The sequence below is a fragment of the Microcoleus sp. MON1_C1 genome (assembly GCF_036701945.1).
In the GTDB taxonomy this organism is placed as follows: Bacteria; Cyanobacteriota; Cyanobacteriia; order Cyanobacteriales; family Microcoleaceae; genus Microcoleus.
In genome coordinates, this window is sequence record NZ_JAUBRO010000051.1 from 1 (window position 1) to 45849 (window position 45849).

Sequence of the window (45849 nt, forward strand, 5' to 3'; positions counted from 1 at the left end):
TCAGTTGACGTGCCATAACTTATCACCTCTAAACAGTATCTTTATTCTATGCAACTTCATGTAAAATTGGTATAACTGCTCAATAACTACTGGTAGAGGGACTCCTCCTCAATCAGGTTATCAACAACAGCGCACCTCCGCAGACCAGGAGCGATTACAACACCGCTTTGATGAAATTTTTGGGTTACGCTACCCAGATGACTATGGTTTAAACTTGGCTATGCAGCAATTCTGTGCCAACAAGAAAAAAGTGCTGCGAGTTCTCGATGCGCCTCAACTACCTCTTCATACTAACTGCGACGTAAGTGATATTCGAGAGTATGTCACCAGGCGGAAGATTAGTGGCGGTACTCGCCATGAATTTGGGCATCTGGTAAGGGATACCTTTACAGGTTTGAAAAAAACTTGTAGAAAGTTAGGTTTTTGATTTTGGAAGTATTTACTCTCCCGCTTCAAGGGTAATGAAAGCGTACCTTATCTACCAGATGTGATTAGAACGCTCGCTCCAGCACCCACTTAAAAGAGTCCAGAATTGTGAGGTGCAACGGCTGCCGGAATCACGCAAGAATAAGTTACCTATTTGAGGCAATTGAGCCTCTCCTGGTAAACGTGTTCAAGCTATTGATGTGGTAAGTTATTTCTGCGGGACTCTTGAATATATTAACAAGTTTTTAGCTATCCAGAGACAGGCTTTTAGTCTGGCCAGGGTTAGATGAGCTTTGAATCCTTATCAGCCGTTTTTGAGCAGTTACCCCAATAGTTCGGATTGACTGCACGCCCGATATCCGTGCAGTGATGTTGGTGGGATGTGTGGAATCGGCAGGTGGGACAGTTGGAAAGCATAATGGTAAAGTCGGCACCATTGTCTATTCTAGGAGTTGGACTATCGCGATCGCCTCCAAGCCCGCTGTAGCAACGCAGCAATCCGCTATGCCACTCTCGTACACCTTGGCTTATTGTCCAATAGTACAGGCTCAAGCTGATGAAGAGGTGCGGTATGCTTGACTAACTGTGAGTAAATTAGGGTGCTATTCTACTTTGGTCGTTCCCAATTCCCCACCAACAAAGAGAACAATGGCTGCTTTCGGCTTGTCACTAAGATTCAAGTTTGCCAAAAGCTGCTTATGGATACCACAGGTGTTAGTTAGCTGTAGCAGATTAGTGTTGCAGGTAGCTACAGCTATGCCTACCAATAGTGCAACGTTATGCAGGCAATCCTAACCCCTTCAAAATCATGGGCAATAACTTACTGCACGCCTCTACAATGCTGGCAGTCTGGGGCAAACTGCTCAATGTTGCCTCAAACATCTTCCTCGCTTTTCGTGTCAGCCCTTCCTTTTTAGCAGGTTCCTCTGTTTGCTTAGCTTCTGCTAAAGCTTGCACCTGCTCTAATAAATCCGTTTTGTCAGGCTCTGATAAATCGGAATCATTTTCGATGACTTGTTGGAGTTGTGTCAGCAGTTCTTTGATGTTGGGTTCATTGGTTTCCGAGGAATCGGGCAATTGATTGAGAGTGTTGGTCACATTGCCACTAATCGTGCCCAAATTAACGACTCCATCACCACCAACTAACCCGCTGATGTCGCCAATGTTGCCACCGCCTGAACGAATGTTGATTCCCTTATTCTGAGCCACAATTAATTCTCCTTTAATGATTTGAATTGTTTCTGCTTGAATCTTAGAGTGATGCGTACCTGTTTCAATAAACTGCTCAATCGTATCCTTAAGTGTACGAATTTCAGCGTCTCGTTCGGCTAGTTGTAGTTGAAGGGCGATCGGCAATTCCTTCTTGATTCGAGCGTAATCTGTAAAATACTCGTGGCTTAACTCAGATTTGTCGGCTCCTGGTGCTGTTGTAAACCGGAGATTCAAGCCATTGTTGCCCCGCCGTTCGATCGCCACAAACCGTAGCTCTTGCTCTGGGTGGTTGGTTGATAAGTTTTTAAGTGCAATGGAGATAGCGCGGGGGTCAATATCCTGACTGTGGTACAAATCTAGAGTATCCACGTAAGGTTTAATGAAATCTGCAAACTCTCCCTCAGCAAAGGTTTCTCCCCAATTATCCGGTTTTCGCAATCGGTTGGGATTATCTTTGGTTTCCAGGCGCATGAATACATAGTCGCATTGCACGTCCTCTAGCTTGGTGCTACCTGTAATCCCCCAATCTTCGATACAAGCTCCCGTGACAATTGCTCCCGTCATATCTGTACCATCGAGTTGGGCTTGCTTCAGGATGGCTCGGGACAAATCAGCATTCCGTAAATTAGCGTTGTTGAGGTTTGTTCCAATAAAACTGGCATCTTGCAGGTTTGCACCTGGCATATTTGCATCTTGCAGGTTCACCCCTTCCAAATTCAAGCCATCAAAGTTTTGAGACTGTCCGTTGAGCGTGACAACGAGTTGCCGAATGTGGGAATTGGCGAGGTAGGTATTGTCCAGACGAGCATAATCAAGCGCTTTAACTTGATAGAAGCGAGTACGAGTAAGATTAGCCTCTCGTAAATCGCAAAACTTAAGCGTTGCACCAGTAAAGTCTACATCAGTTAAGTTAGCTCCTCTAAAAAGATTGTTTCCTTGGGCTGCTATTGCTATGGCAATCTGAAGCATCCATCTAAATTTCTGATCGCCCTTAAGTGCCTTCCAACTTAGATAGCCCGTCAACATAACAGCAACCAGGACTATAGGCATTGCCATGACTATAAACATGGCCTTGAGTGTCCGCAGAGTTGCGATAGCCATAAGGAGCGTTGGGATAAACACACTGGCTGATGCAACAGGAATTGATTCAATTAGAACTGCTGCTAGAGTTATTGATAGCCCTGTCATGGCAAGACCCAAAGCAACCAGGACCATGGAGCCAGCACCAGTGAAAAAAGAAGTGCCAATATCGATACCCGTTTTACTTGTAGGAAGAAAGGTTGATAGGAGCAGAAATGGCGTTAACGATGCTATACCTACAATAATTCCGAGTGGAAAACCTCTCTGTGAAATAATTAATAGCGATACTGATAAGCACAGTAAAACTGAATATCCCTGAATACTTTGAGAGAATCCTACTAAAGCAATAGAAAATAAGCCACCAGAACCCAGGATAGATCCTGACAATATGGCAAATATTATTACAGTCAATAGTAAAAAAGCTTGCCAGCGGAAATGAATTTCAAATATTTTGTACTTGAAATTAGACTTTGATAAAGTGTAGTAGTTACAATTGCTTGTATTAGCAATTTCACTATTACACTTTTTGTAATCTGTTTGTTTGCAGAATTTTTTTGAAATCAATTCTTTTCAATGATCTATAATTTTAATGGGTAATATTTTTTTTGCCACAAACTTGTTCGCTACAAATCTGTAGGCAATTGGGTAAATTACTACCATTGCAAATAGCTGCACATACTGCTTCACAATTATTGTCTGGTGATTGGGCTTTTAAGTTTGAAAACGAAATTATATTTTCTATTTTAATCCCTTCTGAGGTAGTGGAAGAATCTTCTACCTCCACGCTAAAATCCCTAGGGAAAGCACCGATTGAATGTGATTGATTTTCGCTATAATTATCGCATAAATTATCGCATAAGTTTTTCTTAATTGCTTCGAGTTTTATCAGGGACTCAATCCATTCTTTTACTAAATTTTTTTTGGTGAAAAGATAAATTATTCCATCGTGGAAACAGAACTTTTTGAATCATGGTATCACCTTATCTCTTTAGAGTGAAGAAGGAATAGAAACAAAGCACTTTAGTAGGTAGTCGAGAATCTCAGTAATACAAGGGAAACATTTGATTCAGGTAATTTTCATTAGCATCCCGGACATAATCCAACCGAAACCGCCGAGAGCAATTGACGAATCGCAAGCTGTTCTTGAGAATTCCTAAATCGCACTACCTCATCAAACGCAACCTGAGCCATCGCATCATCGTGATTCAACGAATGTCTGGTAAAACTCCAACATACCTTCAAATTTGACCGCATCTACTCACTTACGGGAGTATGGTTGCGACATCCGGACGATTTTAGAATTGCTGAGACACCAAAACCTACAGACAACGATGGTTTACACTTGGGAAAGATTATTCAGCAGGGTTGATGGATGCGTTCGCCACAACTCAACCAATCCTTAAAATCTCTAACTTGCCTTGTTTTCAGCTAATCAACAGCCACCATGACCGAATCGATCGCCCACCAACTCCAACAAGCTTCAGAAGGTTTGGTCTTCCTCAGCGAAACCGACGCCCCTTTCGAGATCATTAGCTGGCAGACACAGGGAGAACTCACTCCGGCGAAACTTCTGCAACTCACCGAACATTCACCCGATGCTCCCGTAGAACTGGGGACGGTTGATGATTTCTTTGCGATCGCCACCCAAGAAGAAGATTGGCACGATGAAGAAGAACGGGAAACAGTAAAGCGGTTTCAAAACTTAGTAAGCGTGTTGGAGCAGAACCTATCGCAGTTGCAAGTTTACCGAGTGGGCAACACCAACATCGATGCGTACATCGTCGGGGTGACTCCCGGTGGTGGTGAATGGGCGGGCCTGTCTACTAAACTGGTGGAGACTTGATTGCAACAGGCATGGCGAGCTATGAATGTTTGTTAATCATTTCGTTACATAGCAAGCATAATTAGAGTCAGGAAAGGTTGTAATATAAGAACGGTCGGCAAAGTAATTAGTTGGTTTTTTTCTATTTACTTTTTTGTTATGCTAGGAACCTTTTTATACCTCTGTTACACAGAGAGCAAGCGATACCAGCTAGGTGCTATAGTTTCCTCTATATTTAAAGGAAGCAGGGCTGAAACACACGCCGGGGCGCAGCACGATATCGACCCACAGTTTGAGACATACGGCGGGAACGCTGGCGCTGCGAGCTGGGGCAAAACTGCGGCAAGTGCAGGACTTGTTGGGGCATAAAGACCCCAGGACGACCTCTATTTATTCTCACGTAGCGCAGCGGTGGGCAAATAATCCGGCTCTGAAATTAGGGATTACAATTGGGCAGTAAACGACCGGAGCTACTTTTGCCCTGTTTTTCCCACTTTACTCCCAGTTACCTAATGAATCGAAAAAACCCTGAAATAGGCGAGCAAATTGCCCAACGTATAGCCAGCTTGCCCAGCGATGACCTCCTAAAGCAAGCTCAGACACCAGCTCAGATAGAGGAATGGTACAAAGCCAGAAAAATCCAGCTTCTTCTGGCTGAGTGTTGGAGAGCAAAGTGGCTCGTTAAGAACTATTATCCAATTGAAGAAGTGCTATATCTTTAGGAAAATGCCAAAAAAGCCAAGATCGGATTTCAAAGTTTTAAAAGTTCTAAACCCGAATCCACTACATTTTAACAGTTTTAACTTATTATTAATTCCCTCAACATTTGAGATTTGATGCCAGCACAAATGAAGCGAGCGCCCACTCCCGCAGATCCGGTCAATGAAGCGCTCGCCTACCCATCCACTATGTCAACAATCAAGCGAGCACAATCCATCGAACTCACGTTAAATTATATTTAATTGGTAGGATTGAAACAGTAAAATTACTGAGGCAAAACTAAGAGAAATCAATTAGGATTATAAAAATTATCAACTTTCTGCTAACAACCAGGAAAAAGCCATGTTTATTATTGCCGGTTATGAATACTTAGAAAAAATTCACGATAGTTTAATAACCCTAGTTTATAGAGCGCGAAGAATTCGAGATGGTCAACCTGTTGTTATTAAACTTCTTAAAAAGGCATATCCTTCCAGTCAAGACATTTATGTATTTAAACATCAATATGAATTGCTGAAAGACTTAGATTCAGAAGGCCTTATAAAAGCTTATAGCATAGAGAAATCTAACAACTATATAGCTATAGTTTTAGAAGATTTTGGCGGTAATTCACTGAAAATTTTTTTTCAAACTGGTAAATTTATAGATTTATCTGTATTTTTGCAAATATCAATTGGATTAACTAAAGCTTTAGAAGAAGTACATAAAAGAAATATTATACACAAAGATATCAAGCCCGATAACATCCTTATTAACGAGGGAACCTTAAAAATAAAGATCGCAGACTTTTCAATTGCATCACTTCTGATGCAAGAAAAATATCTAGCCAGCAATCCCGATCGATTAGAAGGAACTTTGGCTTATATGTCTCCAGAGCAAACTGGTAGGATGAATCGCGCGATTGATTATCGTACTGACTTTTATTCTTTGGGTGTCACATTTTATGAAATGCTGACTAGACAGTTGCCATTTCAAACTACAGATGCGATGGAACTCGTTCACAGCCATATTGCCAAAATACCTGCTTTACCGCATGAACTAGATCCAACTATCCCGAAAGTAGTATCTGATATCGTGATGAAATTATTAGCCAAAACTGCTGAGGATAGATATCAAAGTGCTTATGGAATTAAGGCAGATTTGGAAGCGTGTTTAACTCAACTAGAAACCAATGGAAGAATTAAAGATTTCATTCTCGGTCAGCATGATATTTTTGCTAAATTTCAAATACCCCAAAAGCTTTATGGCCGCGCTCTAGAAGTTGCTACCCTAAACGCTGCATTTGAAAGAATCAGTCAAGGTACGAGTGAGATGATACTTGTTTCCGGTTATTCAGGAATCGGCAAGACAGCCTTGATTAATGAGATTGATAGACAAATTGTGCGGCGAAAGGGTTATTTTACTTCTGGAAAATGCGATCAATTTAAACGCGGTATTCCTTATGCTGCAGTAATTCAAGCTTTTCAGACCATGATTCGACAGCTATTAACTGAAAGTAAAGAAAAAGTCGAAACTTGGAAAAATAAGTTATTAAAAGCTTTGGGTACAAATGGCAGAGTTATTATTGAAGTCATTCCTGAAGTAGAATTAATTATTGGGCAGCAACCACCTGTTCCTCAATTAGAATCTGGAGAATCACAAAATCGATTTTATTTAGTATTTCAAAAGTTTGTGGGTGTTTTCACCAGTAAAAAACATCCTTTAGTTCTTTTCATAGACGATTTACAGTGGGTTGATTCTGCCTCATTAAAATTACTCCAGCTACTAATGATGTCATTAGATAGTCAATACTTTTTATTAATTGGAGCTTACCGAGATAACGAGGTAAACGAAACTCATTCATTGACGTTGCTTTTGAATGAACTTCAAAAAGCGGGAGTTAAAGTAAATCAGATCGATATACAACCTTTAAATACTGTTCAAGTTAATGAATTAATTGCAGACACGCTTCACTGCGAATTAGAAAGAGCCTTACCTTTAGCAGAAATAGTCTTTAACAAAACGGCGGGCAATCCCTTTTTTGTAACTCAAATACTTAAAACATTCTACCAAGATAACCTACTTTCATTCGCTCTAAATGCTGGTAAATGGCAGTGGGATATTCAGCGAATTAAACAAGTTAAAATGACAGAAAATGTTGTTGAGCTAATGGTTAAAAAAATTGAAAAGCTTCCTGTTTTTACGCAAAATGTTTTAAAAGTAGCAGCTTGTATTGGTAATACATTTACATTAAACGATCTAGCAATAGTCAATGAAAAATCTTTATCATCTACCGCAACAGAGCTTTGGCAAGCACTTCAAGAAGATTTAATTTTCCCTTTGAGCGGTGCTTATAAAATTCCTTTAGCTAATGATTTAAATACAACCTTAACATTAGTTGATGAGTCCGAAAATCAAAGTAATTTATCTCTAAATATTGAGTATAAATTTTTGCACGATCGCGTTCAACAAGCCGCTTATTCTTTGATTCCAGCACAGCAAAAAAAAGAACTTCATTTAAAAGTAGGTCAACTATTGCTAAAGAATACTCAAACAACAGAAATAGAAGATAAAGTTTTTGATATTGTTAATCACTTAAATATCGCTACAGATTTAATTCAAAGTGAAAAATTTAAACAAGAGCTAGCTGAGTTAAATCTGTTATCTGCGCGGAAAGCAAAGGCAGCAGCAGCTTATGAACTCGCGCAGAGATACTTAAATTTCGGACTAGAATTACTTGCTGAAGATAGCTGGCATAGTAATTATGAATTAACTTTTTCTCTGCATATAGAAGCAGTAGAAGTAGAATATTTAAATGGTAACTTTGAAAAATCAACTTCCCTTGGTGATTTTATTTTAAAACAAGCTACTTCGCTTTTAGAAAAAGTAAAAACATACGAAATAAAAATTCAATTTTATATTTCTCTCAATCAGATGCAAGCAGCACTTGACACATCGTTGTTAGTGCTGGAAATGCTAGGAGAACCTTTAGTTGAAAAATTGCCTGAAGAATTAGATATTGGTAATTTAAGCAATTTACCAGAAATGACTGACCCTGATAAACTTGCAGCTATGCGAATATTAGTTAAAGCGATAACTCCTGCCTTTGTAATGAATCCAGCACTTTTAGCACCGATCGTGTTTACGATGGTCAATATTTGTATTAGATATGGAAATTCAGCACTATCTGCTGTCGCTTATAGTTTTCATGGCTTTCTCCTTTGTATTTCAATAGATAATATTGAAAGTGGGTATCAGTTCGGTCAACTAGGAATAAATTTACTAGAAAAATTGAATGCAAAAGAAGTTAAAGCGAAAGTATATTCAGTATTTTATTATCATATTAAAATTTGGGTAAGCCATGTGAGGGAAACCATAGAACCTTTACAAGAGGTTGTTCAATATGGTTTAGAAAGTGGCGATTTAGAGTATGCTGGTTACGCGGCTATTTACACTTCAGTTTATTCTTTTTTTGTAGGCGAGTATCTAAATGAAGTCTGTGCTAAACAAACTATTTACACAAACTTATTAGTTAATTTTAAACAAAATTACTTGAGCGTTTTTATTACAATTTGGCGACAATTAGTTTTGAAACTTTTAAATAAGACCGACAATGAATGTAGAGCGCTCGGTAATTTATTCGATGAAGAAGTAATGCTAGCTAGTTTTATTGAATCGAATAATGGTGCATTACTTTTTGCTACGTATCTTTCCAAATCAATATTTTTATATTTACTTCAAAATTACGCAGAAGCAGTTAGTTATGCAAAGCTAGCCGAGCAATATTCTGGTTATTTGGCCAGTCTATTACATACAAGCGAACAAAATTTTTACTATTCTATGATTCTACTTGCACAATGTTCAACGATAGGAGAAATTGAGCGAGAGATAGACCTACAACAAGTGGAATTAAACCAAATAAAATTAAAAAAATGGTCGTTATATGCTCCGATGAATTACGAACACAAATATTATTTAGTAGAAGCAGAAAAAGCTAAAATTTTAGGGAATATATTGCCAGCAATGGAATATTACGATCTGGCAATTCAAGGAGCAAAAGAACAAGGCTATATTCACGAAGAAGCACTAGCGAATGAAAGAGCAGCAGAATTTTATCGCAGTCTTGGAAGAGAAAAAATAGCTCAAATATATTTAGTAGAATCATACTCTTGCTATGTTCGTTGGGGAGCAATAGCAAAAGTAAAAGATTTGGAATCAAAATATCCGCAATTACTATCTTTAACCTCTAATGAAACTTCTAGGCGAGAACTAACTGTTACGACAAGTTCTTCAAGCGTAGGAACTAAAGCCGATGTTTTAGACTTAGCAACTATTATCAAAGCATCGCAAGCTCTTGCTGGCGAAATTGTACTTGATAAGTTTTTGGATAAATTACTAAAAGTTTTAATGGAAAATGCTGGCGCTCAAACTAGCTGCCTTGTTTTAGAAACCGATGGTAATTTAACGCTCAAAGCGACTGGTAGTGTAGAACAAGACAAAATAACTTTGTGGCCATCGACATCTATAGATACTAGCCAAAATTTACCCGTTTCTTTAATAAATTACGTAGCCAGAACTAAAGAGAATATTGTTTTAAATAATGCCGCAAAAGAGGGAATATTTGTCAAAGATTCGTATATCATTAAAGCTAAAGTTAAATCCATTTTATGTGTTCCAGTTATTAATCAAAATAAACTCATTGGCATAATTTATTTAGAGAATAATTTAACTGTTGGGGCATTTACACCTGCTCGTTTAGAAATCCTTAAAATCCTTTCGACGCAAATAGTTATTTCTTTAGAGAATGCTTTGCTTTATAAAAATTTAGAAGAATACAGCCGCACGCTAGAAGAAAAGGTGGAAGAACGCACATTTGAACTAAGCGAAAAAAATGATAAATTAAAAGGTCAAGCAATTAAATTACAAAAAGCTTTGGATGAACTAAAGCAAGCTCAAGCACAGCTTATCCAAACTGAAAAAATGTCTAGTTTGGGACAATTAGTTGCTGGTGTTGCTCACGAAATAAATAATCCAGTCAACTTTATTTATGGTAATTTAAACCACGCTAAGGAATATAGCGAACACTTATTACATTTAATTGATCTCTACAAACACAGCAATCATAGTCCTAAGCCGGAGATTCAAGATTATATCGAAGAAATCGATTTTGAATACTTACAGGAAGATTTACCTAAGATAATTTCTTCAATGCAAATGGGAGCAACCCGTATTCGCGAAATCGTTTTGTCACTCAGAAATTTTTCCCGTTTAGATGAAGCAGATATGAAATCCGTAGATATACATGAGGGTATTGAAAGTACGCTGCTAATTTTGCAAAACCGTTTGAATAAAAAGGCTGCTCATTCAGCAATTCAGGTAATTAAAAAGTATGGAAAACTGCCATTAGTAGAGTGTTACCCAGGTCAATTAAATCAAGTATTTATGAACATTCTTACTAATGCGATCGATGCGTTAGAAGATCGCCATCGGCCACAAACACAAATTAAGAAAAACTCTAGTACGATTATTATCGTGACTGAAGTAATAGATTGCGATTGGATAAGAATACGGATTGCTGACAATGGAACTGGCGTAACAGAAGAAGTGCGTACTAAACTATTTGACCCATTCTTCACAACCAAACCCGTTGGTTCTGGAACGGGTTTGGGGTTGTCTATTAGTTATCAAATTGTGGTTGAAAAACATGGCGGACAACTGAACTGCGTTTCAGCACTAGGTCAAGGTGCGGAGTTCATAATTGAGATTCCCGTAAATCAGCAAAATCGCCAAAACTCAAGCTCCCTAGTGTAGATTTTATTTGGTTGATTCTGAAGGTAGTAAATAATTTAGGATCGGTCCTAAATTTGTGATTTTTTTTCAATTTGGAGTAACCTATATTTAGTAGCACCGATCCCAAAAATAGCGGACAGAAGAGTAAGCTTTAAACTTAGCTCGAACCTGTCAAGCTTTTCGCTAAACACAAAGGCTTTTAGTTGAGCATTGCAGAGAGAGTGAAAGTTCTAGATAATCCCTTACAATCAGTCACTTAGTATAATTACTTAGAGGAAGCATCAAATGTCCGATCATTTGAAAGGTGGAGCTATTCATCAACTGTTTGAATCTCAAGTGGAGCGTACACCGGATGCTGTGGCGGTGGTTTTTGAAGGACAACAATTAACTTACCGAGAGCTGAATGTAAAAGCGAATCAGTTGGCGCATTACCTGCGATCAATCGGAGTAAGGCCAGAAGTGTTAGTAGGCATCTGCGTCGAACGTTCCTTTGACATGATTGTGGGAATCTTGGGAATTCTCAAAGCCGGTGGTGCTTATGTTCCTCTCGACCCAACCTATCCACACGAGCGCTTGGCCTTCATGTTAGAAGACTCCTCAGTGCCAGTGCTGCTGACTCAGGCGCGGTTGGTGAAATCTCTTCCCAAACATCAAGCACGTATCGTTTGCCTAGATACAGATTGGGAAATTATTGAGCGACAGAGCGAGGCAAATTTAATCAGTGAGGTGAAGCTCGATAACCTTGCTTATGTCATTTACACCTCGGGCTCTACTGGTAAGCCCAAGGGAGTGGCTATCGAGCATCGCAATGCAGTTGCTCTGTTGGATTGGGCAAAACAAGTCTTTAATCCAGACGATCTTGCTGGAGTTTTGGCTTCAACCTCTATTTGCTTTGATCTGTCAGTCTTCGAGCTGTTTGTTCCCCTAAGCTGGGGTGGCAAAGTCATTCTGGCAGAGAACGCATTGCATTTGCCCGCATTGTCCGCCGCTCTAGATGTCACTCTGATCAATACAGTTCCCTCTGCGATCGCTGAGTTATTGAGAATGGACGGCATACCTTCTTCTGTCCGCACCGTCAACCTGGCGGGTGAACCCCTTCCCAATAAACTCGTACAGCAGGTGTATGAACACAACACAGTGCAAAAGGTCTTCAACCTTTATGGTCCTTCCGAAGACACCACCTATTCCACATATACTTTAGTGAAAAAAGGGGGTAACGAGCCACCCCCCATCGGTCGGCCCATTGCCAACACGCAGGTCTATATTCTAGATGCCCAAAAACAGCTTGTCCCGATCGGTGTTCCCGGAGAGCTATACATTGGCGGTGCTGGTTTAGCACGGGGCTACCTCAACCGACCCGAACTAACTGCCGATCGCTTTATTCCCAACCCCTTTAGCAACGAATCAGGTTCTCGCCTCTATAAAACTGGTGACTTAGCCCGTTACTTACCTGACGGCAATATCGAATTTTTGGGTCGCATCGACCACCAAGTGAAAATTCGCGGCTTCCGCATCGAATTAGGAGAAATTGAAGCATCACTGCAACAACATCCTGATGTGCGACAAGCCGTTGCGATCGCACGCGAAGACGTACCGGGTGACAAGCGTTTAGTCGCCTACATCGTCTCTAATCTCATACCGGAACGGATACCTTATCAAAGTCCTTGCTTGGTTGGATTTGATGGGAATCGTACTATAGAAGTAACCACCGAAGACATTTCAATGGGTGGTATTAGCTTAGTAGGAATGACAGAAATTTTAGAGCGAGCTAGTCGCGTCCGCTTGCACATACAGCTACCAGAAAATGCTCAATTTTTGTGGGTAGAAGGTAAAGTAGTATGGCAAGAAGAACAGCGAACTGGGATTCAGTTTGAGCTAAAGCCAACACAGCAAATTATCATCCAACAAAGCTTAGATTATCTCCTAGAAAAACAGAAATTTTGAAAGTTTTGCAACGCAGCGTTACCCGTACCCTCCGTAACTTTTTAAAACAGAAGTTGCCCGAATATATGGTGCCTTCTCACTTTGTTATCCTGAAAGAATTGCCGCTAACTCCCAACGGCAAACTGGATCGTCAAGCGCTACCGTCACCTAGACAAATCACAAATGAACTGTCAAATAGCAATATTGAAACTGTAACCGATATTGTCTATAACTCAGATGTTTTGGAACTGGAACGAGAGTTTGAGTTAATGCGTTTTGTTCCTCCTCGCACTCCGATTGAAGAAGTGCTGGTAAGAATTTGGGCGGAAATTTTAGGATTAGAGCGAGTTGGGATTCATGACAATTTTTTGGAATGCGGAGGACACTCCTTACTAGCTGCTCAAGTTATCTCTCGCATCCGAAATACGCTTGAAATAGAATTGTCTCTGCGTTCTTTGTTTGAAGCACCCACAATAGCCGAATTAGCCCAGCAAATAGAAACAGAACTTCAAACAAACTCAAGGTTACAACTTTCTCCAATCGAAGTGATTTCTCGCAACCAGAATTTGCCTCTCTCTTTTGGCGAGGAACAGATGTGGTTTTTGGCACAAGTGGAACCGGGTAATCCTTTTTATAACGAACACTTTACGATTTACTTACCTGGTTCCCTCAACCAGTTAGCGTTAGAACAAAGTTTCAACCAAATTATCGATCGCCACGAAATTCTACGAACCAACTTTTCTGTCGTCGATGGTCAACCAATTCGGATCGTTCAGCCTACTTGCTATTTATCCCTACCATTAATTAACCTTCAAGAAATAGGGTCAGAGAGCGATCGCGAAACAGAAGTTTTGCGGTTGGTAAGAGAAAAAGCACGGCAATCTTTTAATCTCACCTCTGATTTGTTGCTAAGAACTACTCTAATTCAACTCAGCGATACAGATTACAGACTATACATAACCGTACATCACATTATTTTAGATGCGGTTTCTATATACAGCGTACTATTTCCCGAACTGGTAGCACTCTACGAAGCTATTTGCAATCGCAAACCCTCCTCTCTACCAGAATTACCAATTCAATATGCCGACTTTGCCTACTGGCAGCAGCAACAATTACAAGTAGAATTACTGAAGCCACAGCTAGCTTACTGGAAACAGCAATTAGCAGATTTGCCCCCGCTACATTTGCCCACCGATAATCCACGACCGCCAGTTCAAAGGTTTCGAGGTGCAATGCAAACTCTGGCACTCTCGAAGGGTTTAACTGAGGCTTTGAAAGCTTTTTACCTTCAGGAAAATGTCACTTTATTTATGACATTAATGGCGGCATTCAAAATTTTGCTTTACCGCTATTCAGGACAAGAAGATATTCCCGTCGCCACTGTTATTGGTGGGCGAAATCGATCGGAGATTGAAAGATTGATTGGGTACTTTCTTAATACGCTGATTCTGCGTACTGACCTTTCTGGTTTTCCCAGTTTCCGAGAGTTACTTTCCAGGGAACGAGAAGTAGCTTTAGGAGCTTATACTTACCAAGACTTGCCATTTGAAAAACTGGTGGAAGAACTTCAACCAGAAAGAAAGTTGGGTCAAAACCCGTTATTTCAGGTGATGTTTATTTTAGAACCGCCGCTCGTAACTTTGGATTCTAAGGATTGGCAAGTCAGCCAGATGGACATTCATATCGGTACATCGAAGTGTGATTTGTTTCTCCAACTAGAAGAAAAAACGGAAGGAATTATCGGGCGTTTTGAGTACGATACAGACTTATTTGATGCTGCTACTATTTCCCGGATGGTTGGACATTTTATCACTTTGTTGGAAAGTATTGTTGCCAACCCAGACCAGTCCATCTTGAAGTTGTCTTTGTTAACAATTAGCGAACGGCAACAGTTAATAAATTACAATGCTACGGAGGCCAATTATTCGTCAGATAAGTGCATTCACCAGTTATTTGAAGATCGAGTAGAGCAAAATCCCGATGCGGTAGCAGTAATATTTGAAGGGCAACAACTCACCTATCAGGAGTTGAATCAAAGGGCAAATCAATTAGCGCATCATTTACGATCGCTAGGAGTTGTACGAGATGCAGTAGTTGGTATCTGTGTAGAACGATCGCTGGAAATGGCGATCGGACTTTTGGGTATCCTAAAAGCAGGTGCGGCTTACTTACCTCTTGACCCGGCTTATCCGCAAGAACGGATAGCTTATATGCTGGAAAATGCCGGAGTTCCAGTAGTGCTAACTCAGGCAAGTTTATTGCCGCCACTGTTAGAGTATGGGATACCAGCGATCTGTTTAGATCGGGGCTGGAAATCGATCGCCCAACGCCCGCAAGATAACCCCACGACAGCCGTATTACCCGACCATTTAGCTTACGTTATCTATACATCAGGTTCTACAGGCAAACCTAAAGGGGTGGCAATGAGTCACCGTCCCCTGGTGAATCTGATCGATTGGCAATTACAAAATTTCGCTTTTCCTGCTACTAAAACCCTCCAATTTGCCCCCATCAGTTTCGATGTTTCTTTTCAGGAGTGTTTTTCCAGTTGGTGTTCTGGCGGCACTTTGGTGTTAATTTCAGACATTATTCGCAAAGATGCAGTCGCTTTATTGCAGCTTCTCCAAGATGAAGCGATCGAACGTTTGTTCCTTCCTTTTATTGCGCTTCAGCATCTAGCTGAGGTTGCTGAAGAAGGAGGAACCGTACCTAATACGTTGCGAGAAATTATTACTGCTGGCGAACAGTTACAAATTAGTCGAGCGATCGTCAATTGGTTTAGTCAGCTAAAAGATGGCACTTTGCACAATCAATATGGCCCTTCCGAAAGTCATGTCGTAACGGCATTTACTCTTACTGGTTCACCTGAAAATTGGCCTAAATTGCCCTCGATCGGTCGTCCTATTGCCAACGCCCAAATCCACATCCTCGATTCGCAATTACAACCAGTACCTATTGGTATTCCTGGAGAACTTTACATCGGCGGTGTTAGTTTAGCCAATGGTTATATCAACCGACCAGATTTAACATCCCAACGGTTTATTAAAAACCCATTCTTAAATAGTGATGAGTTCTTAGTTTTTAGTTCTGAATTAAAAGAAAACTCAAGACTCAAAACTCAAAACTCAAAACTGTACAAAACCAGCGATCTTGCCCGCTATTTACCAGATGGTAACATCGAGTATATGGGTCGAATTGACGACCAAGTAAAAATTCGCGGTTTTCGGATTGAGTTAGGAGAGATCGAAACTGCTTTGGTACAACACCCAAACGTAGCAGAAGCTGTTGTGATAGTTAGGGAAGATATACCAGGCGACAAGCGTTTAGTTGCTTATTTAGTTGCCTCTAAAGAGTTAGCATCTTCTGCTAACGAATTGCGGCACTTTTTGCAAGAAAAGTTGCCTGAATACATGATTCCTAACGCTTTTGTATTTTTACAAGCACTGCCATTAACTCCTTCTGGAAAAGTAAATCGGCGAATTTTACCAGCACCAGAAGGAACCAGACAAGAACTGGAAACAACATTTGTTGCACCTCGTAATCCTGTAGAAGAAAAGTTAGCTGAAATTTGGAAAAAAATTCTCGGTATCGATCGAGTTGGCATTTACGATCGCTTTTTCGATCTAGGCGGCCATTCTTTAAAAGTTACTCAGTTAATGTTTAAAGTGAGAGATGCTTTTCAGGTAGAAGTATCGCTGCGGCAATTCTTTGAAGTGCCGACCATTGCCGGAACTGCGGATGCGATCGCTCTCGCTAGTCGCCCAGATTTCAATTCTACATCACCACAAAAAGAAACTATCGATCTAAACGCGGAAGCAATCCTAGATCCTACAATCTCTGCTGAAAATATTGCTTTTGAATGGAGTAAAGAACCATCTCACATCTTATTAACAGGAGCCACCGGATTTCTCGGTACTCACTTACTTAATGACTTACTAAACCAAACGCAGGCAAATATTTATTGCCTGGTCAGAGCATCCAATCTCCAACAAGGTATCGAAAAAATTCAAAAAAGTCTAGAACGCTATTTACTTTCTAATCCACCTATTAGCAACCGCATCATCCCAGTTTTAGGAGATTTATCTCAACCCTTGTTAGGGCTTACATCACATGAATTTCGCGCACTGGCAAACAAAATAGATGTAATTTACCACAATGGTGCATCAACAAATCTGGTTTATCCATACTCTGCATTAAAAGCGGTAAACGTTCTCGGTACGCAGGAAGTTTTGAGATTAGGCTGTATTATCAAAACAAAACCAGTTCATTTCATTTCTACCGTTGGAGTGTTTTGCTCGGATATTTACTATCAGGCTAAAGTAGTCCGAGAACAAGATAAATTGCCTGATGGTGAAAGCCTTTCTGAAGGCTATGGTCAAAGTAAATGGGTTGCTGAAAAATTAGTTATGACTGCCCATTCTAGAGGGATACCTGTTTATATTTATAGACCGGGATTCATCGCCGGAGACAGCCAAACAGGTATTCGCAATACTGCCGATTTAATCAGCAGAATGCTTAAAGGCTGCATTCAAATGGGAAAAACACCAGATTTAGACATCCTGTTAGACATGACTCCGGTGGATTATGTCAGCCAAGCGATCGTTCATTTATCCAAACAAAAAGAATTAGTTGGAAAAGCTTTTCATTTAGTTAATCCTCATCCTATTTCTTGGAATCAGCTTTGCGATTCCATTCGCTCTTTTGGCTACTCCCTTGAACGCATTCCTTACAAACAGTGGCACTGCGAGTTATTAAAACTTGTTGATAATTCACCAGAAAATGCTTTGCATCCACTGGTCAGCCTTTTCACTGATGAAACCGTATCTGCACAGACGATTACACTTCCTTGCTTTGATTCTCAAAACGTGATCGATGGTTTAGTTGGTAGCTGCATTAGTTGTCCACCTATAGATGAAAGATTGTTAAATACTTACTTATCGTACTTACTGGAGTTTAGATTAACCGCGCCTTATACCAATTCTCTAAATGCCGACTACAGATAATGCCTCCAATATATATGCTCTTCCAAGAATTATAGATATTGTCTACTTATTTTGACGAACAGTAGAAACTAAAACTAGAAAACTTAGCGTGGGAAAAAATTCCGAGTTTTGATTTTTCAAAAATGCCCGATCAGATGACTCAACGTGAGTTCGATGGAAAATTTAAGTGTATTGGGTGGTCACAAATCACAGAAAAATACCACAACTAGGGACGAAAGGCAAAGCCTAAATCCCTACTCTCTTGCTCTATTGACGAGACGAACTCAGCTTTTCAGGTTTAACGTTTATCATAAAAGTCTACTTCATTAAAAATAGTAAACTGGTTGTTCAATCTCATACAATGAGGGTTGATTTGGTTGATAAGTATAAGCAATCATTCCGGCTACTAAATTCACCATAAAATTAGCTACTTTTCGATGTCTTGTATGTTCAAGTTGACATAAGTTTTTTAATTGATCATTCACGGACTCAATTATCCCTCTTCTTCTTAGCTTCTTTTTTTGTGACAACAACATCAGCCAATACTTCTCGGTTAAGCTCTAAGCGGTGTTGAGAATCGAGAAATGAAGATGCTGTTGCCATTGGTAACAAGTTAAAGCTGCATGGCAGTTGTCAAGAGGATTTCAGTAGAAGCTTTAAATAAAAATTGGTCACTGTTACGCTGTCGCTCGGGGAAAGGGGCGACAATTAACTTAACATTGGGTTTTCGTTGTCGTTTAACAATACCTAAATCTTGATTTTCAGGTGCCGTGAAATATGAGATCGGGTCAGTTGCCTTACCTTTTTGATTGGCTACGTAAAAATGATAAAGACTGCGGTCAATCATTTCTAATGAGATGGCATCTATTGATAAAGAGAGTTGGTCAGCAACAGTATCACCTAAATCGACTAGGACAGCATAAAACAGCCAATTCCCCTAAATTTGTAACTGAATACCGTTGAGATAACCCGTCCACAAATAACTTAAGCCCAATAGTCTTTTAACGGTATTAAAGGCTTCTTCAATGCGCCACCGCCTGCGATATAAATCTGCCACAACGTAGGGAGGTAATATCTTAGGGTCAAGTACACTTCTTAAATAAGAATGCCAGGTGTTACCCAATCGAACCTCAATCAGACGTAAGGTGATATATGGAGTTTTTGTGGTTCCTGACCCCAGACGAATTAGGCTATCTCGGAGGTCGTAACTCTGGGTGAATACTTGTTCGTATTTAATTGATGCTCCTTTTTTTAACCGAGTAATAAGCGTGAATATCTCGTTCAATTAATTTCAGCCAAAAGCTAAAATGATAGCCCCTATCCAGCAAAAGTAAAGTTTTGCCTTCAACCAATTGCAGAATATTTTCTTCTAACTTCACATCAAAAGCTTTGGGATTTTCCAGAAACCAAATTTCGACAGGCAGCCGGGTCATTAAATCTATAACTGTTGCCATTTTCCCGGCCGACTGCCCTTTTGGCAAATCTTCCAGGCTTTTGAGCTTGCAAAATAATGCTTCGAGCGTTGAGCTATCTACTATCCAAACTCGTGAAAACTTCCGCAAGGCAAATTGAATGCTTTCTGGTAGGGGTCGTTGATTTCTCTGGTGCCAAGATGTTCTTAAACTCGGTAATAAATTTTTGAATACTCCCTCAAATAATTGAGCTGGAAAACTTAAAAATCTCGCTCGACATTGCTTGTTGAGTAACAGTCGTGGGTCGGCACCACAAAAAACCTTCACGCTGCCAGCATTCTTGTGAGTTCTGTCACTCCCGCCACGTCTGGCCACAGTAAAGTTAATACCGCTGCTACCATCAACGGTAGGTTAAGAATTCTAAGCGAATAAACCCAGTTGACGGTAGTAATTTTCTTGTGATGTCATGGCTGGTGTAAGTAATGCCGATAGTTGCGAGGCAATCACCTCGTCTTCCACCATCGGTCTGGTGGTTTTTTTGGCATGGTCACGGTTGGTTTTTTGACTCTTAGCCATATTTACTGACCTACACAATTGCTCAATTTTTTGTCAATTCTATCGTTTGATAATACCAACGCCCGCAACTATCATGCGGGCCCGCGACTATTATCGATCGCCCGCAACGCCAGTCGAGCACACCACTTATTAATAATGATAATCGCTGTCGGTGGGATAGTCCTCCGTATGCAGACTCTCCCACCTTTACCCCCTTGTTGGATTATCATTATTATTCAATTATCTTTCTACACAAAGGAGTATTGACAAAATCTACTTTCTTCTAACTTGTTACCAATGGTATCGGCAGGGAGCATCATTGGCTATCGACTTTCCCCTCAATGATTTGCTGAACCTGCGGCGACACGTTTGACAAGAAATTCAGCCCAGTCTCCCGCTCTACAAGATCCACCGAAACTCGAAAACTTTTCCATCCAGAACCTTTGACGCTGCTATCGTTGGGCATCATCGCGGCGATCGCCCTGGTGTTTGATGTGATTCCCTGCATTCCCAGTGCTTGTCTGTCGAGCACCACGATAACTTTCCAATTCTTAGCCGACACTGCAATCTTTTCTTTTTTACCGATGCTGCCCTTCCTCCCCACGGGCCCCGCCGGAGATGTAAAGTTCTTTGCCCTGCTGCACCAATTCTCGGCAATACTCTTCTAAGTCACCCCACACGCCTCTGTTAACTTCAGGCACTTGGGGCATCATATTGGTCATCAGGAAAGTGCTGCTGTTATCCGCTTCATTGGGGGTGCGATCGGCACTGGGTGCAATGTGTCCTCGGTCGTAGCCGCTTCCCGTGTAATCGTTGGGGCGGACTTTGTACCAAGCATCCGGCAGGGCATCGTCGGGGCGGAAGTTGTCTTGGCGATCGGCTGTTCCCATCCAAGAGCGGTTCAGTTGCCACGAAACCCAATTGGCGGTCTTAGTTTTGCTGTTGTAGCTCATCACGTACTGTGGCTTTACCATCAGGTAGTTGTCGGTGCTGGCAACACAGGGAGCTGCATTGCTGGGATTGCCCAGGAGTAAGTTGCGGTTATTGATGGCGCTCGCTGATTGGTTCTCTGGTGCCTGGTTTGGGTGGCTGCACCCTTGGTTTCTCGCGACCAATTTGAGGAAGTCGAGACGGTGGCGATGGCGCAGTTAGATTGCAGCCGCTAAAAATCCCTACCAACACTCTTGGCGATCGTCCCCCGTGGCCACAATTTCCTCACTGTCAGACTCCTATTTTCATTGTTTATCCCGCCCATGATTACAAAGGGCGCACCGTTTCCACAATTGGGAAAGAAAAGCGCCTCAATACTCGATTTGCCGATCGCAGCGGCGAACAATTTATCAAGATTATGAGCCATCTGGGTTTGAGCTATCCCAAGAAGATGAACGAAGCCGTACCCGTCAATGAATACTGTGGCGATTTCATCCCCGAAGCGAGTCTAAATAATGGCACCAGTGCGGCGATCGATGGCGATCGCGAAAAAGTCGAACTGACGCTATGGACCAATGCTGAAATCTATGACGATTACTTAGCCAGGTACATTTAGGGGAAGCAGGGGCTAGGGAAAGCAGGGGCTAGGGGGTAGGGGAAGAAGGCAAGAAGGGAATAGTATCAGCTTTCACGAAATCAGAACCTCCTAGGTAGCCCTGGCGGTTGTTATATCTAGTTGACAAAAATAAAGATTATTTATGTCCAGCTACTTATTTGCTGGATTTTTAGGAAAAACGCTTGATTGAAAACATCAGCTATGCCATAATTCTAAAAATTAAATACAAAATCTCTATCGGCTTACCGTACTTTACGGACTTTGTACCACCTTTCCTCTGGCTGAAAGCCACATTTTAAGTTTTTTAGGATTTATAGCAACCGCCAAGGTGGCTAGAAGATTCTAAATTACTGAAACCCTTAATTCTATTCTCTTCTTCCCCTAGTCCCTAGTCCCTAGCCCCTAGCCCCTAGCCCCTAAGCCCTTCTTCAGGAGATTTATGGTTATGAATTTGAGATTTTTTCGGGGAATCTGGAAAAGATCCCTTAAGCCCTCTGTTTTGGTAATAGTGGCGATCGCAACCTTGCTGGGAGTTTCACTCTTCTCGATTTCACCGCTGACTGCAACCCCCAGCGTCAAAATTCAATTTGTTTCTCCCAATTGGGTAACAGCCAACGCAAAAGATCCAAATTTGCGAATTTTGGATGTGCGAAATGCGCCTCTGGAGTATATTGGAGGCCATGTTCCAAACGCAGTACACATTGCAGATACTGCATTTCGTGGCCCCGACGGATTTTTGCCAGTGCAGTATTGGGATACCCAGAAATTAGCTTCGATCTTTTCTCGATCTGGTGTTAGCAGTAACAGTCGCGTTCTCGTTTATTCCGATGCACGAGATATCTTGGGAGCTACAATGGTTGCTTATTTACTAGAGCGATCGGGAGTAAAAGATATTGCAGTTTTAGATGGGGGATATACAGGATACAAAGCCTCTGGGCAACCTGTTGTTAAGGAATATCCCAAATACAAGTTTACACAGTTTGCGGTTCAAGATAATCCCTCAATTCGCGTTAACCTTCAACAGGTTGGAGAATTAATTGGTAAACCAGGTGTTGTTTTTATCGATCCTAGACCAGGTGATTTATTCCGAGGTGAGAAAGATATCTGGGTACGCAATGGGCACATTCCTGGTGCGAAAAATATTCCCTGGCCTGCGTTTACGGAAGCCGAGAACTCTCAGGAGGCTCTCAAAAATCCTCATCAGTTGAAGTCACTGGATGGAATTCGCCAAATCCTGGCGGACAAGAAGATTAAGCCTTCAGATGATGTGATTGTGTCATGCAGCACTGGGCGTGAAGCAACATTACAGTATGTCGTGCTAAAACATCTTTTGGGATATCCTAAAGTTCGGCTCTACGAAGGTTCTTGGACAGAGTACAGTACGTCTAATTTGCCAGTTGAAACGGGACCGGAAAAAGTTTAGTTGTTGGGTGCTAAAAGGTATGAAAATTTTGATTTCATCACTTGTTGTTTTGGCTACTGTAACAGTAATATTTGGGTGTGATTTGGTACATCTAAGTCAACCTGCTTTAGGCAGTTGCGATCCGCCACCGGAAGAACCGAAGAACCCACCTAAGAAGTAGTAAAAATGAGTTCATCAATTTCTGGTGAGCCGTTCTTGGCTCCTTTTCGATCCCATCGCTTGATAATTGCGATCGCCTTAGCACTTTTTACTGTTGGGACAATTACACTGAATCGTTATGGTTGGCAGCAAAGCCTATTGTTCTTGATTGGTGGGTTGCTGGGCCTAACACTTTACCATTCTAGCTTTGGCTTTGCCAGTGCTTACCGCAAGTTACTTGTGCATAGAGACGCGCGGGGAGCGATCGCACAAATTATCATGCTGGCGATCGCTACTGTTCTGTTTGCGCCGACTCTGGCAGCCGGAACAGTATTTGGGCAGCCGGTGCGGGGTGCTGTTGCGCCTGTAGGCGTTCAAGGGGCGATCGGTGCCTTCCTGTTTGGAATTGGGATGCAGCTTGGGGGAGCCTGCGGCTGTGGCACTTTGTATACCGTTGGTTCCGGTAGTCTCACTCTGCTGATGACGCTGGTGACATTTTGCATTGGAGCATTTGCAGCCAGCTTAACCCGACAGTTGTGGGTGAATTTGCCTGCTTTGCCGGCGATTTCTTTGGCAGATAATCTTGGCTGGTTTTGGGCAGTGGTTTTGCAACTGACAATTTTCGCTGCTTTGTTTGTTGCACTCGGGCGCATTTTCCCTTCTGCAAAAGCTCTTTCTTCTCCTCCCCTAACTTCTTCCCCTCCGCTTTTCCCCTCCTCGCTAACTCAGCTAATTTACGGCCCTTGGTCGCTACTCACAGGTGCGATCGCGCTGTCACTGCTCAACTGGCTGACGCTGCTCCTGTCTGGGCAACCCTGGCGGATTACCTGGGGCTTTGCGCTGTGGGCGGCTGAGATTGCATCGTTTTTGGGGTGGGACTCTACCAGTAGCCCATTTTGGAAAACTGCCAACGCTCAGGCTGCCCTCACAAATGGCGTGTTTGCAGATGTCAGTTCGGTGATGAATGGTGGAATCGTTCTAGGAGCACTGCTAGCTGCAGGGTTAGCAGGGCGATGGGTTCCAACTTTTCAGCCTTCCAAACAGATTATGGTGGCGGCGATATTAGGTGGCTTACTGATGGGCTACAGTGCATTTCTTGCCTACGGTTGCAATGTGAGTGGGTTCTTTGGGGCGATCGCGTCTACCAGTTTGCACGGCTGGCTGTGGATTGTGGCTGCACTCCTAGGAACTGCGATCGGGGTGCGGTTACGACCTTTGTTTCGGCTACCCAATTAGCGTAAGGGAACTTATAGAACCCATATGGTTTCCCTTCAACTACTGATCCTGATTACAGTTTTTTTAGCGACCAGCATGATCAGCGTGATTACAGGCAGCACCTCCTTAATTACGGTGCCTGTAATGTTGCAGATGGGCATTGCACCGCGCACGGCTTTAGCCACTAATATGCTGGCACTCACGTTTATGAGTATTGGTGCAACGTTACCGTTTCTGAAGCAACAAACGATTAATCTAAGACGCTTGCCTCTCTTGATTGGGCTGACTCTGATTGGCTCAATTCTAGGAGCAGGATTAGTCCTGGTAATACCGTCAAAGTCCTTACCGCAGATTGTTTCGGCTGCCATGATTGCGGTTGCTGTTTTCTCGATCGCGAATCATCGAGGTGGCGTTCTTCCGGCAGCCGATCGCCCATCACGGGCAGCCCAATTACTCGGTTATGTGGCAACGTTTGGGCTGGGTATCTATGGTGGTTTTTTCAGTGGCGGGTACGTCACCTTGCTAACGGCTGCCTATGTGGCGCTCTTTCGGATGACTTTTGTGGAAGCGATCGCTACAACCAAGCTGGTGAATATCTTTTCCTCGCTCGTTGCAACGGGAGTTTTCACAGCGGCTGGCATCGTTGATTATCGATTGGGCATCATCTTAGGTATTGCCATGTTTATTGGGGGCATCATCGGCTCACAGGTGGCTCTCAAACTTAGCAATCGCTGGTTACGTCGGATTTTTTTGGCGACTGTTGTAATCCTCGCCGTCAAAACCATGATGGGATAGAAAATTCCTAGTCTTCGCTCTCACGGTCGTGAGTTTCATAGACCTGTTGGCTAAAAAGCTCAAAATCCGACTCACAGGCAGTGAGCGCCTCCAAAGCCGTGGAGTAGCCAGGAGCTGCAATAGGAGAAAACATTCAGCATGGATCGTGTATTAGGACTGGAGATCATTGAAGTTGTGGAGCAGGCAGCGATCGCATAGATCCCAAATGGGTTCTATATAGCCGAAGGAAGAAGGAACAAGGAAGAAGGAAGAAGGAAGAAGGAAGAAGGAAGAGGCAATAATGGCAAGGGTTTCAGCGATCAATATAGTCCTAACTGCCAAGAAGGTTGCTATAGCAACCTTCTTGGCAGTTAGGACGTTCTGACTTCCACCAAACTCGCTGATTCTATTCCCATCTTCCCCATCTTCCCCATCTTCCCCATCTTCCCCCTCTTCCCCCTCTCCCCCATCTCCCCCATCTTCCCCCTAGCCCCTTCTTCATTTCTAACTTCTTGATTGTCACCATTGATCTTGAGTGTGCATTGCTGTAAGATAAATCGAATACTACGGTAAATCGATTGACTTAACGTATATATCACGGAAGTCCTAATTAAGCGAGACATTCACCAAGGAGTCGAGGAGACGAATCATGAGCAAGTGGTTTGCCATTGCCAGACGTAGGTTACTGCTATTTTTTATTTCTGGGCTGTTTCTATCGCTATTAGTCAATGCCTGTAATTCTTCCTCTCCTGGAACTAATACTACAGCAGCATCCCCAGGCTCATCTCCTACGGCAGTTCCTACGGTAGTACGTTTAGATTATGCCTACTACAATCCTGTCAGTCTCGTACTCAAAGAGAAAGGCTGGCTAGAAGAAGACTTAGCCAAAGCCAATATCAAAGTGGAATGGGTGCTCAGTCAAGGTAGTAACAAGGCATTAGAGTTTCTCAATGGCAGCAGCATTGACTTTGGCTCGACTTCTGGTGCTTCCGCACTGATTGCCAAAGCCAATGGCAATCCCATCAAATCTATTTACGTTTACTCCAAACCCGAATGGACGGCATTAGTAACTACTGCAAATTCTTCCATTCAAAAAGTCGCCGATCTAAAAGGCAAAAAAGTTGCAGCAACGCGCGGAACAGATCCGTTTATTTTCTTGTTGCGTGCCTTGGATCAAGCCGGTTTGACTACCAAAGATGTGGAAATTGTGCCTTTGCCCCACGCTGACGGTAAAGCTGCCCTTGAGAAAGGCGATGTCGATGCTTGGGCTGGTCTCGATCCATTTATGGCACAGACAGAAGTAGAAAAAGGCTCGAAACTCTTCTTCCGCGATCCCAAACTCATTAGTCAAGGCTTTTTGAATGTCCGCGAGGCATTTGCCAAACAATATCCTGAACAAGTTAGTCAAGTGCTAAACGCCTATGAGAAGGCAAGGAAATGGGCGATCGCAAATCCTAGTGAACTCAAGCAAGTGGTGATTAAAGCATCGAAGCTGACAGAATCGGTAGCAACTAAACAATTAGAGGAGCGAACCGATATATCAAGCTCATCGATTGGTGACGAACAAAAAGCCGTTATTAGTGCTGCTGGGGATGTCTTGAAAAAAAGCGGCGTGATCGAGAATTCCGTTGATGTCATTACAGTAGTTAACAATTTAATCGATCCGCAGTATGTGGCAAAGGTTGCCAAATCATAAGTAAAAAACATCGGCTGTGGATATAAACCAACTCACCCAGGCAGATCGGAAAATTAAAAGTTAAAACTTAAAAAATTAAAGCATCATTTTAAATTTTGCATTTTTAACTTTTAATTCGGCTTCAAAGCTATCTATGCAGGACAGCAAACACTAAGTTATGGGACAAAGACTTGCTATCGCAATCACAAGCGCACAAACAGGTAATATTTGGCAATTCCTCAGTCGTCTGGGCAGAACAAAGGGCTTGCTATTGCCAGTCTTTCTCTTAATATTGTGGGAAAGTCTGTCTAGGTTTGGCTTGGTTGCTCCTAACTTGTTACCTGCTCCCTCAACTATTGTCATAACAGTTGGGAAACTCGGTGCAGCAGGGGAACTATGGCAGCACATCGGCATTACACTCTATCGGGTTTTTGTTGGCTTCTTGATTGGTACATTTTTGGCCACTATTCTAGGAGGATTAACAGGCTATTCTTGCCTAATTCACGATTTACTCGACCCACTTTTGCAGTCACTCCGTAACATTCCTTCCCTCGCATGGGTGCCGCTATTCATCCTCTGGATGGGAATTCATGAGCCTTCTAAAATTGCTCTGATCGCCGTTGGAGTCTTCTTCCCCGTTTACTTAAATCTCATGAGCGGCATTCACAATGTCGATCGCAAATTGGTTGAGGTTGGCAAAATCTATAGACTTAATGATTGGCAGCTTATCAGTCGTGTGTTCTTGCCTGCGACTTTGCCTGCCTACATTGTCGGTTTGCGAAGTGGCTTGGGTTTGGGCTGGATGTTTGTCGTGGCGGCTGAATTAATGGGAGCCAGTCAGGGTTTAGGCTTCTTATTGATCGATGGGCAAGCGACTGGACGACCGGCCATCACCCTCGCTAGCATTCTCTTGTTTGCGATTTTCGGAAAAGTGACTGACTCGGTTATTAGCCTTGCATCGCATTGGCTACTCCATTGGCAGGATGTTTACGCTTCCAACCATTAGTTCAAAGTATTAGTTTAAAGCATTCGTTCAAAGCGCCAATGAGGAAACATATATGCTACTTATCGAAGGACTACATAAACGATTTCAAAATGGCTTTGTAGGGTTAGAGTCTATTGATTTAGCTGTTAATCGTAGCGAAATTGTTAGTTTTATTGGTACGAGTGGTTGCGGCAAAAGTACACTTTTACGGCTCATTTCTGGATTAGATTTGCCAACTTATGGAGATGTGCGAATTGACAATATTCGCATTGACAAACCTCATCCCGAAATTGGTGTAATCTTTCAAGAACCTCGCCTGATGCCTTGGTTAACAGTCTGGGAAAATGTGCAGTTTGGTTTGCATCACTTACCGAAAGATGAACGCAAGGCACGGGCAAGTGATGCTCTAGTTAAGGTTGGATTACAAGATTTTGCTCGTTTGCTGCCGCGCCAACTATCAGGAGGAATGGCTCAACGGGTAGCAATCGCCCGTGCCCTCGTCACTAATCCTTCTATTTTGTTGCTAGACGAACCCTTTAGTGCTCTCGATTCCTTTACTAGAATGCAACTACAGGATCGTCTGTTAGAAATTTGGCAATCCGATCGCCAGACCATTATTCTTGTGACCCATGATGTTGAAGAAGCAGTGATTTTAAGCGATCGCGCGATCGTCATGCGTGGCAACCCTGGACGCATTCATCTTGAGCTAGATATCAATCTTCCCCGTCCCCGCAGGCGTACCGATCGCGATTTGCAATATTGGAAAGAAAAATTATTGAGTACCTTGGATTTATCCAATACGCAAACGGTTCCCTTAGAGGTTTAAATCCCAGGCTGAGATCACAATTAATATCTAATCAAGAAGGAGGAGGTTTCCTTTGTAAGTTCTATTAATTTAAAGATGTAACAATTTCTATATTATTTTGAATAAAATTGTTGCCAAAACCCATCATTATCAAAGCAGCTATCTCAAAACCTAAATCCTAACTCAGCAAAAGTTGACTTCAATCATGACTACTAAACTACTCCCGAGCTACGATCCCACTCTCTTTCAAGGAGCCATTTCTTATTACCTGCAATATCGACCGCGCTACCCAAATACTCTTTACGATTTAATCTCACAGGAATTTCAATTAGATGGGCAAGGCAAGCTTCTCGATCTCGGCTGTGGGATTGGCTTGGTAGCGATCGCCTTGCACGATCGATTTCAATCTGTTTTGGGTATCGATCCCGATCCAGAAATGCTCGAAGTTGCCAAGCAAGAAGCTAAACTGGCTCATGCTTCAAATATCGCTTGGGTAAGGGATTTAGCAGAAAATATTTCCCCAGCAATTGGTACATTTTCCCTTGTCACCATTGGTCGTGCTTTTCATTGGATGGATCAAGAACTGGTGCTACAGCGTAGTTACGATCTGCTCGATCGCACCAGTAACGCTAATAGGGGGATAGCGATTATTCAAACTGAAAAAGATATTTGGTCAAATGACTCTGTTTGGGCACAAAATGTGCTAGCTACGATCAAAAGGTGGCTAGGAGAAGAGCGGCGTGTGGGATCGAGCAGCGTTCCTTTGCTCTACAAGTCTGATTTAGAAGTTTTGGATCGATCGCCATTCGTTCGGATTAAGCGCCATAAGATTGACTTTCAAAAACACTGGACGATTGATAATTTTATTGGTTATCTCTACTCCACCGCTTACTGCCGTCGTGATTACTTTAATGGCGATACATCTGTATTTGAAGCGGAAATTAAAGCAGCAATTCTCAGTGCAGAACCTTCAGGTCATTTTGTTGAAGATGTACCTATTTCTGTTTACTTGGGTTTTAAGGACTGACCAACCTATAGGAATCCTAAATCATTTGTACCTCATTACTTCCCTCGATTTTTGTATCATCAATATGAAAATATCCCTTGTAGACTCGCAAAGCACAACACAACAAGACAGCAAGCAAGATTATGTAGCGATAGCGAAATCACTTGCTCAAGAATTTGCTGCTACTGCCATCGAACGAGATCGTCTTGGCGGTACGCCAAAGTATGAACGCGATCGCATTCGATCGAGCGGTTTGCTCAGTTTGATTATTCCTAAAGAATATGGCGGTATTGGCGAAACATGGATTGCTGCACTGCAAATTTCCCGCGAGTTGGCAAAGACTGATAGTTCTCTAGCCCATGTTTACTCCTATCACCATTTAGGGGTTATTATCCCGCATCTTTTTGGCACGGAGGAGCGCAAGGCGCAGTTCTACAAAGATACGGTGACAAACAATTGGTTTTGGTGCAATGCTCTCAATCCCCTCGATCGCCGTGCGACTTTAACTCCTGATGGTACAGGCTTTTTACTGAACGGTACAAAAAGCTTTTGCTCTGGCTCCAAAGATTCTGATATCTTACCCATCACTGCGGTTCGTCAAGATACCTCCGAACTCACAATTATTGTAATTCCCACTCAAAGAGAGGGAATACAAATCCATGACGATTGGGATAACATCGGGCAACGTCAAACCGATAGCGGTAGTATTAGTTTCGACCAAGTGCACGTTTATGACTCGGAAGTGTTTGGCGCTCGCACCCGTGCTGATATTCCTTTCCGTACTTTACGATCTTGTTTGACGCAAATAAATCTTGCCCATATTTATTTGGGTATTGCGGAAGGAGCATTTGCTGCTGCTAAAGACTATACTTGCACCGAAGGACGACCCTGGTTGACTTCTGATGTTCCTAGTGTGACCCAAGATCCCTACATTCTGAAACACTACGGGGAAATGTGGGTCGATCTGCAAGCGGTTAGCAGTTTGACGGATCGAGCCGCCGCCATTCTGCAAGCAGCTTGGGAAAAAGGCATAGATTTAACAATAGAAGAACGTGGAAAATGCGCGATCGCGATCGCAACGGCAAAGGTTGCTGCCACAAAAATAGGTTTAGATGTGACTACTCGCATTTTTGAAGTGATGGGGGCGCGTGCTACCACCAGTAAATATGGTTTCGATCGCTACTGGCGTAATCTGAGAACGTTTACGCTACATGATTCTGTTGACTATAAAATTCACGATCTGGGTAACTGGGTACTCAACGATCAGCTCCCCAATCCCAGCTTTTATACGTAAAAATCATCCTTTTTGAAGGAGGTTTTATCTTCACTCGCCGATATCTCAGGTTTTTATGTAGATAGCAGCAGGGCTATAGCAATCCTTGCAGGAGTCGTAATTTTTTTACCCACCCTAATTCTCCCCGAAGCCGCTCGCTCGGGAGTAAGAAATGCACAAATGATCTAGGATTGCTATAGATGCTACTTTTTCTCCTGCGGGTACAACTGATACATTGCCCCTGAATATTAATCATTCAAGTAACTAGATAAGTCAGACCAGCAAAAATTTACACAATGTGCTTGCATTTTTGAAGTCATTTGTGGAATAATAGGAGCTTATCAGGATAAACTACGGTATATCGGTCGGGTTATCGTTGCTTGCTCATCCATAATGATTAGCTCAGCTTTTACATAGCTATTGCGTTTTTTTGTTTTCAATACTTGAAACTTAGGAAGGAAAAGTGTTAACCCGATTAAGAGAGAGCCATTTTTTAGCTAAATTGAGGCATTTTGGGAGCCAACTCAAACCTAGTTCAATCAAGACCTGGGCTTTGCTTTTTGCAGTTGGCTTCAGTTTGAGTTTGACCGTTTCTGCCTGTAATCCTACTCAGCAAACAAATACAACTACTGCCCCGACTTCTGCTGCCACATCCGTGGCTAGTTCTAAATCACAACAGAGCAATGTAATTAGGATCGGCTATCAAAAATATGGAACTCTAAGTATCCTTAAATCACGGGGAAGTTTAGAGAAACGTTTGGCTTCCCAAAGCACTTCTGTACAGTGGCTTCAATTTCCCGCTGGCCCTCAATTACTAGAAGCTTTGAATGCAGGCACTATTGACTTTGGCCATACAGGAGAAGCGCCGCCTATTTTTGCACAAGCTGCTGGCGCACCATTGGTATATGTTGCGAATGAGCCTCCTAATCCTAAAGGTGAAGCTATCTTAGTACCAAAAGATTCTTCTATTCAAGATGTGGCTGGGTTGAAAGGCAAAAAAGTTGTATTTAATAAGGGTTCAAATGTGCAATATCTCGTGGTAGAAGCATTAAAAGCAGCCGGATTGAAATATAGCGACATTCAGCCTATTTATCTGCCACCAGCCGATGCGCGGGCAGTTTTTGAACAAGGTAGTGCTGATGCTTGGGCAATTTGGGATCCATTTTTTACCGTAGCGAAACGAGCTACAGAAGCTCGCGTTCTTAAGGATGGGGAAGGGCTTGTAGCTAATCGGGAATTCTATCTAGCTGCCAAACCTTTTAACGAGCAATATCCGGACCGGATTAAGGCAATTTTAGAGGAACTTCAAAAAGTAGATGAATGGGCGGCAGCTCAACCAACTGAAGTGGCAAAACTGCTGTCTCCTGAGCTTGGTATTGATGTTCCAACTTTAGAGGAAATCTCACGGAGGCGGCCTTACGGTGTGCAGCCAATTACGGATGAAGTCGTTACTTACCAGCAAAAAGTTGCTGATACTTTCTTGGATTTGAAGCTGCTTCCCAAATCGGTAAAAATTAGCGAAGTGGCTCAGCTAACTAAACAATAAATAGTGATGGAGAGTAAGACAAATGGAATTATTTTGGTTTATCCCAACTCACGGAGACGGTCGCTATTTAGCTACAGGAATTGGAGGGCGCTCTTGCAATTTTTCCTACTTAAAGCAAATCGCTCAAGCCGTCGATCGTTTAGGATTTACGGGCGCTCTGCTTCCGACTGGGCGTTCTTGCGAAGACGCATGGGTAGTGGCTTCATCTCTAATGGCTGTTACAGAACAAATGCGTTTTTTAGTAGCAATTCGTCCTGGATTAATGTCTCCTGGGGTAGCAGCACGGATGGCAGCAACATTTGACAGGTTATCTAACGGACGCTTGCTGATTAATGTTGTTACGGGCGGCGACCCGATTGAATTGGCGGGGGATGGAGTGCATCTGGGTCACGACGCACGTTATGAACTGACGGATGAATTTTTGACAGTTTGGAGAGAGATGCTTGAAGAGAGTAACTCGACTAACGGGCGAGAGCAAGAAGTCAATTTTAGCGGTGAATACCTTGAAATAAAGGGCGGAAAACTTTTATTCCCCCCTGTACAAACTCCTCATCCTCCATTATGGTTTGGCGGTTCTTCGCCAATAGCACAACAAATTGCCGCTAAACATATTGATGTTTATCTTACTTGGGGAGAACCGCCACAACAAGTAGCCCAAAAAATTGAAGCTGTAAAAAAATTAGCTGCAGAACAGGGTAGAACTGTGCGTTTTGGAATTCGCCTTCATGTCATTGTGCGCGAAACTGAAAGCGAAGCTTGGGAGGATGCCAATCGATTGATTCAATATGTCGATGAAGATGCGATCGCAGCCGCCAAAAAAGCTTATGCTAGGATGGATTCTGAAGGGCAGCGGCGCATGACTGAACTGCACGCAGGCAGCCGCGAAGCTCTGGAAATTAGCCCCAATTTGTGGGCGGGAATTGGGTTAGTAAGAGGCGGTGCCGGTACTGCTTTAGTGGGAGATCCCGATACTGTTGTCGCGCGAATGTTGGAATATTCCGAATTGGGAATTGAAACTTTCATTTTTTCTGGTTATCCCCACTTAGAAGAAGCATATCGAGTGGCTGAATTGCTATTCCCCCGCTTGCCGCTGAAAAACCAACCGACTGTACATCAACCGCAAATGTTTAGTCCTTTTGGCGAAATTGTTGCCAACGAAAAGTTTCTCCAACAAAAACAAGTTATTCCTACGAGCGCGTCATGAATAAAAACTGGCTTAAAAACCCCTATTTTCAGCAGGTAATTCCCTGGATTGTACCAATGGTGCTGATTGTTAGCTGGCAATTATTGGTGCAGGTGGGTTGGCTTTCCACAAGAGTTTTACCAGCACCAACAGGTGTTTTAAATGCTGGATTTAGATTGGCAATTAGCGGAGAACTGTTTCACCATATCGGAATTAGTGCTTGTCGTGCGCTGGTTGGTTTCATCATAGGCGGAGGAATTGGTTTGACTCTGGGTTTCCTCAATGGTCTTTTTCCAATAGCCGAAAAGCTGCTAGATACTTCTCTACAAATGGTTCGTAATATTCCACACCTCGCCTTAATACCTCTAGTAATTTTGTGGTTTGGAATTGGCGATCCAGCTCGATTATTTTTGGTAGCTTTGGGTGTGTTTTTTCCAATGTACATCAATACATTTCACGGCATCCGCAGCGTAGATGCCGGATTGATTGAAATGGGAAAAATTTATGGTCTGAGTGCCACGTCTCTTTTGTGGAAAATTATTTTGCCTGGGGCCTTGCCTTCAATTTTGGTGGGCCTGCGATATTCCTTGGGGATTATGTGGCTGACGCTGATTGTCGCAGAAACAATTGCGGCGGACTCTGGTATTGGTTACATGGCAATGAATGCTCGCGAGTTCTTGCAAACTGATGTAGTGGTGGTGAGCATTATCATGTATGCTTTGTTGGGTAAGTTGGCAGATGCGATCGCCAGAAAGTTAGAAGAGAAATGGCTTGCTTGGCATCCCAATTATCAGCCAGCTTAGGTTGAAAAAAGAAGCCATAAGAAAGAAAGATGAGATTGTCCCATTTTTCTTTCTTAGTTTCTCTAGAAATTACAGCTACAAACCCCTGTACAACTATGAGCCATTTGATTGAATACGAAGACGCAAATGATGAAGTACGGGCAGTGTATGACGATATTCGTGCGACACGGAAAACAGATTATATCAACAACTTTTGGAAAGCGATAGCCAACCATCCGCCTACCCTGCAACGTACCTGGCAGAATGTGAAGGAGGTGATGACGGCTCCGGGAGAACTCGATCCCCTGACCCGCGAGTTAATCTACATTGCTGTCAGCGTTACAAATGGTTGCCCATACTGCATTTCATCTCATACAGCTTCCGCGCGAGCCAAGGGAATGGATGATGCCATATTTGGGGAACTGATGGCGATCGTGGCAACCGCAAACGCTACCAATCGACTGGCCAATGGCTATCAAATTCCGGTGGATGAACAATTTAAATTATAAAAGGCGTTCAATCTTAACTACTTATAATCTATCTCTATGGCAACTGAATTAACAGTAGATGTTTCTCAGATTCCCGTTATCGATATTAGTTCGCTGGTATCGGATAATCGCCTCGATACTGTTGCAAACCAAATCCGGCAAGCTTGCTGCAGCACAGGTTTTTTTTACATTGTTGAGCATGGTGTAGACAAAGGCTTGCAAAACCGTTTGGAGCAACTGAGCCGTCAGTTTTTTGCTCAAGATTTAGAAACTAAAATGCAAATTCGGATGGCGCTGGGAGGTCGGGCATGGCGCGGCTACTTTCCGGTTGGAGGTGAACTGACGAATGGTAAACCAGATTTGAAAGAAGGAATTTATTTCGGATCGGAATTGAATCAAACCCATCCGGCTGTTCAAGCGGGCGTTCCCATGCACGGAGCAAACCTGTTTCCAGATATTCCTCTTTTTCACGAAATAATACTAGAATATCTGGCGGTGATGACTCAACTGGGTCACGCAGTAATGGCTGGAATTGCCCTGAGTTTGAACTTAGAAGCATCTTACTTCCGCGATCGCTATACGACTGATCCCCTGATTTTATTTCGCATTTTCAACTATCCACCACAAAGCAATCCGCAAGGGCAATCCTGGGGAGTGGGAGAACATACCGATTATGGTTTGCTCACGATTCTCAAGCAGGATGATTTAGGTGGGTTGCAAGTGAAGACAAAATCAGGCTGGATTGATGCTCCCCCGATCGCCAACTCATTTGTTTGTAACATTGGCGATATGCTCGATCGGCTCACAGGTGGACTTTATCGCTCTACTCCTCATCGAGTCAAGAATGTGTCAGGACGATCTCGCCTCTCATTTCCCTTTTTCTTCGATCCCAATTTCAATGCTGAACTCCACCCGATCGAAATCAAGGGAGCGATCGTCGATGACAACAAGAACGAACGTTGGGATAAAGCCAGCGTTCACGAGTTTCGCGGCACTTACGGCGATTATGTCCTGAACAAAGTTGCAAAGGTTTTTCCCCAATTGCGCCAGGAAGTTTTGTAAACAGTCACCCATTGGTGACAAGTTAAGGCTCAAAGCCAGTTGTCAAGGGGATTTTCGGAGGTAGCTCAAAGAAAAAAGGTTCTCCACTGCCGACATTATAACTCTAATGTCAACTGGGGCTTAAATCCCTGCCAGATGAAAGGATAAGAAGCAAGTTCTTATCCTTGGTAGTCAGCGATCGCTTTTTGCCCTATAACTACTGCAACTATTACCAGGGGAAGACACTCATCCACTTGGATAAATGATTTTATTTCAATCGCTGCTGGCTGGGCGATCGCGCTTATTCTAAATTCCCTGCTTTCTTAACAGCTTGTTTCAAGTCTTCAAAGGTAATATTACCCTCTTCATCTCGATACGTCGCTAGCAGTTCCGCGGGGCTAGTACCTGTTTCTGCTAAAATGACTGCATTTAACCCAGGACTTAAAAAAAGCTCATTACTCGATATTTTGCCATCTTGATCGCCATCCAAGGCATTAAAAAGAGATTGAAGCTCTTGCTCAGTTGCCATAAGTTTCTATTTGAATTAGTTTTTTCAATTCAATATCCCATAATGTTGAAAAAGATGCAAGGAAAGTTACCTTTTACCCTGGCAGATACAAGCTGTTGCTGTCGTTTGGGCGTGTGCGTGTAGATACCTGGAAGTAGTCGCTACCGATTCATGCCCTAACGTCTGCTGCACCAAATGAATCGGCGCGGCCCTGTCTAGTAAATGCGAAGCGTGGGCGTGACGCAACCAAGGGGGCTGACCTTTCCTGTAATCCCAGCGCGGTTCCCCAGCATCGTCTTCACCCCTGCTATTTGGAAGGTAGAAGATATCAGGTGTTTTGCTTTATCCAACATTTACCCACAAGCGGGGATTTTTAATTACCTGGTTTCCAAACTACTTCTTCAACTTTGAGCTGCTTGGGAATTAAGCCTAGTTCAAAAAAAGTATCCGCAATTTCCTGTTGCTCGGCAACCATATCAGCTTGGATCGGTTCAAATCCATAACTCCGCCGTCGAGTCACTACATCTAAGATAGAAACATCAATTTTCAGAATGGGAGCGAGAATCTTGACTACTTCTGCGGGATTCGCATCAGCCCAAGTCGCTACTGCTTGAGTTTCTTCTCTAATTGCGTCAATGACTTTGACATTCGGCTGAGCAAATGAGCGATTAGCTAAGTAAAAATCTCGGTTAGCTGCTAGTCCTTTACTATCTTTAACAACACGAACATCTCTTGGCGCTTGAGCTGCTGCATAAAACGGGTCCCAAATTACCCAAGCATCTACGTTACCTTGTTGGAAGGCAGCTCTGGCATCGGCTGGTGTCAGGTTGGCCGGCTTAATTTCACTCCATTTTATCCCTGCGGATTTCAATGCTTTTGCTAGCAGGTAATTGGCGCTTGAACCTTTTGTAAAAGCTATTTTCTTACCCCGCAAATCTGCCAGGGTTTGAATTGGCGAATTAGCAGGAACTAAAATACCTGAACTGCGGTCTTTGGGGGCGCTACCGCCAATGTAAAGCAGGGGTGCGTTAGCAGCCTGGGCAAAGACTGGAGGAGCGTCCCCGGTGCGCCCGATGTCGATGCTGCCGGCGTTTAGCGCTTCCAACATCGGGGGGCCTGACTGAAATTCTTTCCACTCAACGGATATGCCTAGAGGCTGCAAGCGTTTCTCTAACCCGCCTCTGGCTTTGACTAGCGTGAAGGGGTCTAATTTCTGATGGCCGATGCGGACTACCTGAGCTTGAGCTGCTGCGGAGGAAGCGGCGGGGCTTGCAGATCCCGTAGGGGTGGGAGTATTGCAGGAGGCGATCGCCCAATTTAAGCTGATTCCCAATAGAAATAGCGCTGCTAGGGAAAGGTGCGATCGCCATAATTGAGCAAGGAATGAAATCAGTCTTTTGAGCATAAACAATAATATTGTTTGTTGGTAACTTTCCGCTCAGAGACTTCCAACTAATTCGGGTTTGCCAGTTTGCAGGGCACCAACAAACTCTTGCAACTGCGATCGCAATCTTTGTTCTGTTTCCTCTTCAAGTTGTACGCTTGTTTCGTCATAACTTTGGATCTGCGTGTCTAAAACATAGGCACCAGCCAAGATATGACTAGCGCCCAGCTCGGATAACACTGGTTTGAGGGCGTAGTTAATTGCTAATAAGTGACCCAGCGTACCTCCGGTGGCGATGGGGAGAATAACTTTACCAGCTAAACTCTTCTGCGGGAGCAAATCTAAGTAAGCTTTGAGTACGCCTGTGTAGGCTGCTTTGTAAACAGGTGTGGCGATGATTATGCCCTTGGCTTCTACTACTAAATCATTGACTGCTTTTAAGTCTGGGTTCGCGAATTGTCCGTAAATTAATACCTCTGGCGGGAGATCGCGGACGTTGATAGAGGCCGTACTCAGTCCCTCTTTCTCGACAGCGCGGCGGGCGTATTCCAGCACTGCAAAAGAGCGGGATGGATGAGACGGGCTACCTGCGATCGCAACAACATTAGGCATTTAATAGTCCTCCTATTTTTGACTCATTTAAAAATGAACGATTTACGGTATAGCCACTAAATACGGTAACTTGGTAGATTTACCGTATTTTATAGATAGTAAGCTAGCACGGTCAATTTTAAAAAGCAAGTAAATTGAGATGTAAAGTTTGATAACTCTTACACAAATTTTGCGCGATCGCGAATCTCGGTCCAAAGCAACTGTCCGGTTATTTCCCCCAATACAGCAGACTCTCACCGGACTCAAAAACAGAAACCGGTTCGCCGCCGGATGCGGGTTCACCCAGAAGTAAGGGAAGGAGAGTTACCCCTGATGGTCGCTAGAACAAGCAGAACCTTTACAGGAAGAGGGTTTGCTTGTTCTTAACAATTATTTATCAAAGTTCCCGAATTTTGGGAAAAAATTCCCTTGCTTTTTGTAAATACCTATGCAATACTCTTGTTTAATCGTAAAATACTATAACTTGACTGACTTACAGTAGATTAAAGTTAGAGATGCTAATCTGCTCTTCACCCAAATCGGTGAGCAGCAGGCTCATTAACACTTGCTTAACAGCAACTTTTGCAAGCGAAATAAAGTTAGCACTTAACTTTTAACTGTTAATTGTTATGAGCCTGTGCGATGAATTGTCAGATATATAGAGGTTTTTTAAAATGGAATCAGGACTCTCAGGAATGCGCTTAGAATTAGTAAAACTCCAGAAGTCATTTGGAAATATTGAAATTTTGCGGGATATCAACCTCGAAATAAATCCCGGAGAATTTGTAGCAATTGTGGGTCGCAGTGGATGTGGAAAAAGTACCTTGCTGCGCTTAATTGCCGGACTAGAAATTCCCAGTCAAGGCACGGTTTTTCTAGACGGAAAGCCGTCTAAAAAACTTAACTCGAAAGTGAGAATGATGTTTCAGGATGCACGGCTACTACCTTGGCAAAAAGTGCTGGCCAACGTGCAATTAGGGCTACTAAATGCCAAAGAAAACACTCGCTATAAAGCGATGCAAGTCCTTCACGCTGTAGGGCTTGCCGAGCGCGCCAGCGATTGGCCGGCTGTACTCTCCGGCGGTCAAAAGCAAAGAGTTTCTTTAGCAAGAGCCCTCGCCTGCGAACCCGACTTGCTGCTGCTTGATGAACCCCTCGGCGCGTTAGATGCTTTGACCCGTATTGAGATGCAGCAATTGTTAGAAAATTTGTGGCAAGAAAAAGGATTTACCGCGCTACTGATCACTCACGATGTAGAAGAAGCAGTGGTGCTAGCTGATCGAGTTATTTTAATAGAAAATGGTCAAATAGCAATGAACTGTTATATTGATCTCCCACGACCGAGGCAGAGAGGAAATGCTGTATTTGCTGCGAAAGTAGACACTATTTTGCAGCGCGTTATGGAGCAAAAACAAAGTAGTAAAGATGCAGAAAAATATGCAATAACTGCGTTTCGGTAAACGGTGGTTGTCAGAAATTATTTCAATAGCAAATTGTGTAAATTAGTCTGAATGATTATGCTAAATTCTCACGAAAATGCCCACTAATTAACGCTCGGATTTCACAAGTATTAAAGTTTTTCAATCTGAAGTTATTCGGCTTGAAAGGGTTTGGTAGTCATGCACATTCATGATATCGCTTTATTATGCAAAAATTATAGTAAGGTACACAGTTAAACATTGCTACCCTATGGTTTTGCAGTTTTTTTGAGAAAGACAAGATTTTACGAACCCAACGAGAAAATCGCGACCGTAAAGTATTATTAAGTCTTTGAATATGACTGGTTTTTCCCGATTCTTTGCCTACAGGTCGATGTCTTTTAAAAGGTAGCACTTTTGAATAATATTCCCAAAAATCAGTATAAAAAAAAACACCTGGTCTATCGACAGGAGGTAAAGATGGCCAGAGCTGGGACGCAAATTTTTTGAGCGGTCTCCAATATAAAGCCTAGCCTATCAAGTCAGACGAGCGATCGCACTTTCGCAAGAGGTCTAATGATTAAGCACTTTGGGGAAAGTCCCAACCAACAATAGGTTGCAAGCCAAGGATTTTGATTTCTTTGGTGGGGCGGAAGATGCCTTGATTTACGTCAATTCCGACAGATTTTAGTTGCTCAAACCCGTTTTTCTGGAATGGGTGACAAGGACTGGTAATTTTGTTTCGCATCCACAGGTGAGGATTGTGCGTTTGGTGTCCTTCCCAGTTTCTAGGATAGTCAGGGCAATCGAGAGGATTTTTCCAGCCTTTATATTTCAGAACTTGCAGACACCAAGCACGGCATCCCCATTCATCGGGAGTTGGATCTTTGGGCTTAATTATCCCATCGCCACTGAACCAGTCTAGGTTAGGGATTTCTCCAGGGGAGCCGTTTTCACGCCACAGAGTAAGATAAGTTAGTGGCTTAGTGGCATAGTGGCTGCCTTCATGGAGGATATTCCACCACTTATCGAAGGGTGGTCTGATGGAGATGTGACTGATGTCCAGTTTGCATTCATCTTGAAGAAACTGCCAAACTTCTGTTTGTGTGGGAATGATGAAGTTTTGAGTGTTGGTTTTTGTTTGGCGATCGCATTCTGGATAGTTGGAAGCTGCGGTTGCACAGGAGTCGTGGAAGTTGCAGTCGTTGTAGTTGATGGTTGAGTGGTTGTTATTCATTGCAGTTACTCCAATTTCTCATTCATCAGTTGTTCGGTTTGGCTTGGTTCGGGGTGTATGAGACTGTCCAAGCGTTTTTGGCACCGATCGCTTGGGCAATCCAGGCTTTGTGTTGATAGGGTTTGCCTTCTTTTCGGGCGCGATAGAGAGTGGTGGTAGATACGCCGAGAAGGTCTGCTGCTCTCTGGGTGGTGCAAGATGGTTCAATTACGATAGGGCGTGAGCGGTGCTTGGAATTTTTGGGTTGGTTGCGATCGTCTAGGCAAACGGGTTCACAGCCTGGAATAGGTAGGCTAAGTTGAAATGCTTTCATTCGCTAAATCTCTGAAACGTATGTCTGATGGGATGTTTCAACGATAGTCGGCGCTAGGGTCAGCGATCGACTAACTGGAGTTAGCAATTTGTTAGCATTGATTCAGCAAGAACTTGATGACGGTTAATTAGGATGTCTCCCATTCCAGATCCACCAGAAGAGAAATTTGATGAGGCTGCAAAGAAGTTCAATCTGGAAAAATTGAGAGCAGACTTAGAAGCTGCCCAGCACGAGAGAATCACCGAAGCACCTTGGAGATATTTCAAAGGTGTGCTTTGTGAACATGACACCAAGGAAATCGCTACTAAGTGTCAAAAATCCCCAGCAACAGTTAAAGTTGCCCTAACTAGATATGTCGCACCATACCTAAAAATCATTCTCAAACTACAAGACGACTCGATAGACACGATAGGTGGCTGGATTCGTGTCCCTCAATTACTTGCCAAGGCTGGATACGGATTACCTAAGCAGAGTCAGAAGCCCTTACTGATTAACTGGAGAGAAGTTTGCCGTTCCATGCTGGAACCAAAGCGGGAACTTGCCAGCAATCTGTTTACCTCTGGCATGGGGATAACGTTTGAACTCGATGATATTCATGTCCCTCTAGGATTGGTTGAGCGCCCTCAAAAGGTTCAGCGTCGTGATGATTCCTCTCCAGAAGAAGGTTCACGAGTATATCGAGAAGAAAAGGAGAAAATCACCCCCATCGACTACGATGATTTTTTCCAGCAGGTTCTCGCCCACCAGCAGAGTCCTAAGAGTAATGGCAAACGCCTCAACATCATTGGTGAACCAGGTGCAGGAAAAACAACTCAGTTGTTGAAGATTGCTGATTGGGTGTTGGATGAAACTGAGGATTGGGCGATTTGGATTTCTTTAGGAGTAGTTGGCGAAAAGCCTCTACAGGAGTATTTGCTCAAAGATTGGCTGCGAGATGCGGCAGGTAAGTTTGATGCTGCACCGCCTGAATGGGTGGAACAGTTAGAACAACACTTGAAAGATGGGCGAGTGTGGTTGCTGTTGGATGGTGCAGATGAAATGCAAGTCGCTGACCCCTTGGGAAAACTTGCCGAATTCGTCAGAGTTCCCTTGCTGAAAAATGTGCGGGTGGTGCTGACTTGCCGCCTGAATCTCTGGGATGCTGCGGGAAATGCTCTATCTGAGTTTGATACTTACAAAATGCTGGATTTCAGCTATGGGGATGGCAAGAATTCAGATCGGGTGAAGCAGTTTATTGATAAGTGGTTTGGGAACCCCTCCCTAGCCCTCCCCTACAAGGAGAGGGAGGAAGAAGCCTCCCCCCACGTCGGGGGGACTGAGGGGGGTCAACAATTACGTAAGGCTTTAGACGAAACTGGCAAAGAGCGAATCAAGGATTTAGCACGCCATCCTTTACGGTTAGCGCTGTTGTGTTTTACTTGGCAATCTGGACGAGAAAAATTACCAGATACCAAAGCTGAACTCTATGAGATGTTTGTTGAAGCGCTCTATGTCTTGAAAAAGGGGGTATTTCCCACCACCTCAGCACAGCAAAGAGACTTAAATGCAGCTCTTGGACGACTGGCTTTGAAGGCGATCGACAAGGGATTCAAGTCTATCCTGCCCCATAGTTTAGTTTATGAGGAACTGGAGAAACCATATCCCGAATTATTTGAGTTAGCTGACAAATTGGGTTGGTTGAATCAAGTAGGTGTTGAGCTAGAAAATTCACTCAAACCAGTTTATGCTTTCTTTCATCCCACATTTCAGGAGTATTTTGCAGCAACAGTGATTGATGCTTGGGAATTTTTCTTGCCACGTGAGCATAAAGATAAACCAGTAAAAGATAAAGAGAAATCGGTAAAATATAAACGCTATCGAGTTTTTGAGTTGCAATGGAAAGAGGTAATTTTACTCTGGCTGGGGCGTCAAGATGAGAAGCTAAAAGAGCAGAAAGAGCAGTTGATAAAAGGTTTAGTAGAGTTCTGCGATGGATGTGACAGTGAAAACTTGAACTTTTATTGGTTTCGAGCGTATTTTCTTGCAGCAGAGGGGATTAGAGAGTTTCCAAACTGCAAACTAGCAAAGGTGATTGTCGAGCAAGTAGCAATCTGGGCTTGCAGTAAACGCTGGTTGTCATCTGATCCTCTATCAGAGACAGCAAGAGAAATATTGAGATATACAGATCAAAGCAGAGCGATCGATGTTCTAATCCGCATATTACACGAAAGTCAGCCTACTCGGCATGACATGACTTGTTTACTAGCTGCTACTGGTTTATTAGAAATTGATTCAAGTCATCAGGAAGCTATTTCAGCTTTGACAACACTAATGAATTATTCCGATTTTGAACCTATTGAGTGGCTGGCTGCTAGAGTTTTACTGAAGAAATTTCCTCATCATCCAGAAGCAACAGAAAAATTGATAGGCGATTTAGATTGGGAAGACAAAAAGGAGTCATGGCGAACCTTTTACGGTAAGTCCGAAGAGATTGCTAATCTAATTAGAATGCTTTGCTCTAGTTCAGACAAATCAACTCGTATTAAAGCGGCTCAGAGTTTGATGAAAATTAGAGAAGTCACGGAAAATATAGGAAATTACACTCTTTCTGATTTGATTGAATCTATTCACAGCAATCAGTATGGTTCAATTGGTCACTATTATTTTTTAATGACTGATATACTGGGTCATATTGGCTTTGCCAATAAAGATGCTATTAATTTCCTGATTAGGATAATCGATAATTCAAATAGCTTTGATGATTTAAAACAGGATGCAATAGATTGGATTCGTAGACGAGCAATTGATAGTCTGGGAAAAATCGCCACTGGTGATTTAAAGGTAGTCAAGGTTTTGACTCAAGTTATATATGGTGATTCCCCAATAGAAAATCGCTATAAGGCAGCGATAAATTTAGGCGGTACAGCTAGTTATAATCCCATAATTTTACTTCATTTGATTGAATTTATTTGCACTGGATGGGTTAGAAGGAATGAACAAAATAATTCTTTGGGAACCGTCTCAAATTTTAGCGATTTTGAACGTCCAGAATTTAACGCATGGTATAGGGGGAAGGTTTTTTATCAACAAGCTCCTGAACTCCTACACGCAGCCACCCAAATAATATTTGCTGCACTTACTCAAGGTAATTTTTATCAGACAGTAGTTACAAAACTAAGTGGCTGCCTGCAAGAGGATACAGATAATCAGCACCATTCCTATAACGACCGTTATGAGTGCTGCTACCAGCTCATCTGGCACTGTGCCCAAAACATGAGCTATCCAGACTTTTATGAAGCATGGCACAGGCAATCCACCGCTACCCATCCTGCAGCACCTGACAACATTCCTGTTGGTAACTCTGCTGAAGCTCAAATCCTCGAAGCGCAAAACATCGAATTTAACCAACTGCGAACCTCTGCACACACTCATCCTCTGGCAATCAACTTACTATCCCTCAAAGAAGAGACAGAACAAGGAGCGATCGCGCAAAAACTCTGCAATAAAATCTACAAGCATCACGCTGTCAAAATTCCAGGGAAACCACCCACAGTCAAGAATGATGCTGAACTTCAACAACACCTCTTCGAGATTCAAGACAAGTTGCAGCGCCCAAACCTAGCTTTGGTTTTGTACATCAAAGACGCTAACGGTTTTTACCAGCCAACAGAGGAAGCGATCGCATTCTGCCAAAAACTTGCCGATCCAGACTTGGGGATTCACCTTGCTTGGATTACCAACCAGTCTCTTGAGCAACCCTTGAAGGATATTCAACCTGACCCACTAAAGCTGATTAGCAAGATTCAAAGCTGGATGGATGAAATTATATAGGATTACGTTTTGGTTTCTTCTACCCAGTTGCTAGACGCACCATTACATAAGTTACTCGATCTGCCTCAAGCCACGCGCGAAGCGGTGAGGAGTTACTCAAGTTGAGTGCAATCCATTACGAGGAAAGAGTTACTGAGAACCTGCAAAAGTTTTGTCCAAGTCAACTAGAACGGGATGTCCAAATCGTCTTCACCATCATCTACCGATAACTGTGATGGTGGTACTGGAGATAATGCTTCGTCAGGAATTACTTCCATCCAATATGGATGCTTGTCGTGAGTCACCTGGACAAACCAGGCTTCGTTAAGAAAGAAACAGACGTTTAACTCGTCCAACACCAAGCCCACCCGGAGGAACTGGATCGTCAGATGTGCATACCGCCAACATGAAGGAGCTTAAGGTGCGATCGAAGCACCGGGTAATGTTTTCCAACCGCTTGACGATTCGTTTCCTTTTCTGTGCGAGCCTTTTTCAGGTTCTTTTCCAAACGACGCAGGTCAGATTCTCTGCGTACATCACTCTCAACTACTAACCACAAAAAAATTTTGGATAAATTAACCCTAGTCGTTACACCGTCGCGGGTGTCTCAGCATCATGTGAGCTTTGTGGAAAGTGACCGCGCTCAACCAGAGCGCGTACAGGCTCACCCTTGGGTTATTAATAATAACCGTTTGTTTCAAATTACAAATCCATTGTTTCAAATCATAACGTTAATTATATTTCTCTTATACCAATTTAATATGAAGCTGCATAGAATAAAGCTTCCAGAATGAAAGTGTAAGAAGATAGTGAACTGATTTCTTC

At 42.8% G+C, this 45849-nt stretch carries 30 protein-coding genes and 6 pseudogenes; 23 read left to right on the top strand and 13 right to left on the bottom strand.

The window, feature by feature from the left end; translation table 11 throughout:
• Positions 1-1203 precede the first annotated feature (1203 nt).
• A complete protein-coding gene (locus QUA62_RS23525) occupies positions 1204-2607 on the bottom strand; it encodes a pentapeptide repeat-containing protein (protein WP_333407106.1) in 1404 nt (467 codons plus the stop codon).
• A gap of 85 nt (positions 2608-2692) precedes the next feature.
• Here QUA62_RS23525 and QUA62_RS23530 point away from each other — a divergent pair, with 85 nt between their 5' ends.
• From QUA62_RS23530 to QUA62_RS23545, 4 genes and pseudogenes are all read left to right on the top strand, one after another.
• Positions 2693-3037 (top strand): hypothetical protein, encoded by a 345-nt coding sequence (locus QUA62_RS23530; protein WP_333407108.1) that lies wholly within the window; start codon positions 2693-2695, stop codon positions 3035-3037.
• A 1125-nt stretch (positions 3038-4162) separates the two neighbouring features.
• Positions 4163-4561: a nuclease A inhibitor family protein gene (locus tag QUA62_RS23535; RefSeq protein ID WP_333407109.1), complete on the top strand. Its 399-nt coding sequence runs from the start codon at positions 4163-4165 to the stop codon at positions 4559-4561.
• 226 nt (positions 4562-4787) lie between these two features.
• A pseudogene (locus QUA62_RS23540) lies at positions 4788-5000 on the top strand (tyrosine-type recombinase/integrase); the annotation flags it as partial.
• Positions 5001-5052: 52 nt separating this feature from the next.
• Positions 5053-5262 (top strand): hypothetical protein, encoded by a 210-nt coding sequence (locus tag QUA62_RS23545; RefSeq protein ID WP_333407154.1) that lies wholly within the window; start codon positions 5053-5055, stop codon positions 5260-5262.
• Here the strand turns inward: QUA62_RS23545 and QUA62_RS23550 are convergent.
• Entirely contained in the window at positions 5251-5388 is a 138-nt protein-coding gene (locus QUA62_RS23550) for a transposase (RefSeq protein WP_445301705.1), read from the bottom strand. The genes QUA62_RS23545 and QUA62_RS23550 overlap by 12 nt on opposite strands.
• A 214-nt stretch (positions 5389-5602) precedes the next feature.
• On the opposite strand from QUA62_RS23550, the gene QUA62_RS23555 reads away from it, so the two are divergent.
• The 3 genes and pseudogenes from QUA62_RS23555 to QUA62_RS23565 form a co-directional block, all read left to right on the top strand.
• Positions 5603-11050 (top strand): AAA family ATPase, encoded by a 5448-nt coding sequence (locus QUA62_RS23555; RefSeq protein ID WP_333407111.1) that lies wholly within the window; start codon positions 5603-5605, stop codon positions 11048-11050.
• A gap of 285 nt (positions 11051-11335) precedes the next feature.
• Positions 11336-12973 (top strand): annotated as a pseudogene (locus QUA62_RS23560) (amino acid adenylation domain-containing protein); the annotation flags it as partial.
• Positions 12974-13002: 29 nt separating this feature from the next.
• Positions 13003-17958 (top strand): annotated as a pseudogene (locus tag QUA62_RS23565) (amino acid adenylation domain-containing protein); the annotation flags it as partial.
• A 305-nt stretch (positions 17959-18263) separates the two neighbouring features.
• On the opposite strand, the pseudogene QUA62_RS23570 reads toward QUA62_RS23565, so the two are convergent.
• From QUA62_RS23570 to QUA62_RS23585, 4 genes and pseudogenes are all read right to left on the bottom strand, one after another.
• A pseudogene (locus QUA62_RS23570) lies at positions 18264-18476 on the bottom strand (transposase); the annotation flags it as partial.
• A 74-nt stretch (positions 18477-18550) separates the two neighbouring features.
• A pseudogene (locus QUA62_RS23575) lies at positions 18551-19871 on the bottom strand (IS4 family transposase).
• A gap of 349 nt (positions 19872-20220) precedes the next feature.
• Positions 20221-20466, bottom strand: a complete 246-nt coding sequence (locus tag QUA62_RS23580; RefSeq protein ID WP_445301706.1) for a DNA/RNA non-specific endonuclease — start codon at positions 20464-20466, stop codon at positions 20221-20223.
• Positions 20467-20482: 16 nt separating this feature from the next.
• On the bottom strand, positions 20483-20878 hold the full coding sequence (locus QUA62_RS23585; protein WP_333288380.1) for a DNA/RNA non-specific endonuclease: 396 nt from the start codon (positions 20876-20878) through the stop codon (positions 20483-20485).
• A gap of 179 nt (positions 20879-21057) precedes the next feature.
• Between QUA62_RS23585 and QUA62_RS23590 the strand changes: the two genes are divergently transcribed.
• The 14 genes from QUA62_RS23590 (at position 21058) to QUA62_RS23655 (ending at position 35805) form a co-directional block, all read left to right on the top strand.
• On the top strand, positions 21058-21450 hold the full coding sequence (locus QUA62_RS23590) for a hypothetical protein (RefSeq protein WP_333407120.1): 393 nt from the start codon (positions 21058-21060) through the stop codon (positions 21448-21450).
• A 445-nt stretch (positions 21451-21895) separates the two neighbouring features.
• Positions 21896-22873 carry a sulfurtransferase gene (locus QUA62_RS23595; RefSeq protein WP_333407121.1) on the top strand — a complete coding sequence of 326 codons (978 nt, stop codon included), beginning with the start codon at positions 21896-21898 and terminating at the stop codon, positions 22871-22873.
• Between the two features lie 165 nt (positions 22874-23038).
• Complete coding sequence (locus tag QUA62_RS23600; protein ID WP_333407123.1) at positions 23039-24247, top strand: YeeE/YedE family protein; 1209 nt, start codon at positions 23039-23041, stop codon at positions 24245-24247.
• Positions 24248-24271: 24 nt separating this feature from the next.
• Entirely contained in the window at positions 24272-25021 is a 750-nt protein-coding gene (locus QUA62_RS23605) for a sulfite exporter TauE/SafE family protein (protein WP_333407125.1), read from the top strand.
• Between the two features lie 628 nt (positions 25022-25649).
• On the top strand, positions 25650-26696 hold the full coding sequence (locus QUA62_RS23610) for an aliphatic sulfonate ABC transporter substrate-binding protein (RefSeq protein WP_190660302.1): 1047 nt from the start codon (positions 25650-25652) through the stop codon (positions 26694-26696).
• Between the two features lie 157 nt (positions 26697-26853).
• Complete coding sequence (locus QUA62_RS23615; RefSeq protein WP_333407128.1) at positions 26854-27681, top strand: ABC transporter permease; 828 nt, start codon at positions 26854-26856, stop codon at positions 27679-27681.
• Between the two features lie 52 nt (positions 27682-27733).
• Positions 27734-28486: an ABC transporter ATP-binding protein gene (locus QUA62_RS23620; RefSeq protein ID WP_333407130.1), complete on the top strand. Its 753-nt coding sequence runs from the start codon at positions 27734-27736 to the stop codon at positions 28484-28486.
• 184 nt (positions 28487-28670) lie between these two features.
• Positions 28671-29492, top strand: a complete 822-nt coding sequence (locus tag QUA62_RS23625) for a class I SAM-dependent methyltransferase (protein ID WP_333407132.1) — start codon at positions 28671-28673, stop codon at positions 29490-29492.
• 64 nt (positions 29493-29556) lie between these two features.
• Positions 29557-30765, top strand: a complete 1209-nt coding sequence (locus QUA62_RS23630; protein ID WP_333407134.1) for an acyl-CoA dehydrogenase family protein — start codon at positions 29557-29559, stop codon at positions 30763-30765.
• Positions 30766-31207: 442 nt separating this feature from the next.
• Entirely contained in the window at positions 31208-32290 is a 1083-nt protein-coding gene (locus QUA62_RS23635) for a sulfonate ABC transporter substrate-binding protein (protein ID WP_333407136.1), read from the top strand.
• A 22-nt stretch (positions 32291-32312) separates the two neighbouring features.
• Positions 32313-33494, top strand: a complete 1182-nt coding sequence (gene ssuD, locus QUA62_RS23640; protein WP_190660313.1) for an FMNH2-dependent alkanesulfonate monooxygenase — start codon at positions 32313-32315, stop codon at positions 33492-33494.
• Entirely contained in the window at positions 33491-34276 is a 786-nt protein-coding gene (gene ssuC, locus QUA62_RS23645; protein WP_333407138.1) for an aliphatic sulfonate ABC transporter permease SsuC, read from the top strand. The genes ssuD and ssuC overlap by 4 nt, the downstream gene beginning before the upstream one ends.
• A 29-nt stretch (positions 34277-34305) precedes the next feature.
• Positions 34306-34764, top strand: coding sequence for a carboxymuconolactone decarboxylase family protein (locus tag QUA62_RS23650; RefSeq protein WP_333407140.1), 459 nt, complete (start codon positions 34306-34308; stop codon positions 34762-34764).
• A 36-nt stretch (positions 34765-34800) separates the two neighbouring features.
• Positions 34801-35805 carry a 2-oxoglutarate and iron-dependent oxygenase domain-containing protein gene (locus QUA62_RS23655; RefSeq protein ID WP_333407142.1) on the top strand — a complete coding sequence of 335 codons (1005 nt, stop codon included), beginning with the start codon at positions 34801-34803 and terminating at the stop codon, positions 35803-35805.
• A gap of 280 nt (positions 35806-36085) precedes the next feature.
• Here the strand turns inward: QUA62_RS23655 and QUA62_RS23660 are convergent, their stop codons facing one another.
• The 4 genes from QUA62_RS23660 to ssuE form a co-directional block, all read right to left on the bottom strand.
• The gene (locus QUA62_RS23660) at positions 36086-36313 is read right to left on the bottom strand and encodes an EF-hand domain-containing protein (RefSeq protein ID WP_172190219.1); all 228 of its coding nucleotides are present in this window, start codon (positions 36311-36313) and stop codon (positions 36086-36088) included.
• Positions 36314-36379: 66 nt separating this feature from the next.
• Positions 36380-36484 (bottom strand): hypothetical protein, encoded by a 105-nt coding sequence (locus tag QUA62_RS29490; protein ID WP_445301707.1) that lies wholly within the window; start codon positions 36482-36484, stop codon positions 36380-36382.
• Between the two features lie 181 nt (positions 36485-36665).
• Entirely contained in the window at positions 36666-37697 is a 1032-nt protein-coding gene (locus tag QUA62_RS23665; protein ID WP_333407144.1) for a sulfonate ABC transporter substrate-binding protein, read from the bottom strand.
• 33 nt (positions 37698-37730) lie between these two features.
• Positions 37731-38288 carry an NADPH-dependent FMN reductase gene (ssuE, locus tag QUA62_RS23670; RefSeq protein ID WP_333407146.1) on the bottom strand — a complete coding sequence of 186 codons (558 nt, stop codon included), beginning with the start codon at positions 38286-38288 and terminating at the stop codon, positions 37731-37733.
• A gap of 653 nt (positions 38289-38941) precedes the next feature.
• Here ssuE and QUA62_RS23675 point away from each other — a divergent pair.
• On the top strand, positions 38942-39727 hold the full coding sequence (locus tag QUA62_RS23675; protein ID WP_333407148.1) for an ATP-binding cassette domain-containing protein: 786 nt from the start codon (positions 38942-38944) through the stop codon (positions 39725-39727).
• 157 nt (positions 39728-39884) lie between these two features.
• Here the strand turns inward: QUA62_RS23675 and QUA62_RS23680 are convergent.
• The 3 genes and pseudogenes from QUA62_RS23680 to QUA62_RS23690 form a co-directional block, all read right to left on the bottom strand.
• Positions 39885-40127: pseudogene (locus QUA62_RS23680) on the bottom strand (IS1 family transposase); the annotation flags it as partial.
• A gap of 138 nt (positions 40128-40265) precedes the next feature.
• Positions 40266-40922 (bottom strand): hypothetical protein, encoded by a 657-nt coding sequence (locus QUA62_RS23685; protein WP_333407150.1) that lies wholly within the window; start codon positions 40920-40922, stop codon positions 40266-40268.
• 25 nt (positions 40923-40947) lie between these two features.
• A complete protein-coding gene (locus QUA62_RS23690; RefSeq protein ID WP_333341504.1) occupies positions 40948-41235 on the bottom strand; it encodes a hypothetical protein in 288 nt (95 codons plus the stop codon).
• A 132-nt stretch (positions 41236-41367) separates the two neighbouring features.
• On the opposite strand from QUA62_RS23690, the gene QUA62_RS23695 reads away from it, so the two are divergent.
• Positions 41368-45045: an NACHT C-terminal alpha/beta 1 domain-containing protein gene (locus tag QUA62_RS23695; protein ID WP_333407152.1), complete on the top strand. Its 3678-nt coding sequence runs from the start codon at positions 41368-41370 to the stop codon at positions 45043-45045.
• The last annotated feature ends 804 nt before the right edge of the window (positions 45046-45849 follow it).

Bases quoted from the DNA above. Each gene is read 5' to 3' on its own strand.
- QUA62_RS23525 (WP_333407106.1), bottom strand. From the start codon at position 2,607: ATGCTTCAGATTGCCATAGCAATAGCAGCCCAAGGAAACAATCTTTTT.
- QUA62_RS23530 (WP_333407108.1), top strand. From the start codon at position 2,693: ATGACTATAAACATGGCCTTGAGTGTCCGCAGAGTTGCGATAGCCATA.
- QUA62_RS23535 (WP_333407109.1), top strand. From the start codon at position 4,163: ATGACCGAATCGATCGCCCACCAACTCCAACAAGCTTCAGAAGGTTTG.
- QUA62_RS23545 (WP_333407154.1), top strand. From the start codon at position 5,053: ATGAATCGAAAAAACCCTGAAATAGGCGAGCAAATTGCCCAACGTATA.
- QUA62_RS23555 (WP_333407111.1), top strand. From the start codon at position 5,603: ATGTTTATTATTGCCGGTTATGAATACTTAGAAAAAATTCACGATAGT.
- QUA62_RS23585 (WP_333288380.1), bottom strand. From the start codon at position 20,878: ATGGTAAAGCCACAGTACGTGATGAGCTACAACAGCAAAACTAAGACC.
- QUA62_RS23595 (WP_333407121.1), top strand. From the start codon at position 21,896: ATGAATTTGAGATTTTTTCGGGGAATCTGGAAAAGATCCCTTAAGCCC.
- QUA62_RS23600 (WP_333407123.1), top strand. From the start codon at position 23,039: ATGAGTTCATCAATTTCTGGTGAGCCGTTCTTGGCTCCTTTTCGATCC.
- QUA62_RS23605 (WP_333407125.1), top strand. From the start codon at position 24,272: ATGGTTTCCCTTCAACTACTGATCCTGATTACAGTTTTTTTAGCGACC.
- QUA62_RS23610 (WP_190660302.1), top strand. From the start codon at position 25,650: ATGAGCAAGTGGTTTGCCATTGCCAGACGTAGGTTACTGCTATTTTTT.
- QUA62_RS23615 (WP_333407128.1), top strand. From the start codon at position 26,854: ATGGGACAAAGACTTGCTATCGCAATCACAAGCGCACAAACAGGTAAT.
- QUA62_RS23620 (WP_333407130.1), top strand. From the start codon at position 27,734: ATGCTACTTATCGAAGGACTACATAAACGATTTCAAAATGGCTTTGTA.
- QUA62_RS23625 (WP_333407132.1), top strand. From the start codon at position 28,671: ATGACTACTAAACTACTCCCGAGCTACGATCCCACTCTCTTTCAAGGA.
- QUA62_RS23630 (WP_333407134.1), top strand. From the start codon at position 29,557: ATGAAAATATCCCTTGTAGACTCGCAAAGCACAACACAACAAGACAGC.
- ssuD (WP_190660313.1), top strand. From the start codon at position 32,313: ATGGAATTATTTTGGTTTATCCCAACTCACGGAGACGGTCGCTATTTA.
- ssuC (WP_333407138.1), top strand. From the start codon at position 33,491: ATGAATAAAAACTGGCTTAAAAACCCCTATTTTCAGCAGGTAATTCCC.
- QUA62_RS23650 (WP_333407140.1), top strand. From the start codon at position 34,306: ATGAGATTGTCCCATTTTTCTTTCTTAGTTTCTCTAGAAATTACAGCT.
- QUA62_RS23655 (WP_333407142.1), top strand. From the start codon at position 34,801: ATGGCAACTGAATTAACAGTAGATGTTTCTCAGATTCCCGTTATCGAT.
- QUA62_RS23660 (WP_172190219.1), bottom strand. From the start codon at position 36,313: ATGGCAACTGAGCAAGAGCTTCAATCTCTTTTTAATGCCTTGGATGGC.
- QUA62_RS23665 (WP_333407144.1), bottom strand. From the start codon at position 37,697: ATGCTCAAAAGACTGATTTCATTCCTTGCTCAATTATGGCGATCGCAC.
- ssuE (WP_333407146.1), bottom strand. From the start codon at position 38,288: ATGCCTAATGTTGTTGCGATCGCAGGTAGCCCGTCTCATCCATCCCGC.
- QUA62_RS23675 (WP_333407148.1), top strand. From the start codon at position 38,942: ATGGAATCAGGACTCTCAGGAATGCGCTTAGAATTAGTAAAACTCCAG.
- QUA62_RS23685 (WP_333407150.1), bottom strand. From the start codon at position 40,922: ATGAATAACAACCACTCAACCATCAACTACAACGACTGCAACTTCCAC.
- QUA62_RS23690 (WP_333341504.1), bottom strand. From the start codon at position 41,235: ATGAAAGCATTTCAACTTAGCCTACCTATTCCAGGCTGTGAACCCGTT.
- QUA62_RS23695 (WP_333407152.1), top strand. From the start codon at position 41,368: ATGTCTCCCATTCCAGATCCACCAGAAGAGAAATTTGATGAGGCTGCA.